We start from the raw sequence: 57,671 nt of genomic DNA on the forward strand, positions 1-57,671 counted from the left end.
AGTACTTGATGGGTTAAGTGGCTGTTGAAAACTGATGGTTGAAAGAATTTTTCAAGATATTCCTGATGGCAAACTTGCAGAGGCTGATAGCCAACCTTTTTTAATCAGCTTGGGTTGGTCGAAAGGCGCAACATGGAACGATTTGCTGCAATCAAAGCGCGTGCTACTTATCTCCGAGGCAGGCGCGGGTAAAACGTATGAGTGCCGTACTCAGGTAAAGCATTTACGGGATAAAGGGGAATATGCTTTTTTCGTCGAGTTGGCGAGTCTGTCATTAAACGATCTTCGCAGTTCACTTGATTATGACGAAGAGAAAGATTTGGATGCATGGCTTTCCTCACAATCCGATATTGCAACATTCTTTCTCGACTCGATCGACGAGTTAAAATTGAGTCGTGGTTCATTTGAGCTGGCATTGAAACGCTTGCAAAAGGGAATTGGCAATCAGCTTCATCGCGTTCGCATTGTAATAACGACTAGACCTATCCCATTTGACGAACAGCTAGTGCGTCGTATTTTACCTGTTCCTGCTGCACCAGAGGCTGAATCCAAAGAAGAGATCTTCGCAAAAACTGCGATGAATGATCACCGAACAAGCCAAATTGAAAATAAGAAAAACAAGGAGGTCAGTGATTGGCGAACATCTGCACTGATGCCACTATCTGATGAGCAAATCGTTGAATTCGTAACAGGACAAGGTATTGATAATCCTACAGACTTGATGGATGACTTACGTAAAAGAAATGCACAAGAATTTGCTCGTCGTCCCCAAGACTTAATCGAACTCTGCGCAGATTGGCGTGAATACAAGCGTATACGGACACATCACGATCAAGTGGGGTCAAATGTACGGATCAAACTGCAAGCAAGAGACGACAGACCTGAGCCTGCTGAATTATCTGTCGATAAAGCTGTGGATGGTGCAAGCAGACTGGCGTTAGCGATGCTAGTCACACGCCGCTGGACAATTCGCCACAATGCGGCATCAGACGATATTGAGCAGGAAGCGGCTCTTAATCCAGCAATAATTCTGTCCGATTGGAATCCTGATGAACCTAAGGCACTGCTTGAAAGGCCATTGTTCGGCTTTGCCTCCTATGGAAGAGTGCGTTTTCACCATCGGTCAGTTTGGGAGTATTTAGCCGCAGAACGCCTAAAAACACTTCTTCGAGCGCATAAGATAACTTTCCGCGCTCTCAAACGACTTCTTTTCGCACAAACCAAGGGCAAGACCATTGTCCGTCCGTCGATGCGCCCAGTAGCTGGTTGGTTGGCACTCTCAGAAAATACGATTTTCGAGATGCTGCGTGATAACGAACCCGCAGTACTCCTCGATGAAGGTGATCCCGAATCTTTAACTCCAACTCAGCGTATTCAGGCACTACGTGCTTATGTCGAGCGTTATGGTGTAGGTGGGTGGCGTGGATTGCGTGTTCCACATATTCAGGTTCACCGTTTTGCCTTCCCGGAATTGGCGGAAGAAATTACCCGATGCTGGAAGATTGGTGTTGAAAATCCTGAAGTCCGGGAAATGTTACTTGCACTTATTGAGGCTGGAGGTATTGCTAACTGTGTTGAGATAGCCCGTGAGGTAGCCCGCAATAGAAACGCTTCCTACACAGAGAGAATGAATGCACTGGATGCGCTAATTTCACTCTCAGATCCATCACTAAAGGATATTAGTGCCGAAATTGCACATGATGAACAGCAATGGCCTGACAGCATCGCGCGTGGGGCTATTAGTCGACTGTTCCCTAATCACATTTCAATACAACAGCTTTGTTGGGTGCTTGGACGACTTGAAGAGAAAAAACATAATATTGGTGATCTAAGCTGGCAATTATCTTATTTGATTGCTGATGCTAAGCTTGATAAGCCAAGTTTGGTCGAATTCCGTGATGAATTGGTAAGATTAGTTTCTGATGGACTTCACTGGGATGAAGAATGGAAGCCTTTTTCTTGTGATAGACCCCATTTGAGCGGGGCATTAGCCGCAATTTGTCTTCGTGGACTCTCATTGGAAACGAGTAGTGCATGGTTATCTGCGAGTGTTCTAGCGCTTCGCTTGCAAGATCGTGAGTATGGTAGCGATGAAGTTCACCAAGAATTACATTCACGCCTGAGAGATTTGACTGCTGAGGACAATGAACGCCTGTTTTGGGCAGAAAATTCACTGCTGCAAGTACTTCAAGGTACTGATGATCCCAAGAAACGTTTCGTTGAAATCATACGCTACGGTGGAATTGTTGAACTCCGCGTTGAGCGTGATTTAACTTGGATAAAAGATGCACTTGGAGACACCACGCGCCCCTATAATGACCGGGCTTTGGTGTTGGAGATTGCTCTTCGCCTTTCGCATGGTCAAGAAAAATGGCGAAGTCATCTCTCCACCTTAAATGCATTAGTCCGTGATCAGCCCACTCTTCTTGCTGTAATTGGCGAATGGTTGCAACCACCAAAACACAATACAGAGAATTTACATTGGGAAAAAGAACAGGCTAAACGAAAAGAACAACGAGTAAGGAAAGAAGCAAAAAACCGAGCGAGTTGGATTCAGTTTCAACGTGAGATTGCTGGACACCCTGAGAGAGTTTTTTCTCCCGAACGCAGTTGGAATACTGCTTGGGATCTCTGGCGTGTGATGGGGCATGATAAAGAAGGCAGTAAAACATCAGGGTGGAATCGGCGTTTTATCGAAAAGCAATTTGGTAAACAGACGGCTGATAGACTGCGACTCACGCTAATAGATATATGGCGAAAAGAGAATCCAACGCTTCCAAGTGAAAGACCCGAAAACGAGCGTAACACTTATCTCATTCGGTGGCGACTTGGGCTTGCTGCGATTTACGCTGAAGCTGAAGACCCGCAATGGGCTATCAAGCTAAGTGAAAAGGAAGCAGAACTTGCGGCACGATATGTAGCTATGGGATTTAATGGCTTACCCCATTGGGTGGAACAACTTGTTATAGCTCATGAAAATGTGGTGGATAGAATTCTGGGTCAAGAATTAAGTTGGGAATTATCGCAGGGTTTCGAGGGACAAGCTTACTCGATGCTTTTGCAGGACATCTGCCATGCATCTGAGGCAGTTGCAAAAGTTTTCCTTCCCCGTCTCCGCAGATGGTTGGATTCACAAGAAAATACTTCGGATGATGAAACAGCCCTCAAAAATATTGCTTCCCGCATGAGAAAGGTTATTGATGTATTGATGAAGTATGGCGACGAAGAAATGCTCGCCCATGTGCGTACCCTCGCGCAACAGCACCTCAATAATGATCTGCCGAGAGAGTTGGTTTTCGTCTGGTTGCCGATTCTTATAAAGCTTAGCCCCGATCTTGGTATAGCCGCACTTGAAGAGCGGCTCCAGTCGGTCGAACCAGCGAAGCGCAGCGAGGCGGTTACATGGTTCAGCGTGCTTTTCGGGGATCGTCATGAACCAATCTCCCTCTCCGGTGCAGCATTTACACCACAGCTATTACTACGTCTTCTTCGTCTTGCATATTTTCATGTCAGATATAACGACGATACGGAGCATGAGGGTAGTTATACACCAGATACTCGAGATCATGCCGAACGTGCTCGTGAATATATTCTGAATACATTACTTGGATTGAAAGGTGAAAATGGCTGGGCAGCAAAGCTAGAAATGGCTGCTGATCCACTTTTCGCACATTTCAAAGATCGTATCCTCGCTATCGCTGAGGAAAATTGGGCGCAGGAGATTGATTCGGAAGTACTCGACGAAATGCAAGCTGTCGCACTCGACAGAGCAGGAGAAGCACCACCATCTACGAATAGTGCAATGTTCGCCATTTTGAATGATCGCCTTTCTGATCTGGATGATCTTTTGCTGAGTGATATATCACCTAGAGAGGCTTGGGCAGGCATAACCGAAGAAAGGGTCATGCGTCGCGAGATAGCACGAGAGTTGAAACATGTTGCCAATAATCTTTACACCGTAGATCAAGAATCTGTTACCGCAGATGAAAAAGAAACGGATATTCGCCTGCGCTCCACCGCGTCAAACCATGAAGCCATTATCGAACTCAAGCTTGCGGATGGTCGTTATGGTCGTGATTTGCGCGACACTATTTATGATCAATTGGTCAAGAAATATATGGCAGCCGAAGCGAGTCGGTCAGGGTGCTTGCTTATAACGTTGGCGAAGGATCGGCAGTGGGATCATCCTGATAATGGTCAGCGTATTGGGTTAATCGAATTGGAAGCCTTGCTTCGTGCGGAAGCTAAGCGGGTTGAAGAGGCTATGGGTGGCTCTGTTGCACTTGTTGTTCATATTTTGGATTTACGCTCCAGACTTTCTAAAGAGAAATAAAACTTCGCGCTGTATTTGTGCAGATTCTCACCGTAGCCAAGCTTTTGTTGGAGAAACTCACCCACTTTCTACCATAAGAAAATTCATATGGTAATTTCAGCTAGCTTTTCGGGGATAAGCCCCATCTACAGTGCTTGGTAATACTGCACACACTGCATGAGTAGTCATCTACCTGCTGCGATGTTTCGGTTTACCCGGCGGTTTTGGCTTATTACCGCCCATATCCGCCCGTGGTTTCGGTGGCAACCCCGTATGCTGCATCAACATTTTTCCACCCTGCGGCTTACCCGCATTCGGTTTACTCGCCGCCATTGGCGCAGGTTTCCCCACCCGCTTCTGATGCTCCCCGCCCTTATTCTTGCGCCGATGCGCCTCATACACCAACTGTTCCTCACCCGCCTTGTAATGCGGGATCAACTGGTTCTCGCCATCGCCGATCAATTCCTGCCGCCCCATCTCCGCTATCGCTTTGCGCAGCAGCGGCCAGTTCTTGGGGTCGTGCCAGCGCAGGAAGGCTTTGTGCAGCTTGCGCTGTTCCGGCGTTTTGGCGGTGGCGACCTTTTCGCTTTTGTAGGTCACTTGGTGCAGCGGGTTCTTTTCGCTGTAGTACATGGTGGTGGCGGAGGCCATCGGTGAGGGGTAAAACGCTTGCACTTGGTCGGCGCGGAAGCCGTTTTTCTTCAGCCACAGCGCGAGGTTGAGCATGTCTTCGTCGGAGGTGCCGGGGTGCGCGGCAATGAAATACGGGATCAGGTATTGTTCCTTGCCCGCTTCCTTGGTGTATTTCTCGAAGAGCTGCTTGAACTTGTCGTAAGTGCCGATGCCCGGTTTCATCATTTTGGACAGCGGCGCGGATTCGGTGTGTTCCGGTGCAATTTTTAAATAGCCGCCGACGTGGTGCGTGACCAACTCCTTGATGTATTCGGGGTCTTTAACCGCCAGATCGTAACGCAAGCCCGAACCGATCAAGACCTTTTTAATGCCCGGTAAATTACGCGCGGTGCGGTACAGTTCTTTTAACGCGGCGTGGTCGGTGTTGAGGTTTTGGCAAATGTCAGGGTAAACACACGCGGGTTTGCGGCACGACGCTTCGATCTTCGGGTCTTTGCAGGCGAGGCGGTACATGTTCGCGGTGGGGCCGCCGAGGTCGGAAATAACTCCGGTGAAACCCGGCACTTTGTCGCGGATTTCTTCGACTTCGCGGATGATGGATTCCTGCGAACGGTTCTGGATGATGCGCCCTTCGTGTTCGGTGATCGAGCAGAAGGTGCAGCCGCCAAAGCAGCCGCGCATGATGTTTACCGAGAAACGGATCATTTCATACGCGGGAATGCGTTCGCCTTTATAGGACGGGTGCGGCAAGCGGGCGTAAGGTAGCCCGAACACGTAATCCATTTCCGGCGTGGTCAGCGGGATCGGCGGCGGGTTGATCCACACATCCACTTGCCCGTGTTTTTGCACCAAGGCGCGGGCATTGCCGGGGTTGGTTTCCAGATGCAGCACGCGGTTGGCGTGGGCGTACAGGGCTTTGTCTTTGCTGACCTTTTCAAACGACGGCAGGCGGATCACGGTCTTGTCGCGTTGCAAGCGGGCGCGGGGGTGGAAGGTGAGCTTGTGTTCGTCGGCGCGTTTGCTGCGCGGGTCTTCGTAGCTGAACCACTGCACATTGCGCTTTTCGACCTCGCATTCGTCCATCTCGGTGGTGTTCAAATACGGGTTGATAATGCGGTCGATTTTGCCCGGTTGGTCGATGCGGGAGGAGTCGATTTCCATCCAGCCTTGCGGGGTGTCGCGGCGCACGAACGCAGTGCCGCGCACGTCGGTAATCTGCGCCACGGGTTCGCCGGAAGCGATGCGGTGCGCGACTTCGACGATGGCGCGTTCGGCATTGCCGTACAGCAGCAGGTCGGCGGCAGCATCCATCAGGATTGAGGTGCGGACTTTTTCCTGCCAATAATCGAAGTGCGCAATGCGGCGCAACGAGGCTTCGATCCCGCCGATAATGATGGGTACGTCGGGGTAGGCTTCGCGGCAGCGGTGCGAATAAATCAGCGTGGCGCGGTCAGGGCGTTTGCCTGCCAGCCCGCCGGGGGTGTAAGCGTCGTCGGAGCGCGTTTTGCGGTCGGCGGTGTAGCGGTTAATCATCGAGTCCATATTGCCTGCCGCCACGCCGAAGAACAAATTGGGTTCGCCCAGTGCCATGAACGGGTCTTTGGAATGCCAGTCGGGTTGCGCAATGATGCCAACGCGGAAACCTTGCGCTTCCAGCACCCGCCCGATGACTGCCATGCCGAACGAAGGGTGGTCTACGTAAGCATCCCCGGTGACGATAATAATGTCGCAGGAATCCCAGCCCAGCGTGTCCATTTCCGCACGGCTGGTGGGGAGATACGGCGAGGTGTCGTAGCATTCCGCCCAGTATTTAGGGTGGTCGAACAGTGACGGGGCAATTTGGGTCTGAATTCGGGCGGACATAGGGCTAAAACACAGTAAAAGATAAGGCATTGTAACAGGTTATTGAGCTTGAGCCTTTAGCCACATTTTCTCATTATCCATTCCATGAACTTTTTGGCGAGATAACCCATCCAAGCCCAGAATACGTCAATAATTTACAGGAATGTAACCATGAAAAAAATCGTCTTCCCCCTCACCGCTGCTGTGGCTTTACTGTGCAATGCCGCCTACGCGGTCGATGCCAAACTCAATAACACCGAATGGGCATTGCAATCCCTCTCAGGCTGGAATGGGCAATCACCCGCGAAATTGCCGCGCCCCGCGACGTTGGCGTTCAACGGCGATAACGTCAGCGGCAGCGATGGTTGCAACTCGTTTAACGGCATTTACACCCAAACAGGGAAGCCTAACAGCTTGCGCATCCCCACTGACAAAATGATGTCCACCATGATGGCGTGCATCGACAATGTGGATAAACTTTCCCGCCAATACACACAAATCTTGAACCAAACGGCTACCTACCAATTGAATGGCAATAGCTTGACCCTGAAAGATGCGCGGGGGCGGAAACTGGCTTCATTCACTAAACCTGTCTCGACCTTGCCCGGCACAAGCTGGCAGGTGCGGGATTACAACAACGGTCGTGAAGCCATCGTTGGCAACGCCAATACCCCAAACATGAATGTCACCTTTGCCAAGGATGGGCGTGTCACGGGCAATGGGGGATGCAACGGTTTTTTTGCCACCTACACCCACAACCCAAACGACAATAGCATCAAAATCAGTCAAATAGGCGCAACCAAAATGTTCTGCCACCGACCAGAAGGTGTGATGCAGGATGAAGCCGATTTCCTGAAAGCCTTGGCGAGTGCCAAAACCTTCCGCCGCTCAGGCTCGACGCTGGAGCTGTTTAACCAACAAGGCATCCTTGCAGTTGGGTTGGGTCTGAAAGCCGGGAAGTAAAGTTCCCGCCGTCGGGGTTACACCTGCAATTTTTTAGGGAGATATTCTGGCTGCGCTGTAACGGGTATTGTCCGCAATCCCTGCATCCTCAAACCCTTTCCGCCGCAACCGGCACGCATCGCATTCCCCGCAAGCCTGCCCTTCGCTATCCGCCGCGTAGCACGTAACCGTCCGGGCATAATCCACGCCCAAGCGCACACCTTCACGGATAATATCGGCCTTGGTTAAGTCGATCAGCGGGGTATGCAAGGTAATAAGCGCACCTTCCACCCCCATTTTGGTGGCAAGGTTTGCCATCGCTTGGAAGGCGGCAATGAATTCCGGGCGGCAATCCGGGTAGCCGGAATAATCCACGGCATTTACGCCGATGAAAATGGCTTGCGCACCCAATACTTCCGCCCAGCCGAGCGCAATCGACAGGAACACGGTATTGCGGGCAGGCACGTAAGTGACAGGAATGCCCAGTGTCGGGCTGGTGGGTACGTCGATGTTTTTGTCGGTCAGTGCCGAGCCACCGAAACGTGATAAATCGAGGTCGATGATTTCATGGCGGATTGCGCCTTGGACGTTGGCCTGTTCAATCGCCGCCTGTAACTCCGCCGTGTGGCGTTGCCCATAACGGAAACTTAAGGCATAACATTCATAGCCTTGCTCAAGCGCCATTGCCAATACGGTAGCGGAATCCATCCCGCCTGACAGTAATACCACTGCTTTTTTCATCAATCATTCAGCCTGTTTAGCTCATCTAACAACGCCCGCACTCCCACCGCTTCCACACCATTGCCGATAGGATAACGATCATTCCCCGGACACACCATCAGACGCTTGCTAGGCTGTAAATCCTCACAAGCAGCATAGAATCCCTGCCTCGGTTTAGCAGCATTGGAGCGTTTAACCTCAATTGCCCATAGTCCTTGATTTGGCACATCCAGCAGCAAGTCAATTTCTGCCCCATTACTGCTGCGATAAAATCCAGCTACGGTATTGAAGGGAGCTGCGTTAATCAGGTTTTCAATCACGAAGCCTTCCCAACTATTGCCAACAACGGGATGCCCTAGCAGGTTGTCGAAGTCGGCAATGCCAAGCAGCGCGTGCACCAAACCGCTATCACGAATGTAAATTTTAGGTGATTTTACCAAGCGTTTGCCCACGTTACTGTGCCAAGGCAACAAACGCCGCACCAATAATAAATCGACTAGCAGATCCAGATAGCGGCTGACGGTCTTGGTGTCTATCATCAGATTTTTGCCGAGTTGGGATAGATTTAACATACCGCCTTGGTTGTGGGCGAGCATTGTCCATAAGCGCCGCAGCGTTTCCGCCGGAATGCGCACCCCGTAAGATGGAATCTCTCGCTCAAGGTAAGTGCTGATGAGGTTTTGCCGCCACACTAAACTTTGTTTGTCCGTTTTTGCCAATAAACTATTGGGGAAACCACCACGTACCCAGAGTGTATTTTCCTGCTCTGCCGCTAATTCGGTGAGCTGAAAGGGAGGCAATTCTAAATAAGCGATACGTCCGGCAAGGCTTTCCCCTGATTGGCGTAATAAATCACCTGATGCGGAACCCAGTAATAAAAATCTTCCGCTGCTGATGCCTTTGCGCCGTCCCCGATCTATGAGGCTGCGTAATGGCTGGAACAACTCCGGCATTCGCTGGACTTCATCCAGAATAACCAGCTTGTGTTCGTGTTGGGAAAGGTAAGCTTCCGGGTCGGTTAATTTGTGACGATCACTGGGACTTTCCAAATCGAGGTAAACGGAAGGCAGGTTTTGATGCATCAAGGTTTCAGCCAGCGTCGTCTTACCGGCCTGACGAGGCCCAAGCAGGGCAATAGCAGGGAATTGCTTTAGGTATTCAATCAATTGTGCTTTCAGGTTACGCGCTATCATAATGTTAATTATACATTATACTCCATGATTTGCATGGTTATAGTGATGCTATCACGAAAAAATCAATGTCCCGGTTCGTCGTTCCACAGGTATTTGTGTAATTGTAGCTGGAAGCGTACCGGCAGGCGGTCGCTGAGTATCCATTCCGCCAGTTCGCGTGCCTGAAATGCGCCGTGGGCAGGTGACAGCAACACTTCGCAGCGCCCGTACAGCGCGTGGGTATCTGCCATTGCGCGGAACCAATCGTAATCTTCGCGGCTGCCAATCACAGCTTTGAGTTGGTCTTTGCTGTCCAGCAGGTCGAGGTTTTCCCAGCGGTTTTTGTCCATTTCGCCGGAGGATGGGGTTTTGATGTCCATCACTTTGACTACACGCGGGTCAATGCCTTCCAGCGTGATTGCGCCACTGGTTTCCAGCGATACTTCGTAGCCTTGGTCGCACAGGGCAGTGAGCAAAGGCCAGCAATTTTTCTGCGCCAGCGGTTCGCCGCCTGTAACGGTGACGTAATGCGGTTGGTAGCTGGCAACTTCCGCGAGGATGTCGTCCAGTTCCCAACTTTTACCGCCCGTAAACGCATAGGCCGTGTCGCAGTAATGGCAGCGCAAGGGGCAACCCGTCAGACGCACAAAAACCGTCGGGAGGCCGACGGTTCGTGTTTCACCTTGCAGCGAATAGAAGATTTCCGCAATGCGTAAGCTCGCCAAACTCAATGCCCTTCGGCTTTCATTTTGTCGAGGCGCTCTTGGGCTTTCTGCTTGGTTTCGGTACTCTCAGGGAAGAAGCTGATCACGTCTTCGAGGGTTTTGCGGGCTTTGTCCCACTCTTTCAACTCGTAGAAGCTGTAACCCAGTTTCAACGCCGCGCCGGGGGCTTTGTCGCTGCCTTTGTAGTCTTTCAGTACTATCAAGAATTCGTCCGAAGCGCCTTTGTAGTCCTTTTCAGCATACAGGGCTTCACCGATCCAGTATTGGGCGCTGGAAGCCAGTGAACTGCTGGGGTAATCCTTGAGGAACTTGCGGAATGCCGGGATCGCGTCTTTCGGCGTTTTCAGCAGGGTATTGAAGGCTTCGTCGTAAACCGAGCGCTCTTCCTTTTCAGGCAGAGGTTTGTCATCTGCCTTGCTGCCAGCCGTGCTATCGGTGCTAGCTTTGTCAGTGCTGGTGGAGCTGCTTGCCAGCTTATCCGCGCTGCCCGTGGTATCCGCCGGTTTGTCGGTAGTGCTGCCAGTGCTGCTCGTGCCACTGGCGCTATCCGCTGACTTGGGCGGGTTCTTGTCATCGGGCACGCCCGTGCCATAGCTGTAATAGCTGTTCGGGTCAGTGCTCGTTGGCTTATCCGCGCTGATGCCTGACGGTAAGCTGTCCAGTTTGTTGGATGCGGTGCTGTCACTTGCCGTGCCGCTGGTTGTATCACTGGTTGGTTTATCCAGTGTTGCAGTGCCCGTGGTGTCGGTAGTATCTGGCTTGAGCTTATCCATGCGCTCATCCACTTGCTGCAAGGTTTCGCTCTGTTTTTCCTGCACTTTTTTCAAGTCGTTGCGTAACTGTTCGTTTTCGCCACGTAATGTGCTGACTTCCTTTTCCATGTCATTCAGCCGCTGCAATAATTGCACGGCTGCGTCATCGCTCAATGGTGCTGCGATGAGCGGCGCTGACAACAGCGCACTCACCAGCAAGGCCAAGGTACGATGGGTATCCTTGTTTCGCATGTCCTTATTCTCCGGCATATTTGATTTCGACGCGGCGGTTCTTGCCCCACGCGCTCTCATTATGCCCGAACACTGCCGGGATTTCTTCCCCGTAGCCGATCACTTCCATGCTATTGCTGCTCACGCCTTTGATTTGCATGTAATCCAGCACCGAGTAACCCCGGCGTTCTGACAGCGCCACGTTGTATTCACGGGAACCGCGCTCGTCCGCGTGGCCTTCCAAACGCACTTTCAGGTTGGGGTAGGCTGCCAGCAGCGAGGAATGCGCATCCAGTACGCTTTGGTATTCCGGGCGGATGTTGGAGCTGTCGAGGTCGAAGTAAATGACCCGTTGCGCCAGCACGCTATTGGGGTTGCGCAAATCAGCCGGGGTGTATTGGCTGCTGCCATTGCCCGCGCCGTAATTGCCTCCATTACCGTAACCATAGCCGTTATTGCTGCCGTAACCACCCGCACCGCCTGCGCCACCGGCTCCGCCAGCGCCGTTGGGGTTGCCACCTTGTTGGGAGCAACCCGTGACCAAAAATGCGGATACCAGTAAGTAAGCCAATATTGTTTTCATGTTCATAACACTCGTTCTCTCGCTATCGTGTTTAACTATTAATCCAGATAAGGCGACCATGCAGGGTCACGCACATCGCCTGCTTGGGAATACAGGATTTGGTGTGCTTTGCCATTGTCGCTGGCAACCGCCAGTGAGCCACGGCTGCCGCCATCGGTGGCGTACAACACCATCGTGCCGTTAGGGGCAATCGCAGGGGAATCATCCTGTGTGCCACGTGAGACTACGCGCTCTTCATGGGAGGCGGCGTTCATCACGGTGATGTTGGAAGAACCACCATTCTGGCGCACCATCGCTACGTTATTCCCGGCAATGCTTGCCCCGGCATTGTAACTGCCATTAAAGGACATACGGCTTTCCCCACCACCGCTAGCTGTGGTTTGGTAAAGCTGTGGTTGCCCACCCCGGTCGGAAGTAAACACGATGGTATTTGCACCCGCCCATTGCGGCTCGGTATCAATACCCCGGCTGTTGGTGATTTGGCGCATTCCACCGCCATTCGCCCCAACCACAAAAATGTCGTAATCGCCCCGGTTTGCCACGCTCACCGCCAGTGACCGCCCATCTGGCGACCATGCAGGAGACGTGGTGGATTTGCCCGGATCGGAAACCGCGCGTTTGCCGCCAGAAGCTAAATCTTGCACGTAGACCATCGGACGCCCGGATTCATACGACACGTAAGCCAATTGACGCCCATCCGGCGACCAGCTTGGTGACATCACGGGCTGGCGGGAAGAGGCAATGGTACGTGGGTTAAAGCCATCCGCATCCGACACGATCAACTGGAAAGTTTGACCACGTGCCGGGCCACTGGCAGAAACATAGGCAATGCGCGTATCGAATGCGCCTTTTACCCCGGTGATTTTTTCAAACACCAAGTCGGCGGCTTTGTGTGCCATGCGGCGTTGGTTGGGGTGTGCAGGAATACGGAAAGAGCCAACGGGTTGCCCACTGCCTACGTCAATCAGTTGGAAATCCAGCGAACTGGATTGGGTTCCAACCACCGCGTATTGCGCCCCGGCGGCACGTAATGCATCGGGGGACATACCTGCGGCACGGGCTGGGTCGATCAGGGCGAAGCGTCCGCTGCGTTGCAGGTCGGCTTCAATCACTTTTGCCAGTGGCCCGAAAGGGGCAACCACAATGCGAGTTCCATCGGCGGCGGCATCGCTGTCGATGCGGATGTGCAGTTCTTCTGCGGGTGTCACAGTCGGGAGCAACACGCAGGCAGAAAATAGAAGGGTAGCAAGGAGTTTCTTTTTCATAGCTATTACTCAAATGTAATTACAAGGGTGATGCCGTACAATTCGTCATATTCCGGTTTTGGAAATTGCTCAGAACGGTGGATGGCGGATTTGAGTGATTCACAGAATGCCGGGCTACCGTTGCAATTGAGCGTGAAGCGCCCGATGTTACCGGGTGGGTTTAAGCTCAAGCGAGCAGTGCCGGACATGCCGAAGTGATCGGATGGTTGGTTCCAATTGCCTTTTACTTTGCGCTTGATGGCGCTTGCCCACGCGGAACGGGCAGAACTTAAGTCACGGGAACTGACGCCACCGCCGCCGTGACCACCGCTATTCCCACCAGCCGCAGCGGCGCGGCGGGCTTCTTCTGCGGCTCTGCGTTTGGCTTCAGAGGCTTTCCAACGTTCACGGTCAGCCGCCAGTTCGCGGTCAGCGGCCTCTGCCGCACGGCGCTTGTCTTCAGCGGCTTGTTCGCGGGCAATGGCTTCAGATTTTTCCTTAGCATCGGCTTCCGCTTCGGCTTTGCGTTTGGCTTCGGCGCGGGCTTCTGCCAGCAGTTCGGATTTTGCTTTGGCGTCGGCTTCCGCTGCGGCTTTTTTCCGGGCTTCGGCTTTGGCGTCAGCGAGGGCTTCTGATTTTGCTTTGGCTTGTGCTTCGGCGGCTTTTTCCCGGCGTTTTTCTGCTGCTGCGGCTTCGCGGCGGGCTTCGGCTTTGGCGTCAGCAGCGCGGGCGGCGGCGGTCGCTTCGGCTTTACGTTCGGCTTCAGCTTTGGCGCGTTTATCCGCAGCGGCTTGTTCGCGTGCGCTTTCCTTTGCGGCTTCCCGTGCATTGTCGCGTGCGGCTTGTGCTGCTTCGGCTTTGCTTTCCGCTAAGGCTTGGCGTTTGGCTTCTGCTGCGGCTTGCTGGCGGGCTTTTTCCGCTGCCAGCGCTTGGGTGTCTTCCTGCTGCTTGCTTTCTTCAACAGGCGGCGGGGTATTCGCTTGCGTATCGTTGGCGTTGGTTTGCGGTTCCGCAGCACCTTGGGCGGGCTTGTCGTCGGCCCGTTCCGATGGGGTGCTTAGGTCTTCGGCGGTAATCACTTGTACTGGGGTAGCAGCTTCCGGTTCCGGTTTTTGGGAAAACTTGAAGCTCAGCACCAGCAGCAAAATGACCACAATGTGGAGAACCAGTGCCCAGAACAGTGCTTTCGGATTTTTCAGTAGCTCTTTAAACATGGGTTAATCCACTCATTATCGCCATTACGGTTTGTCTGGTGCGCTTGGGTCAGCCATCAGGCCGATCTTTTTCGCCCCTGCCTGTTGTGCCGCGACCATCGCGTTCATCAGGTAACGGTATTCCACGGTGCTGTCTGCCCGGATGTAAACGGGGCGTTCGGCTTTGGGGTCTAGTTCTTGGGTGACATAGCGTTGCAGGCCAGTTGCGTCAACCTCATCACCGTTGTCCAACAGGAATGTCCCAGCTTTGTCCACGCCGATTTGTAAAGGTTCCAACTGATTGTCGGCGTGTAAGGCATCGGCTTGCGCATCGGGGGCATCCACATTCACCCCGGTCTGCATCATCGGCGCTGTCACCATGAAAATGACCAGCAACACCAGCATCACGTCGATGTAAGGCACGACGTTCATCTGTGACATGGAACGGCGCTTGCGGCGGCAAGTGGTACTCATGCCGGTTTCCTCTGCGCGGCGGCGTGGCGCTCCAACAGCGCGGTGAATTCTTCGCGGAAGTTGTCGTAACTGACCACCATGCGGTCAATCTTGTCGCTGAAACGGTTATAGGCAATAACCGCTGGAATCGCTGCAAACAAACCAATTGCGGTGGCGATCAATGCTTCTGCAATGCCGGGGGCAACCACGCCCAAGGTAGCTTGCTGCATTTGCCCAAGGGAAATAAAGGAGTTCATGATCCCCCATACCGTGCCAAACAGACCCACGTAAGGGCTGGTGGAACCGACAGTTGCCAGAAACGCCAAGTTTTGTTCCAACTCATCCACTTCTTTGGAAGCAGCAACCCGCATCGCCCGCTGCACGGAATCCGTCACCGACAAGCGTGCGGTGGGGTCGGTGGCAATCGCGCGTTTGTATTCGTGGAAGCCGTCGTAAAAGATGCGCTCCAAACCTGTGCGGTTGGTCGTTTGGGATAATTCTTCGTACAGGGAATTCAGTGAAACACCGCTCCAGAAGCGTTCTTCAAAGCGGGTAACGTTGCTTTGGGTGGAACTGATCTTGCTGGATTTCGCCACAATGAGTGCCCACGATAGCAACGACGCCATCATCAGCATCAGCATGACAATTTTAACGACCAGACTGGCGTCGGTAATCAGTTTCAAAATGGATAAATCGGTAGTCACTTAAATCAATTCCCTTATGTCTGAAGGTATCGGCGTAGGACGCCATGCACGGTTCTCAACGCACACCACTTTGACTTCGCCGCTGGTCAACAGTTCACGGTTGCCGTTGTTATCTTGCCGCCAGATGGTTTGCTTAAACGTAATGCTGGCTTTTCCGACGTTATTTATAGCAGTTTTGACAAAAAGTTGCTCATTAAAACGGGCAGGTTTTCGGTAAGCAATGTCCAATGAACCGACAACGAAAACAATGCCTTGCGCTGCTAGCGTGTCCTGCTCAAAGCCTAAATGACGCAACCATTCAGTACGGGCGCGTTCCATAAACCGCAAATAATTCGCGTGATAAACGACGCCACCTGCGTCCGTGTCTTCGTAATAGACCCGCACGGGTAGCTCGAATTCATTCAAACAGGTCAAAACTTGAACCTTCTTTACTGTTAGTGTTGTCCAGATGCGCCGGAACATTCAGCCCAAAATGTTGCCATGCCCGCCGGGTAGCCACCCGCCCGCGTGGTGTGCGCATCAAGTAGCCCTGCTGGATGAGGAAAGGTTCCAGCACATCTTCAATCGTACCGCGTTCTTCACCAATGGCTGCCGCAAGGCTATCAACCCCGACCGGGCCACCGTCGAATTTTTCCATTACCGCCAGCAGTAAGCGCCTGTCCATGTGGTCGAAACCTTGCCCATCCACATTCAGCATATTCAAGGCGCGGTCGGCGATTTCCGGGGTAATCAGCCCATCGTGTTTCACTTGCGCGTAATCCCGCACCCGGCGCAACAGGCGGTTGGCAATCCGGGGTGTGCCGCGTGAGCGCCGCGCAATTTCATACGCGCCACCCTCATCTACTTTCGCCCCGACGATGCCTCCAGCACGGCGCACGATGTAGGCCAAATCTTCCACATTGTAAAATTCCAGCCGCTGCACAATGCCGAAACGGTCGCGCAAGGGCGAAGTCAGCAATCCCGCCCGCGTGGTTGCCCCAACCAGTGTGAACGGCGGCAAATCCAGCTTGATGGAACGCGCCGCTGGGCCATCGCCGATCATGATGTCGAGCTGGAAATCTTCCAAAGCCGGGTAGAGAATTTCTTCGACTACCGGACTCAGACGGTGGATTTCATCAATAAATAATACATCATGTGCTTCGAGATTGGTTAATAACGCCGCAAGATCACCTGCCTTTTCCAGCACTGGCCCCGATGTTTGGCGTAAATTTGCCCCCATTTCATGGGCAATGATATGCGAAAGTGTGGTTTTGCCCAAGCCCGGCGGGCCAAAAATTAATACATGGTCGAGCGCTTCCTTACGCTGGCGGGCAGCACCAATGAAAATTTCCATTTGTTCGCGCACCACGGGTTGTCCGATGTAATCCTGCAAGCGGCGCGGGCGGATGTGTTCATCGGCGTGGTCTTCCTCACGGCTAGCGTGGGGGGAAAGGGTGCGGGTGGGTTGCTTTTCCATTGTTTGGTTTCATGTCATTGATTATGCGGTATTCTAACGGGTTGGTGTGGGTTGCACTAGATCACATCAATTGCTTGCTGATCAAACTGAATCAGGTCTACACTAAGTTACACTATTTGTTATTTGATGTAGACCTATTCCACCATGCAACCGAGCAAACAGCTTCTCAATACATTAAAAGCACTCGCTGATGCAGAGCATTTTCTGTTTACGTTAGATGATTTGCGAGGTGTTTTGCCGGAACAAACCTTGACTGCGTTCAGGGCGATGTTGGCGCGTATCGAACAAACGGGCTTGCTTAAGCGGGTTTGTCGGGGCTTATACTTTTACCCGGAAGTCCATCCCGCCGATGGTTTGCTGTTATACCATGTGGCTGCCCGCCTGCGTGCCGATGAATTCAATTACATCAGCTTGGAATCTGCACTGAGTGATGCGGGTGTTATTTCCCAGATTCCCCTGAGTTGGGTCACAATCATGTCATCCGGGCGCAGCCATATTGTGGATTGTGGGCGGTACGGCAAGATTGAATTTATTCATACTAAAAAACAGCCAAGTGATCTGCTTGGGCAACTTGGCTATGACTCACGTTGCCATTTATGGCGGGCGTCGGTTGCCTTGGCGCTCAAGGATATGCAACAAACTCGCCGTGACACTACCTTGATTGATTGGGATACTGCTCATGAACTTGTTTGACCAACTGGTATCCCAAGCCCTCAAAAGCCAAGGTGAACTCGCCCCTTTACGTATCGTGGTGGAAAAGGAATTGTTGCACCACGATATTTTGCGGGAAATGTCAGCGGCGGGTCTGCTCAATCAACTGACGTTTATCGGTGGCACTTGCCTGCGTGCCTGTTATGGCTCCAACCGTTTGAGCGAAGACCTTGACTTTACGGGTGGGGCAGGCTTTCAGCGTGAAACCTTGCAGCAGCTTGGAAAGGTGTTGGTCGGATGCTTGCAAATAAAATACGGCCTAGCGGTTGAGGTCAGCGAACCGCGTCGGGAATCCGGCAATGTGGATACGTGGAAACTGAAACTGATTACTCACCCGGAACAAAAAAATCTGCCAGCGCAGCGGATCAATATCGACATCTGTGCCATCCCCAGTTACGACAAACGCCCGATGGTCATTCGCAACCATTACGGGGTGGATATGGGGACATCTGGCCTAATCCTGCAAGCAGAAAGTCGTGAGGAAATTTTTGCCGACAAACTGGTGGCTTTCGCGCTTCGCCCAAATCGGATCAAAAACCGTGACTTGTGGGACATTGGTTGGCTCAAACAGCAGGGTACCGTCGTACCGTTGGCATTGCTTGCCAAAAAGGTGGCAGACCATGGCTACATACCCGAAAACTTTATGCCATTAATGGCGCAGCGTTCACAACAGTTACGCGCTGACCCCGCAGTTAAAGCAGGCTTTATACAGGAAATGCGCCGCTTCTTACCCCCGGATGTAGTGGTTCGTACCGTAGAAGCACCTGCATTTTGGGATTATTTGGCAGGTGCGGTACAGGAAGAATGTGCGCGGGTGTTGGGCTTTTTGGCAGCGGGAGGGGAGGCCACCCCGGCATTCAGGATGTAGGATTAGCTGCATTCCCGCCACGCCGCTTCCAGCCGCTTTGCCGAAGTCGGTTTGGCAGTCCCCAATTCCTGCGCAAACAGTGAAATGCGGAATTCTTCCAGCATCCAACGGTATTCATGCAGTTTTTCGTTGGTTTTGCCTTGTTGCTGCTTGGCCTTCCATTGATCCCAGAAAGGTTGAACTTGTACCCGCAAGGCGCGGTCTTTGGTCGGGTTTTCCGCCAATTTCTGCAAACGCCGTTGGATGCCCTTGAAGTAGCGGGGAAAGTGGCGTAATTCGTCCGGGGATATATTTTCCAAAAAACCGACGTACACCAGATGGTTGGTTTGGTCGCTGATGTCGTTCATGGCTTCCAACCACGTCGGTTGCACTTTGCCTTTCAACTGCTTGCGGATGTCGTGGTATTGCGCCAAAGTCGGGGCAAGTAACCGCGCCGTTTCTTGTGCTTGGGCAAAAAGCTGTTTGCGGCATTCGCCCAGCGCGTGTTGGAAGCTGTCCTGCTTGCGGATGGTGAGGTAATCGGCAAACGCTTGGCGGAACACGTAGCGGGTGATGCTTTCCTTGAGTTCTTCGCACTTGCCGGTGGCGGCGTATTGCAGGCACATCGCCGCCATTGACGGCAGGTGTTTGGGGATGTCTCGCACTTCCGCTGGTAACGCTAGCCAATACAGGCGCAACACGCCTTGCCAGTGGTGTGCGCTTGCATCCGCTTCATTATCGAACAAACGGATTGCCACGCTGTTGACCTGATCCACCAGCGCAGGCCATGTGCGTAATTTCATCCCGCCCGTTTTCAGCCAATGGTTGTCGGGTAAATCGCCGAAATCCCATGCGGTAATCCCGGTGCGTTCAATCGACTGGACAGGTTGCGCCGCCAATTGGTGCTGGGTCTGTTGGCGCACTTTGCCTTTCAGCGTGTCCAAATCGCGCCCCGCTTTGATCACTTTGCCGCTGTCATCGGCGACTTCAAAACGCATCTGTAAGTGGGGTGGTAAAGCCAACTCTGCCCAAGCTTCTGGCGCAATGTGGTTGCCGGTCATGCGCAATAACTGCTTTTCCACCGCTGCTTGTAACGGCACGTCATCACTGGGTTGGATGGATTCCATGCAAGCACGCGCGTAATCCGGCGCGGGCACAAACTGTTTGCGCACTTGTTTGGGCAGGCCACGGATCAGCGCGGTAATTTTTTCTTCCAGCATCCCCGGCACAAGGTATTCAAAGCGCGTCGGGGCAAGCTGGTTTATGCCCAGTAGCGGCACGCGCACGGTTACGCCGTCATCTTCTGCCTTTGGGTCAAAATGGTAGCGCAAGGGCAAAATCATTCCCTGTACCTGCAACGTGTCGGGGAATTGCCCGCTACGTTCGTGCCCCGCTTCGCGTTGCATCAAGTAATCGCGGCTCAAAAACAGCAGGTTGGGATTTTTGTGTTCCGCCTGCTTGCGCCAACGCTCAAATGAATGCCCGTTAACCACATGCGCGGGGATCAGGGGTTCGTAAAACGCAGTCAGGCGTTGTTCGTCAGCCAAAATATCGCGGCGGCGGCCTTTGGCCTCCAGCACTTCCACTTCGCTGATCAGGTCGGCATTGTGGCGGAAAAATGGCGCGGAGGTGCGGTATTCGCCGTACACCAGCGCATGGCGGATAAAGATTTCGCGGCACGTTGGCGGGTCAATGCGCCCGTAACTGACCTTGCGTTTGGGCGTAATAGTAATGCCGAACAGCGCGGTGCGTTCAAACGCGGCGACTTGCGCGGCATTTTGTTCCCAATGCGGCTCGGTGTAATGGCGGCGCAATAAATGGTCGGCGAGTTTTTCCACCCACTCCGGCTGGATTTTGCCGACTACACGAGCGTACAGGCGCGATGTTTCCACCACTTCCGCTGCCATTAGCCATTGCGGGGCTTTTTTCTTTAAGCCAGAGGCGGGGAAAATGTGGAATTTGCGTCCGCCAGCACCTAAATATTCACGTTCCTCGTCTTTCTGTCCGATATTACTGAGCAAACCGCTGAGTAAACTGAGGTGAATGGTGTCGTAGTTAGGCGGCGTTTCCTCGTTGTTTTCCTTTTTCTCATGCACCGTGCCGCCCATTTCTAACACCATTTGGTGCAATTGGGTGTGGATGTCATGCCATTCTTGCAGGCGCACGAATGAGAGGAATTCCTTCTTGCACAACTCGCGGAATTTACGTTGACTCAGGTGACGGCGTTGCTCGTGGAAATAGTCCCACAGTTTCAAAAAGCTCAGGAAATCGGAGGTTTCGTCTTTGAAACGGCTGTGTTTTTCATCGGCGGCTTGTTGCTTTTCCAGCGGGCGTTCACGCGGGTCTTGTAAGGTCAAGGCGCTGACGATGATCAGCACTTCGCGCAATACACCGTTGTCGTGCGCTGCCAGCAACATGCGCCCGTAACGCGGGTCGAGCGGCAATTTCGCCAATTGATGCCCGATGGCGGTGACGTTGTAATCATCATTCACCGCACCCAATTCATACAGCAGCTTGTAACCGTCGCGGATCAGGCGCGTATCGGGCGGCTCGACGAACGGGAAATCTTCCACATCCGCCACCCTCATGGTCGCCAATTGCAGGATGACTGCCGCCAGATTGGTGCGCAGGATTTCCGGCTCAGTAAATAACGCCCGTTTGTTGTAATCGTCCTCCGCGTACAAGCGGATCGCAATGCCATTGCTGACCCGTCCGCAGCGCCCGGAACGTTGGTTGGCGGAAGCCTGCGATACTTTTTCAATCGGTAGCCGTTGCACCCCTGCCCGCCACGAATAGCGTGAAATCCGCGCATAGCCGCTATCCACCACGTATTTGATGCCGGGAACTGTCAGTGAGGTTTCCGCCACGTTGGTTGCCAACACAATGCGTTGTCGCCCGTGTGGCTCGAAAATGCGGTGCTGTTCTTCCGCCGATAATCGCGCATACAGCGGTAGGATTTCTGTCGCGGGTGGATGGTGTTTGCGCAAGGCTTCCGCCGTTTCACGGATTTCACGTTCACCGGGCAGGAAAATCAGGATGTCGCCGGGAGCTTCGCGCCCCAATTCATCCACAGCATCCAAAATTGCCGAGGTTTGGTCGCGCTCGTATTCCTCTTCCGCATCCACATCCATCAGGGGGCGGTAACGGATTTCCACCGGGTAAGTGCGCCCCGACACATTGATAATCGGCGCGTCGTTGAAGTGGCGCGAAAAGCGTTCAGGGTCAATGGTGGCGGAGGTGATGATGACTTTCAGGTCACGGCGTTTCGGCAACAACCATTTCAAATAGCCGAGCAGGAAGTCGATGTTGAGGCTGCGTTCGTGCGCTTCGTCGATGATCAGAGTGTCGTATTGGCGCAAATGACGGTCTTGCTGGATTTCCGCCAGCAAAATGCCGTCGGTCATGACTTTGATGTAACTATCCGGCGAACTGCGGTCGTGGAAACGTACTTTGTAACCGACTTGCTGCCCCAGCGCGGTTTTCAGTTCTTCCGCAATGCGTGCCGCCACGCTGCGTGCCGCAATCCGGCGCGGTTGGGTGTGACCGATGAAGCCGTCCACCCCGCGCCCCAATTCCAAACACATTTTCGGCAATTGGGTGGTTTTACCCGAACCCGTTTCACCACACAAGATCACGACTTGGTGGGCGCTGATGGCTTTGAGGATTTCTTCGCGGCGTTGGGCGACCGGCAAATCGTCCGGGTATTCCGGTTTGGGCAGGTTTTGCAGGCGCAAGGCGCGGCGCTGGGCGTGTTGTGGATGGTGGTTGTTCAAGCGGGTGCAATCTATCTAGCGAGAAGAGCGCCCATTGTATCCCATATTTTGTTAAATGCAGGATGTGCTGCAAACGGAAATTGGGAAGCGTTGCGGGCATTTCGGACAGCCGGATTTTTTTTCACCAAGCCTAACAACTCCGCCTTGGCTCGCTCGTGCTGCCCCAGATGGAAGTAACTCACGCACCGCGCCAGTTCTCCCCAAAACCCAAAGCGCTGGATACGTTCCGCGTGGTTCAGGGCTTGCGCGTAATCACCTTGGTTGAAGTGGTGCAGGAATGGCAACACATGATACCAATCCGGCTGGGTGAAACGGGTGCTCAGCAAACGCTCAATGGTTTGCAGGGAAGCTTCTTTGTCGCCCAAAAAGTACAAACCCATCCCGCGCAAATATTCGCCGGACATATCGAACGGATTGGCTTGGCGGGCAATTTCCAGTTCAATGCGGCAGAGGGTGTAATCACTGCGAAAATAGCTGTTATGGGCAAACACCGAATGCGCTTCGGCATTGCCGGGGTCGAATTTCATCGCCATGCGTGCCGCATGAGTCCACACGCCATCCAAATCCTCAATCAGGCCGTATTGCAACACATGCTCATAGCCACACAAGCGCGACAAGATTACCAGTGCTTTGCTGTCTTCCGGGAATTGTTGCAGGCGTTGTTGGCAAGTTGCTAAGGTTTGCGCAAAACTTTCGCGGGTAATGTTGTGCAAGAAAGCCAAATAATCGACGAGGACGCGCTGATGTACAGGGATCGTGGCGGGGCTATTGAGCAAGTATTGCGCCCAGTGGTGCAACGCAATGCCAGAGTGAACCGAAACCGTGCTGGCGGCTACTTCACGGCACATGCCATCCAAGTCATCTTGGGTCGGCTGGGCGGGCAGGGTGATGATGCTTTGCCACGCAAGTTCATCGCTGCGGGTGTGCGCAAGCGTGTAACATAGGTCAACACCATCAGTATGGGAGCGGATGTCGCAATTGAGGATGTAATCCGCTTGGAACTGCTCCCACGTATTTCGTAACACCTGTTGGGTGAGGGTCTGGTCAGTTTTGAGCGATACCGAGGAAACCAGTCGGATATTACGGAAGCGGCTCAGCATCAACAATAAATCGCCGCGTAATTTGTACAGCAGCGGATAAATTGCGCTGTCTTCCCCATGCAGCATTTGGAAGTGCACAAACAAACGCGGGCCTTCGGTGATGCGCACCAGCCCTGCTTCTTGTGTAGGCGTAGCTTTAGCCGCTGCTACTTGTTTGGAAGGGAAGTTGAATTCAACCTGGTAAGAACCTTTCGGCATATTGATCATAACCGTGCCGTGGTTCGTACTATTGCGGTAATACGCATCCAGCAGTTTGCGCAAGCGTCCCGCTTCAATACGCACCACCGGGTTATGAAACGGTGAGAAATCAGCGGGTTTGCCCAGCGCATGAAGTGCAATGCTGTATTGGTTCAGGTCGTCCCCACGACCATTGAGCGTTTCTTGCACGACATAGTGGAGAAACTTTTTGATCAGTTTCCTGCTGCGAAAGCCCGGACTAGCAAGCACCCGATCCAACTCGGCAAGGATTTGGTGCTTATCAATACTCATAGCGTGTTGTCGAAAACATGGTTTATTCCTAGCCTCTTTGTATTTTTCTGAGAAATAGCCGTCAAACAATTAGACTGCGCTTTATATCAGAAAAAAGTAGCACAAGGAAATGATAAATTCTTATATCAATCAAGCCGCATGTGTTACCGCTGGGGCAGGGGAGAGCGGGAGTTTGATGACTTCTTGCCCGCAGTTCTCCTTGGAAATTTGGTTACGCCCGTTGCGTTTTGCCCGGTACAACGCACGGTCGGCAGCATTTAACAGCATCGCCGGATAGACCAGCCCGGTATCTTCGTTGGTGGCGTTGTCGTGCGGAGTGCTCGGTGTGCAACACGAAACACCCACGCTGACCGTAACAATGCGCGGAATAGCGCCGTCAGAATGCGGAATGCGTTGCTCTTCCACACTTTTACGCAGGCGTTCCGCTAATTTGGCAGCATCTTCCAGCGAGGTATCCGGTAACAGGATGACAAATTCCTCACCACCGTGGCGTGCCACCACATCTGAAGCGCGACGCGCCACGGCTTTAATGCATTGCGCAATGATTTGCAAGCATTGGTCGCCTGCGTGATGCCCGTGGCGGTCGTTGTAGCGCTTGAAATGGTCGACATCAATCATCAGCAGCGAAATATTTTTGCCTTCCCGTCCTGCCCGCCGCCATTCCGTCTTAAAAATGCTATCGAAGAAGCGCCGGTTAGGAATTTGTGTCACCGGGTCAGTGTGCGCCTGTTCCTGCATTTGCAGCTTGGCTGCGTGCAAGTCATTCAACAGGTGGGTAACAAACTGTGAGGCCATTGCCAGCAGCACGCCCAGTAATAATGCCGCGACCGCCAGCGACTGGTGGGCTGTATCATTCAGTAGCACCAAGTTGAGCGTAATGGGCAACATAATGATGGTGATTTGCACATACAACGCAAACCGCGACAGCGCCAGCACCGGCATCGCGGAAATCACCGCCGTCGCCAGCAGCAACACATGCACCGCTTGTATCAAATCTTGCGGGGAAAATAGCACAATCCCAGACGCGCCCCACAGCGCACTGATCAGCGTGGAGTAAAACAGGTAACGTTGCCCGAAGGCGTTTAATTCCTCCTGCGTGTGGGCATACGCAGAGGTGGGCAGGAATTGCTGGCCAAACAGCCAACGCATCACCCCCATTGCCACGACCGCCGTGTACCAGATCAGTAGCAACGCCATGTTTTCATCACCCTCGACCCAGCGTAGCAACACGAAAAGGCTAGCCGCAAACAAGTTGCCCCAGAACCAAATCGAGCCATGACGGGAAAGGAATGCAATTTGACCGTGCAATACGACGGGCGGTATGTTGGATGGTGAACCTGTCTTTTTCTTATTCATTAACATTGCGTGTTCTGCTTTTCGTGTCAAACGGTCGTCGTGCCTTGACTGACTGCCCCTGTAGGTAGTCAAGGTTAACTATAGCGTATGTCCGCTCTAGTTACGCTTTTTCTTGTGAATTCTACGTTATCAATCATAGATGTAAATTATCGACAGCAGCAAGCTGAAAAAATGTGCGAAATTCATGGGTTAGCTACTGGTTGGGATAATTTGCCCAATTGTTCAGCGCAAACCCTCTTGGAGGGTTATAGCCCCAATTCCCCCCACATCCCATCCACGCGGGACTTGACCGCCGCATCCATCACAATCGGCGTACCCCACTCCCGCGTGGTTTCCCCCGGCCATTTATTGGTCGCATCCATCCCCATCTTCGACCCCAGCCCCGACACGGGCGAGGCGAAATCCAGATAATCAATCGGCGTATGCTCAATCAACGTGGTATCCCGCGCCGGATCCATCCGCGTCGTCATTGCCCAGATCACATCCTCCCACTTGCGCGTATTCACATCATCATCCACCACGATAATGAACTTGGTGTACATGAACTGGCGCAGGAACGACCAAACCCCCATCATCACCCGCTTGGCGTGACCGGGGTATTGCTTCTTAATGCTCACCACTGCCATGCGATATGAACAGCCTTCCGGCGGCAGGTAAAAATCCACAATCTCAGGAAATTGCTTTTGCAAAATTGGCACGAACACTTCATTCAACGCCAAGCCCAAAATCGCCGGTTCATCCGGCGGTCGCCCCGTGTACGTGCTGTGGTAAATCGGGTCTTTGCGGTGCGTAATGCGCTCAATGGTAAACACCGGAAAGCTGTCTACTTCGTTGTAATAGCCGGTGTGGTCGCCATACGGCCCTTCGGGAGCCATGTCGTCGGGGTAAATATGCCCTTCCAGTACAAATTCTGCCGAGGCGGGAACTTGCAAATCCGACCCCATGGCCTGCACCACTTCCGTCCGCGAACCGCGCAGCAGCCCCGCAAATGCATATTCGGAAAGCGTATCGGGAACCGGCGTGACCGCTGCCAGAATGGTTGCCGGATCAGTGCCAATTGCCACTGCCACCGGAAACGGCTTGCCCGGATTGGCTTGCTGCCAGTCACGGAAATCCAGCGCCCCGCCCCGATGCGACAACCAGCGCATGATCACGCGATTCTTGCCGATTACTTGCTGGCGGTAAATGCCCAGATTCTGCCGACTTTTTTCCGGCCCCTTGGTGATGACCAAGCCCCATGTGATCAGCGGGGCAACGTCCCCCGGCCAGCAATGCTGGATCGGCAAGCGGCTCAAATCCACTTTGTCGCCTTCCACCACCACTTGTTGGCAAGCCGCCTTGCTAACTACCTTTGGAGCCATATCCAGCACTTTTCTGAATACCGGCAGGGAGTTCCACGCATCTTTGAAACCCTTCGGTGGCTCTGGCTGTTTCAGCAGTGCCAGCAGTTTGCCGACTTCGCGTAAGGCTTCGGTCGATTCCTCACCCATGCCCAAGGCTACACGGCGCGGTGTGCCGAACAGGTTGGCGAGTACCGGCACGCTATGCCCCTTGGGGTTCTCGAACAGCAGCGCAGGGCCACCTGCCCGCAGCACGCGGTCGGCGATTTCGGTCATTTCCAGATAGGGGTCAACTTCGGTTTTGATCCGTTTCAGTTCGCCCATTTTTTCCAGTTGCTGGATAAAGTCACGCAGGTCTTGGTATTTCATGGGGGGATAATAACGGAAATATCAGCCAAGCGGCTATGGGCTTGCGTATAATCCGGGCTTTCGTCGTTAGGTAGGCAAAACATGGCACAAGAACCCGACAAGGCACTCCTGAACAAGCATTTCCTGCGTTATTGGTTGGCAACCCGTCCCGGCTTTCTCGCCGCGAGCCTGATTCCCGTGCTGATCGGTGCGGCAGCGGTGGCGCACGGTGGTGGCAAGGTCAGTTTCCTGCTGTTGTTGCTGACGTTGTTGGCAACGGCGCTGGTACACGCGGGGATCAATGTACTGAACGACTATTACGATGATGAAAATGGTACTGACCGTTGCAATACCCAGCGAATTTTTCCCTTCACGGGCGGCAGCCGCTTCATCCAAAACGGGGTGTTAAGTTCGGGGGAAACTTTCGTGTTCGGCGCATTGCTGCTTTCCACCGCGATGCTGTTGGGGGTAGGGCTGGCATGGGCAAGCGGTACGGGCTTGCTGTGGATTGGCGTGGCAGGTTTGCTGCTGGGCTGGGGGTATTCCGCGCCGCCCTTGCGTTTGAATAGCCGGGGCTTGGGCGAACCGGCAGTGGCGCTGGGTTTCGGCATCCTCACTCCATTGGGTGCGTGGTTTGTGCAAACCGGGGAAATGGCGTTTTACCCAGTCCTTGTCAGTTTGCCGGTGGCATTGTTGGTGATGAATATCCTCTTCATCAACCAGTTCCCCGACCATCAGGCCGATGCTGCCAGTGGCAAACACCATTGGGTGGTGCGTTTGGGCTTGGAAAAGTCGCCGAGTATTTACCTCGCTTCCGTTGCATTGGCTGCTGCAATCTTGCTGTTACTCGCGCTGACGGGGGCAGTGCCGTTTTGGTCGTTGCTAAGCGTGTTGCCGTTGGGCTTGGCGTTTAAAGCGGGCGTGATCTTGCGGGAAAATGCCCAGCAGCCCGCCGCGTTGGAGCCAGCCATCAAAATGACCATCGCCAGCATGGTGCTGCACGGAATGCTGTTAACCCTAACCCTGTGGCTGGTATAGTCCGCGCATGAATAATACCCACCACAACCCGCCGGGATTTGCCCGCGCTTACGCTGCCCCACTGTGCGGTCAATTCCGTATCCTGCCGGAAGATTTCATCGTTGATGAACAGATGGACATCGCCCTCTCCGGCACGGGTGAGCACCTGTGGCTGCAAGTGCGCAAAACCAGTTCCAACACCGACTGGGTAGCGATCCAGCTTGCCAATATCGCGGGCATGGCGGCGAAAGACGTGGGTTACGCAGGGCAAAAAGACCGCCACGCCGTCACCACCCAATGGTACAGCCTGCAACTGCCCGGCAAGGCCGACCCGGATTTTTCCAGCCTGCCACCGGAGATCGAAATCCTCCAACAGTGCCGCCATGACAAGAAGTTGCGGCGTGGCGCACTCAGCAGCAACCGTTTTATCCTCACCTTGCGCCATTGCACGGGGGATTTCGCCCAAGCTGAAAGTATCTGCCAGCAAATTGCCAGCCACGGTGTGCCTAACTATTACGGCGAACAGCGTTTCGGCAATGAGGGCGGCAATGTGGAAAAAGCCACCCGTTGGTTCAGCGGTGAATTGCGCCCCAAAACCCGTAACCAGTTTAGCCTGTACCTGTCTGCTGCCCGCTCGTGGATTTTCAACCACATTCTCGCGCAACGGGTAGCACAGGGCACATGGAACCAACGCCTTCCGGGTGATGTATTCATGTTGGAAGGCAGCCATGCATGGTTTGCGGATGATAATGCCCCCAACCTCCAAGAGCGTTTGGATACACTCGACATCCATCCCAGTGGCGTCTTATGGGGCAAGGGCGAACTGGATTCCCAAGGGGAAGCGCGGGCACTGGAATCCGAACAAGCTGCCCAATTCCCGATCTTATGTGCGGGGTTGGAAAAGCAGGGGTTGAAGCAGGAACGCCGCGCCTTACGCATCAAAGTCGGGGAAATCGGTTTCGAGGTGCTGGATGCGGAAACCTTGCGGCTGTCATTTACCTTGCCACCGGGTGCATACGCCACGGTATTGCTGGAACAGTTAGGGGAATTTACCCAAGCGCAGCCAGCAACTGTTCCACGTCCTGCGCCGAATGTGCTGCCGACAGCGTAACCCGTAAGCGGGAGGTATTTGCAGGCACGGTCGGTGGGCGGATCGCCGTCACCAGAATGCCTTGCGCTTCCAGCTTACGGCTGATTTCCATGGCTTGCTCGCTGCTGCCGATCAAGATCGGTTGGATCGGGGTATCGGAAGGCATCAGCGGTAAACCAAGCTGTGCCGCACCTTGGCGGAATTGTTGGATCAGCGCCTGTAAATGTTCCCGCCGCCATGTTTCGGTTTGCGCCAGTTGCAGGCTGACCAAGGTGGCGGCAGCAATCGCGGGTGGTTGTGCGGTGGTGTAAATCCACGTGCGGGCGGTTTGGATCAGGTATTCAATCAAGTCGTTGCTGCCCGCAACAAACGCGCCTGCGGTTCCCAGCGCTTTGCCGAGCGTACCCATCAAGATCGGCACGTCGTCTTGGCTCAAGCCTTCAGCTTCCAGCAAACCTGCGCCAGTTTTGCCCAATACGCCGATACCGTGCGCATCATCCACCATCAGCCATGCATCGTGTTCGCGGGCAATCAGGGCGAGTTTTTGCACCGGGGCAACATCCCCGTCCATGCTGAATACTCCGTCGGTGAGGATCAGGCGGGTGGCATCGGCATCTTCCTGTGCCAGCAAGCGTTGGCGCAGGTGCACGGTATTATTGTGCGGGTAACGGGTCAGTTTTGCCCCAGACAGCAAGCCTGCATCTATCAGTGAGGCATGGTTCAAACGGTCGGCGTAAACGCGGTCTTTGCGCCCATCCAGCAGTGCATTCACCACGCCTAAATTCGCCATATAGCCCGTGGAAAATAGCAGCGCCCGGTCACGTCCGGTGAATTCTGCGAGTGCTTCTTCCAATTGCTGATGCGGGCGGAAATGCCCGTTGACTAAGTGCGCTGCGCCACTGCCGACGCCATAGGTATTGGCGGCTTGTTGGAAAGCGCGGATGACATCGGGGTGATTGGCAAGGCCAAGGTAATCATTGCTGCAAAACGTCAGCATCCGTTTGCCATTTACGACAACATGCGGTTGTTGCGGGGAATCAGCAGTGCGGGTTTCGCGGTAAAGATGCCGGGAGCGGCGGGCTTCAAGTTCGGTGCGGAGTTTGGTGAATTTTGAATCGGGAGGCATGTGCTGTAGGGGATGTTGCGTGGGGGCGAAGGTTATCCGCCCCCAGCAGGCATTTAGCCTTTCTTGATCATGAAAGTGTATTCGCCGCCAGTCTCGCTGGTGCTAACCATTTCATTACCAGTTTGTTTGCAAAATGCTTCCATGTCCTTAACGGAGCCTGGGTCAGTTGCAATTACTTTCAGGATTTCGCCGGAAGCCAAACCATTAATGGCCTTTTTAGTGCGAAGGATTGGCAGTGGGCAGTTAAGGCCACGGGCGTCCAGTTCCTGTTTAAAATCAGACATGTCTTCTCTCTCCTGATCTCAGAGTTAATGTGAGTGCGATCCAAAACTTGATGCATGTAACATATCACCAAAATTGCCGAATCGCCATATCTTTGTATACTTGTGCTTTTAGGCAACAGGTATCCACTATGGCTAGCGGCGAGCTTTATTTCACGAAAATGCACGGGATTGGCAATGACTTTGTGGTGCTGGATGGCATCAACCAGCAGGTCAATTTGAGTGGCGAACAAATCCGCCGGATTGCCGACCGTCATTTCGGGGTCGGCTGCGACCAATTGCTGGTGGTGGAAGCTTACGAGGGGGACGATGCAGATTTCCGCTACCGGATTTTCAATGCTGACGGCGGCGAGGTGGAACAGTGCGGGAATGGTGCGCGGTGTTTCGCCCGTTTCGTGTATGATCAAGGCTTGACGCAGAAGACCACGATCCCAGTAATGACCGCGAGTGGGCGCATTGTGCTGCAAATCGAGCCTAATGGGCAGGTGACAGTGAATATGGGTGTGCCGGAACTGGAGCCTGCACGTATTCCATTCATTTCCGAAAGCCGCCAAACGCTTTATAATCTGGACATTGAGGAGCAAAGGGTGTCATTTGCAGCGGTTTCGATGGGCAATCCCCATGCAGTGCTGCAAGTGGAGGATGTGGACACAGCCCCGGTGGGAGTGCTGGGCGCACGTTTGGAGTCACACCCGGCTTTTCCTAAGCGGGTCAATGTGGGTTTTATGCAAGTGCTGGATCGCGGACACATCCGTTTGCGGGTGTTCGAGCGCGGCGCAGGCGAAACACTGGCTTGCGGTACGGGTGCTTGCGCTGCCGTGGTGGCGGGCTGTTTGCAAGGCTTGCTGGACGGGCAAGTGACAGTCGCGTTGCATGGCGGGCAATTGCAAATCCAGTGGCAAGGTGATGGGCAACCCGTGTGGATGACAGGCCCAGCAGAAACGGTATTCAGGGGAACACTCAGCTTATGAGCACACAAGACGCACAGGAAGATCAAGCTATCGGCGCAGCGCAGGTGGCGGCGTGGCTGTTGCAGCACCCGGACTTTTTCCACGAGCATGAGGAATTGCTTGATCACTTGCGGATTCCCCATCCGCATACCGGCGCTGCGGTTTCCCTGTTAGAGCGTTTGGTGCAGCGCTTGCGTAGCCGTTGCCAAGAAGTTGAGCAGCGCCAGCACGACATGCTCAAAGCTGCCCGCGACAGTGAGCATGTGGTAAACCGTTTGCACCATCTGGCTTTGGAACTGATGAACTGTGACGGGTTGGATGCGGTAGTGGCAACTTGTAACGATATGTTACGTGGCGATTTCAAAGCCGATAATGTGGTGTTGCGCTTGATCGGGCATGGCAAGTCGCGTGATGGGCTGCATTTCATTGCCCCGGAAGACAAGGCGTTGAAACAACTGGCAACGCTGTTCCGTAAACGCCAACCCGTGTGCGGCAGGTTGCGCCCGCGCCAGCAGATTTTCTTGTTCGGTGAGGATGGCGCAGACATTAAATCGGCGGTGCTGATCCCGCTGTATGAAGCCCGTGAAATCGGTGTGCTGGCCTTGGGTAGCGCCAATGAAGCGCGTTTTTACCCCGGCATGGGCACGCTATTCATTTCCCAACTGGGTGATTTGGTGGCACGGGCGCTGGCACGTCATTTGGAGCCACCGCTGCACACGGCGGAAGCAGGCATGTAACGGTGAATGAAGCCACGGATAGCATCCTTTCACGTTACCACCACCATTTAGCCAGCGAAAAACGCTATTCCCCGCGCACGGTCAGCAGTTACGAGCACGATTTGCACGATTTCATCGCTTGGCTGGAAAAGCAAGCGACCCCCGCGCCTGAACCTGAATTAGCAACCGTGCAGACGTGGCAAGTCCGCCAGTGGATGAGCCAATTGCACCGCAAAGGGCTGTCGGGCAAAAGCCTGCAACGCAAACTCTCTTCCATTCGCCGTTTTTACCGTTTCCTGTTGCGTGAAAACTTGGTTCCGCACAACCCAGTGGTAGATGTGCAATCGCCCAAGCAAGCCCGCAAGTTACCCGATACCTTGGATGCCGAAACGCTTGACCGTTTATTGGATATTGGTGCGGATGATATGTTGGCAATCCGTGACCGTGCTTTGATGGAATTGTTGTATTCCTCCGGTTTGCGCCTGTCGGAATTGGTGGGGTTGGATGTCAACGATCTGGACAAACGCCAGCAACAGGTGCGGGTAACGGGTAAGGGTAATAAGCAACGTTACGTCCCGGTCGGGCGGGTGGCTTTAGCTGCCTTACAGGAATGGTTATACCAGCGTGGCGCGATGGCGGCACATGGCGAAACGGCGCTGTTCGTGAGTATGCGCGGAACCCGCTTGCACCCGCGCAGTGTGCAGTTCCGTATCAACCATTGGCGCTTGCAACAGGGCTTGGAACAGCACGTACACCCGCACAAATTACGCCATTCGTTTGCCAGCCACATGCTGGAATCATCGGGGGATTTACGCGCAGTGCAGGAAATGCTGGGCCATGCTGACATCAGCACTACCCAGATTTACACTCATTTGGATTTCCAACATTTGGCAAGCGTGTACGACAAGGCGCACCCACGGGCACGCCGGAAGTAGCTTTAGTCTTCCATAATCCAGATGGAATGGATGGTCGCAGAAGGTGAGGCAACCGCAGTGGTGGTTTCATTGTTGTTGTAGACGCCCGCAGAGCCGTCTTTGCCAATAACTTGAAACTCCATGCTAGGGGAGGCGTTCTTGAAAGTGGCAAATTCACGCGATTCGATTTCTGTGGATTGGATTTCGTTCAGGCCGCCGAGTTTGTCAGCGGCGCTTTGCAGGTTTTCGCCCACAGTTACGCCTTGTTCGGTAGTAAATTGTGGGCTGAATACGCGGATCAGCGAAACCGTGTGGTCCTCATTCAGCAGGACGCTCATCACGGCCTTGCCTTTCAACTCAATATTCGTCCACTCAATGCCATCGCCGCCTTGTTCGGTTTTGGTGGTGGCATCCGGCAGTGCTGCCAGTACATCATCCAAGCTCATGCCAAGCTGGACTAGTCCTGCCGCATTGCTGGTGATGGCAAACTTGCTGCCAGCGTCCGGTGCTGTTTGCGTTGGGCTGGCGGATGCAGTTGGCTTGCCCGCATCTTTACCTGCGTCATCGTTGCCGCACGCGCTGAGCAGCAATGTCAGCGAAATCAGGCTAATGGTTAAACTTTTTCGGAGCATTCGTCATCTTCCCTGAATTGTAAACAACAGCCGCCAAACTGTTTCAGGATGGGTTTTCAAAGAATACATAAGGCGTTGAGTAATCACTGACCTCAAAATAAACTTTCTTCTCACCTGAATCAACTACGCCGTTCAGGTTTGCGTCTAGTATACCGTAACCGTAGCGGTAAGGGCGTTCTTTGCTGCTGTCAGTGCCTAATGCAGTGGTCAGTTTGTCGATTTTGACGAAACGCCGTACCAGTTTGTCACCGGCATAGACTTCCAGCACGCCATTGACGCCTGTCCAGTTGTTGATTTCGCGTCCGATTTTATTTTGGGTTTCTTGGGTACAAGCGCTCAGGCTCGCCAGCAGGGCAAGCGATAGCAACGGGTATGTCAGTTTCATGGTCGGTGTTTCCTCAATTAGTAGCCAAGAATGCGGGCGGTACGTAAGTCACCCAAGTCCAGTGCCATTTGCACGGGGCTTTTGCCAGTGCCGTCGGTGGTCGCTTGGTTGGGGTTTAGCCCTTGCTGTTTCAGGTAGTTGGCAATGTCGGCTTTGCCAAAGCGGGCGGCAGTATGCATCGCTGTCCAGCCTTTGGCGGTGGTGGCATTGATGTCAACGCCGCTTTTGTGCAGGTAAATGACTAGTGGTAAGGAGCCGAAGGCCGTAGCCGCATGGATTGCGGTTGCCCCGTTGTCATTGGTGGTGTTGGGGTTGGCTCCCTGCTGCAACATGCTGGCGACGGTTGCGCTGTCGCCATTTTTGGCAGCTAACCAAAACTGGGAGTCCTTTTCGGCTTGCGAGATTTGCGGTACGGCAGGGGCGGCTTCGGCGGCGGGTGCAGCAGGCGCAGCGGTTCCGTCAGCCGCAACCACAGGTGCGCCATTGGCGTCGGTGGCAGGTGCTGCCGTAGGGTCGGGCATATACGCGGGATCGGCAACGGCAGTAGGTGCAGCCGCCGCTGGGTCGACTGCAACCGCAGGATCGGTAGCTACAGGGTCAGCCACCGCAGGTGCAGCTACCGGAGCAGCCGCAGGTGGGGTAGTAGTAACGCCCAAAACATCGCTAGTGTCATCCGCCATCACGGAGAGGCTGGCTGAAAGGGTCAAAATGCCTGCCAACAGCAGGCTTGGGTATTTGGTGTGCATGTCGGTTCTCTATGTTTATTGATTGCCCGCCATCTCCCACCTGTTATGAGAAATGGCAATGGTTAAAGAAGTGCCGCGCTGTCCGCCCGCTATAGCCACCACGTTCCATGGCAAAGGTTTGGGCTTCCTCATGCAACAGCGCCATGTCTTGTACGCGCCCTTTGAATAGCTTGTCGACAATTTCCAGATAGGTTTCTTTGCCCATCAGTGGGAACGGTAACGACAGGCCAAAACGGTCGGCAAGCGAAACTTTACCTTCGGCACTAATGGCGAGCTGAAGTTCACTATCCGTGGGTATAGTGGTGTTTTCTTCGCCGGACATTTTTTCAGGCATGACCTGCTGGCAATTGGAGGTAGCGTAAATCAACACATTGGCTGGCGGCTTTTCCAGCGTGCCTTCCATGGTGTTTTTCAGCATCCGGTATTCGCCACGGCTTTCCTCAAAGGTCAGGTCGTCGCAGTAAATGATGAAACGGTTGTGGGAATCCATGATCTCATCGGTAATGTCGACCAACAGGTGCAGGTCATCCTTAGGGATTTGGATCATGCGCAAGCCGTAAGTATGGTAACGGGTCAGCACCGCCTTGATCAGCGACGATTTGCCCACGCCACGAGCGCCCCACAACAGGGTGTGGCTGGAGGGTTTTCCGCGCAGGAAGTTTTCAGTGTTGCGGAAAATGGCTTCTTTCTGTTCATCAAGGCCGAGCAGGGTGTCTGGGTTCACCAAATCGACATTGGTTATGGGTTTAAGGAAATGCCGGTTAGAGCGCCATACCGCTGCAATGGTGCTGCGCCAGTCAATTGTTAGTTTGCCGAAAGCCATCGTAACTCCCTTGGGTGATGTACCGCCAATATAGGTAATCCAACCGCTGAGTTTAGCTGTTTACGCAAGACTTTTCTGCTGCTTTCTGACCGTGGGGCTTTTTTTTGTTATAGGCTGATAGATAATCAAGGGGTATCTATTTGCGTGGGACTGTGGTAAACAAGCTTTTCGACTATTAGTAAAGCCTAATATTCCAATTGCGAAGGCAACCGCGAGGAGATTTTTATAGCATGAAACCACAAAACGCACCCAGCGCCACGCCAGCGAAGAGCTTTAAGCTCTCGGCAATCAATATGCTGATTGCGGCTGTCATCCTCTTTTTGACGGCGGCAAATGGCATTTTTACCTATTCGGGAGCTTACCTGTATCTGGAAGAGCAAGTGTACGCCATCCTGTTTGCGGTGGCAGTCCAGTTTGCGATTGCGATTTCGCTGTTGGCGTTCCCGTTTGTACACGGGCTGGGCAAGATTTCGCTGATCGTGGTGTATGCGGCGGCATTGCTGCTTTCCACCTTGAGCGCTTACACCTACATCTATAACAGCAGTTTGCCGGGGAAAAACACGGTCTACACCGTTGATACTGGCATGAAGGCCACGATTACCACTACCTTGAGCGATGTGCAGTCGGCGGAACAGCAATTTTTGCGTGATTCCGAAGCGAAAGTGACAGAAACCAAACGCTTGATGGATGAGGAAGGCCGCAGCGGTGGGCGTTCCGGTCTGGGGCCGGGTAAAGGCCCTGCCTATTACCGCAAAGTGGATGACTACGAACAGGCACGTTCCCAATTGGCAGTGGCGCAGGATAATTTCAAGGTGCTGCGGGAACAATTAGGGGTAGTGAACCAAAAACTGGCAGCTTCCGGTGATGACGTGGTGCGCGACGGTTTGCTGGTGGAAATTTCCAAACTGCGTTCCTCCACAAATACGGAGACAAGCAAAGAAGCGCTGACCAGTATGATCAAACATGATCTGGGCAGCTTACAGAATCCGGTTGATCGGGCGATGGCAACCTTGCTGGAGCCGAAAACCTATTCCATCCAAGTGATCGTGGGCATCATTTGGGCGGGCGTGTTCGACTTGGTGGCGCTGTTCTTAGGGATTGTGCGTTATTACCTGCTCAGCCCCGGCAAGCCGTTTTTCCAAGCAATCTATGATGGGCTGCTGAATACCATGTTGTTCTTTATGCGCCTGTTCCACCTGCGTAAAGAGGCAGCGTTCCAGTTCAGCAAAGCACCGGGCTATCAGCAATACAAGCACGAAATTCCGCTCAATTCGCCAGAAATGCAGACTTTCGCCACCCGCTTGTTAGTCGGTAGCCAAATGGCTTCGGCGGATGACGAAGACCCGGCTGAACCGCTGCGTACCCTGATCGGTTTCATCCAGCCACTGCATTTGGAAGGTGAGGAACAGCAAGTCGGCATCCCATTTGAAACCATCGAGGAAGAGCCGCGCCTGAAAACTTTGCTGGCGATGCTGATCCAAAGCGGGGTGCTGATGTACCGCCGCGATGCCGATTGCTACGTGCTGAACCCGGCGGAAAGTATGACCCAGAAAGTCATGGTGTTCATCCGCATGGGGATGCGCAACAGCCCGGACAGCTTGCTGGCTCCGGCGGCGTTTTTGCTGGGGCCGGATCAGCGTTACGCAGCGGCGTTGCCGTAAGCCCGGTTACAGGACGGGTGCTGCCTGCTGGTCAGCATGGTACGACGAACGTACCATCGGCCCGCTAGCAACCTGTGCAAAGCCCATCGCCTTGCCGATTTCCGCCAACTCGGCAAACTCATCCGGCGTCACAAAACGGTCAACCGGCAAATGGTGGCGGCTGGGTTGCAGGTATTGCCCGAGTGTCAGCATGTCGCAGTTGTGGGCGCGTAAGTCCTGCATGGTAGCGATCACTTCTTCCTTGGTTTCGCCCAAACCCAGCATCAGCCCGGATTTGGTGGGGACATGCGGGAAACGCTGCTTGAATTCGCGGATCAATTCCAGCGAATAGGCGTAATCCGCGCCGGGGCGTGATTGCTTGTACAGGCGCGGCACGGTTTCCATATTGTGGTTAAACACGTCTGGCAGCGCGGTGGCGAGGGTTTGCAAGGCAATTTCCATGCGTCCTCGAAAATCAGGGGTGAGGATTTCGATTTTCAGGTGTGGGCTAAGTTCGCGGGCTTTTTGGATGCACTTGACGAAATGTTCCGCCCCGCCGTCACGCAAATCATCGCGGTCAACCGAAGTGATGACAATGTAACGCAAGCCCATTGCCAAAATCGTGCTTGCCATGTTTTCTGGTTCATTTTCGTCCAGTGGCAACGGTTTTCCGTGGGAAACGTCGCAAAATGGGCAGCGACGTGTACAAATGTCACCCATGATCATGAAAGTCGCCGTGCCGTGGCTAAAGCATTCGCCCAAGTTAGGGCAAGCGGCTTCCTCGCATACGGTATGCAGTTTTTGCTCGCGCAGGATTGCTTTCAGGCGTTTCACTTCCGGCGTGGTGGGGGCTTTGGCCTTGATCCACGCGGGTTTGCGGCGGAATTCGGTAGTGGGTTCCACTTTGATGGGGATGCGGGCTACCTTGTCAGCGCCGCGCTCTTTGTGACCGGGTTCTTTGCGTTCCATGATTTCTTGGCAGTCTCATTTGGCGGATTGTCGACACATTATAAGCGTAAATGCTTGTGTGTGCTTAAACCCTGATGCGCATATTGTTTAATTCGTGCGTATAATCAATGCGTGTTGAGAGAAATCAGGCATTTGAGGATTTTGCATGTTATCCGATTATTATATTTACGTCTCAGCTTTCATCGTCGTACTCACCGCGCTGGCTTTCATGCTGCTGACCTCGTTTTACAAGCGGGCGCAAAAAGACACGGCTTACGTGCGCACGGGCATGGGCGGCGAGAAGGTCATTGTGAGCAGTGGGGCATTCGTGTTGCCGGTGTTGCACAACATTACCCCCATCAACATGAAGACGTTTCGGATTGAAATTACCCGCGAAAATGAACATGCCTTGCTGACCAAAGACCCGTTGCGGGTTGATGTCATGACGGTCTTTTTGGTGCGCGTTGGGCAGGAACCCAGTGCCATTTCTGTTGCCGCCGGGGCATTGGGGGAGAAGACCATGCACCCCGAAAGCGTGCAGGAATTGGTTGAAGCGCAATGCGTTGCGGCTTTGCGTTCGGCAGCGGCAGCCCTGACGTTAAATGAGTTGCACCAGAAACGCGCCGATTTTGAACGCAACGTGGAAGAGGCGCTAGGCCCAGAATTTGGCAAGAACGGCTTGGAACTGGTGTCGGCTTCGTTGACACGGCTCGACCAGACGGATAAAAGCTTTTTTGACCCGACCAATGCCTTCGATGCGGAAGGTTTGACCATGTTGGAGAAGATCAAATCCAACAACGACAACATCCGCAACACCACGGCGCGTGATACCGAATTGGCGATCAAGAAAAAAGACTTGGAAACCCGCATCCAGAAGGAAAAGCTCGATTACGAAGAAACGGTCATGCAGAACGACCGCAAGCGTCAAAAAGCCGAAAACGAAGCCGAAACCCAACGCAGAATCGAAGAAATCAATTTTGAAAAGGAATTGTTGATCGAACGCGCCCAGCAAACGGTCAACATCCAGCAGGCACAGTTGGAGCGTGAAGTTTCCCAAGCGTGGATTGAAACCAACAAGGTCAAAGCCGAGTTCGAGAAGATTTCCGAAGAAATCCGCACCGCCCGCGAACGTGCCGAAGCCGAGCGCAGCCGTATTGTCGAGCTGATCAGTGCCGAGAAAGAAGCGCGTCGCCAAACCATCATTGCCACAGCCAATGCCGAAGTGGAAAAGCTCGCGGCAGGCGCGGCGAAAATCCGTTACGAGATCGAAGCGGCGGGCAAGCGTGCCTTGAATGAGGCTTCCAACCTGCTTTCCAACGAGCAGATTTCCATGCAGGTCAAGCTGGAAATCGTCAAGCAGTTGCCCAACATCATCCGCGAAAGTGTGCGCCCCATCGAGAACATCGAAGGCATCAAAATCATGCACATTGACGGGCTGAACAACGCGATGGGCGGTGGGCGTGGTGGCTCCGGGAATGGCGATTCCGGCTCAGGCAGCGGTAATGGCAGTGGCGGCAGCAGTCTGGCAGATCAAGTGGTGGATAGCGCTTTGCGTTACCGGGCGCAGGTTCCGCTGATTGAATCACTGCTGGGGGAAGTGGGGCTGAAAGGCCACTCCATCCACGACCTAACCAGCGGTTTGCGTGAGGAAATGCGCGGGGAAGGGAAGAAGCCTTCCGCTGATACGGAGAAAAAGCGTCCGCCAACGCCAGCGCAGGAACGTGAAGAACCAGAGCCGCAGGATGACGATGATGATTGGGAAGGGCGCGATTAGCTGGAAAGGTGTAGCACGTCGAGTGCGATGCCTTCTTCCCGCAGGTGCTGATCCAGTCGTCGCCGGTCAATCGCCACGTTTAGGCTGAAATTTCCTTCATCCGTGATGCTTTCTTGCTGGATGGCTTTGTCTGCATACAGCTTGGCGCGTAAGCGGGCGTGCTTGGGTTGTAGGGTTAATACGTCCCGGAACATGTGCCCAGCAAAGTAGTTGCCCAAGTAATCCAGCAGTAAATCCAGCCCCAGATGATTTTGCGCGGAAACGTAAATGCGCGTCGGGTTTGCGCCCGTGCCTTCCTCGATGTGTGGCATTTGTCCACCGAGGTCGATCTTGTTCATGATCTCAATTTGCGGCACGTTTTCCGCGCCGATTTCGGCAATGACTTTGTTGACCTGTTCGCGGTAAAGCTCCAGTTGCTCATCGTGGCTGTCGATGATGTGCAGCAGTAGGTCAGCGTCAACGGTTTCCTGCAAGGTGGAGCGGAACGCGACGACCAGATCGTGTGGCAGGTGACGGATGAAACCGACGGTATCTGCCAAAATGATTTCTTGCTGGTTGGGGAGTTGTACTTGCCGCAGGGTCGGGTCAAGGGTGGCAAACAGTTGGTCAGCAACGTAAACACCCGCTTGGGTGAGGGCGTTGAAGAGCGTGGATTTGCCCGCGTTGGTGTAGCCGACCAGCGAGACGGTGGGGATTTCGGCTTTCTTACGTGACTGGCGACCTTGCTCGCGCTGGTTTTGTACTTTTTCTAGGCGCTTGTTGATTTGCTTGATGCGTTCGGCGATCAGGCGGCGGTCAGTTTCCAACTGCGTTTCACCGGGGCCGCGCATCCCAATACCGCCTTTTTGGCGTTCAAGGTGCGTCCAGCCGCGCACGAGGCGGGTGGAAAGGTGCTTTAGCTGTGCCAGTTCGACCTGAAGTTTGCCTTCGTGGCTGCGGGCGCGTTGGGCGAAAATGTCCAAGATCAGGCCAGTGCGGTCTAGCACACGGCATTGCAGCAGCTTTTCTAGGTTGCGTTCTTGGGCAGGGGAAAGGGAATGGTCGAAAATGACCAGATTGGCTTCGTGAGCTTCACGTAACTCACGGATTTCTTGCGCTTTACCAGTGCCGACAAAGTAGCGGGGATCGGGGCTTTGGCGTGATCCACTGACAAAACCGACCACTTGAGCGCCAGCCGAATCAGCTAGTTCGATGAATTCCGTCTCATCTTGCGAGGACTTTGCCGCATTGAAACTGATTTGAACGAGGATCGCATTTTCACCGCCCTCTGGGCGCTCAAACAGTTCCAATCGGCAATCTTCCTAGTTTTTGACGCTTATTCTTCTGGAGCCAATGCCAACTTGATAGGGCGGGCAGGCACGATGGTGGAAATGGCGTGTTTATAGACTAACTGGCTGACCGTGTTCCCCAGCAAGACGACGAACTGGTCAAAAGATTCTACATGACCTTGCAGTTTGATACCGTTGACAAGGTAGATGGAGACTGGAATCCGTTCCTTTCTCAGAGCATTAAGGAAGGGTTCTTGTAATGTGTGCCCTTTCGACATGAGCTTCTCCTAAAAATATATTCTCGGGTTTGTGGTTGTTATGGTCTCACAACTAAGTAGGGGTTGGTTGTGAGCCAGTCGCTTCTTTCCTTCGACGCCTAAAAGCTTATCAGTTTTATCGTCTCGCAAGAACGTCACTTTGTCGGACATATCCTTTTATCCGCCAATAAACGTTGAAACGTTGCCGATAAGCGATGAAAGGTTACATTGCTGGGGATTATACACTGAAATATCCTTTTCGGAACGTAACCAAGTCATTTGGCGTTTAGCAAGCTGCCGCGTAGCGACAATAGCACGATCACGCATTTGAGTGTAGTCCAATTTTCCATTTAGATAATCCCAAACTTGCCGATAACCGACTGCGCGGATAGCAGGCAGGCGCGTGTCCAGATCGTGGCGCGAAAAAAGCGCTTGGACTTCTGTAAGCAAGCCCTGTTGCAGCATCTGGTCGAAGCGTAGCGCCAGCCGCTCGTGCAACCACGCCCGATTTTCGGGAATCAAGGCTATTTTTAATAGCCGGTAGGGGCAAGCTTCGTGCCATGCTGCTTGCTGTAATTCGGTCATGGATTTGCCGGTTAGGGCGTAAACTTCCAGTGCGCGTTGCAGGCGTTGCGGGTCGTTGGGGTGGATGCGTGCCGCTGCAATTGGGTCAATTTGTGCCAGCCGGTCATGCAAGGTTTGCCAGCCGTGTTCGGCGGCTTCGGCCTCCAGTTGGGCGCGGATGTCGGGGTCAGCTTCCGGTAATTGCGACAGGCCGTATTCGAGGGCGCGGAAGTAGAGCATGGTTCCGCCCACCAGCAGCGGGATGCGGCCTTGCGCGGTGATTTCCGCCATTTCGCGCAGGGCATCGTTGCGGAAGTCTGCCGCCGAGTAGGGCTGGGAAGGGTCAAGGAAATCAATCAGGCGGTGCGGCGCTTGCTTGAGCGTTTCCGCATCCGGTTTGGCGCTGCCAATGTCCATGCCCCTGTAGACCAGTGCGGAATCGACGCTGATGATCTCCACCGGGAAATGTTTGCGCAATTCCACGGCAAGGTCGGTTTTGCCCGTGCCAGTCGGCCCCATGATGCAAATGGCTTTATCCATTAGCGTCCACGCAGAAACAGTTTGTCGATTTGGTCAAGGGAAAGCTGTGTCCACGTCGGGCGACCGTGGTTGCATTGCCCGCTGCGTTCGGTGCGTTCCATGTCGCGCAGTAGGGCATTCATTTCGGGGGTGCTCAAGCGGCGGTTGGCGCGTACTGAGCCGTGGCAGGCCATCGTCGCCAGAATTTCGTTCATGGCATTGTGGATGCGCTGGCTGGAACCGTGGGTAATTAGGTCGGCGAGCACGTCGCGTACCAAGCTTTCCGTGTCCGACTCTTTCAGCAGGCTGGGAACGGCGCGGATGGTGAGTTTTTCCATGCCCAGACGGTTGAGTTCAAAGCCAAGGGCGTGGAAAGTGTCCGCGTGTTGTTCGGCGTAATCCGCTTCCTTTTTACTGACGTTGAGGCTGACCGGAACCAGCAACGGCTGCGAACGGATGGCGTCTTCCGTCATGCTTTGTTTGAGGTATTCGTAGGTAATGCGCTCGTGGGCGGCGTGCATGTCGACGATCACCAAGCCGCTGGCATTCTGCGCAAGCACGTAAACGCCGTGCAGTTGGGCGATGGCGTAGCCGAGGGGCGGAATGTCGTCGGCATCTGCTTGGGGTGTCGAGCTAACGTCCGGCTTACGGGCTTCCACAGGAATAACTGGCTGATACAACTGTTGGTAAGCTGCCATTTGTTCCCGCACGGGCATCTGCAAACGTTGCTGATGCTGTACTTGATAAACCGGGCGATACGGTTGGGTAACTGGCGGTTCGGGATGGGGGGGCGACGGTTCAGGCGCGACTTGTGCTGGAATCTGTGTCGGTGCGCCCGCCTCATCCCCCGGTCGAATATCCGCAATTGCCTGATGCAAGGTGCGGAACAAGAAATCATGCACCAAACGCCCTTCGCGGAAACGCACTTCCTGCTTGGTCGGGTGCGCATTGGCATCCACCAGTTGTGGGTTCAGTTCCAGAAACAGCACGAAAGCCGGATGCCGCCCGTGATACAGCACGTCCTGATACGCTTGTCGTACTGCGTGGGTAATCAGCTTATCCCGCACATTACGCCCGTTGACGTAGAAATATTGCAAATCCGGCTGTGAGCGTGAAAATGTCGGTAGCCCAACCCATCCCCACAGCCGCAGCCCCGCTGCATCGTAATCCAGATAAACACTCTGTTCCGCAAAGGCGCTGCCGCAGATTTCGCCAATACGCCGTTCAGCACCTGTGCGGTCAGCCGCTGGCGATAAACGTAAGGTGTTTTTCTGGTTGTGGTTCAGCTCGAAACCGACATCGAAGCGGCTCAGTGCCATTTTGCGCACCATCTCTTCGATATGCCCGAATTCGGTTTTTTCAGTCTTGAGGAATTTGCGTCGTGCGGGGGTGTTGAAAAACAGGTCGGCGACATCCACGCTTGTGCCAGTGGCATGGGCGGTGGGTTCCGGTTCGCCGAACACTTCCTGCCCGTCGCCGTAGAGTTGCCAGCCTTGTTCGGCTTCGGTGTGGCGTGAGCTTAAGGCCAAGCGGGAAACCGAGGCGATGCTGGGTAAGGCTTCACCCCGGAAGCCCAAGGTGCTGACCTGTTCCAGATCATCCAAACTGGCAATCTTGCTGGTGGCGTGGCGGCTGAGTGCGAGTGCCAATTCGTCGCGGGGAATGCCGCCGCCGTTGTCGCGGATGCGGATGCGTTTGATGCCGCCTTGTTCGATGTCGATGCCGATGCGAGTGGAACCGGCATCAAGGGCGTTTTCCAGCAATTCCTTCACCACCGAGGCGGGGCGTTCAACGACCTCGCCTGCGGCGATTTGGTTAATCAGGTGGTGAGGAAGCTGGCGTATCGGCATCAGTTATGGGGAGCTGGCGCGTCAGGCACAACAGGTGTCGCCGGTACGGCTGCTGGTGCAGGCGCTGCCGTTGGCGCGGCGGCGGGCGCTGCTGGTGCTGGTGGCGGGGCAACGCTAGTGGAGGATGCCGTTGCGGTTGCCGCTGGATTTTCCACATCTTTAGAGCGGTCAGCACTGACGCCGTATTGTTTCAGGATGTCCGGCTGGCGGGTAACGGCCTCTTTGCGGTCAATGATAACTTGATAGTCATCGGAGGCCGTCAGGGTAGTAAAGTCATCCGTTGCCGCCTGCATTTTTTCAACGAAGTCGCGGAAGTTGTGCACGGCAACCCCGTTGACCTTTTCAATCAGCAAGTTGGTGTCATGGTGGTAGTCTTTGTTGATGTCCGCTGGTAAGACTTTGGTCATGATAACTGCTTCGCTGCGGTTTTCATCCGGGGACTCATAGGTGAGCGCACCGATGCGGGCAGGGGTGGCTTCCAGCGCGTCAATCACGTTCTGGTTCAATGGCATGAACACAAAGCCGCCAAAGATGAAATAGCTAGGCTGTTTGTCGTATTGCGTGGGTTTGACCAGCAGGTATTCTTTGCCCGGTTTTGCCAGATGCAAGGCCACTTCTTGGGTTTGCCCTTTGCGGATGACCTTGAGTTTCAGGTTGTCGCCGATCTGATGCATGTCGATGTAATGGGTATGGTCGATGAATTCACCGGGACGGAATTCCACCGTGCCGTTGTTTTCGATTTTATGCCCATCAATCTCGGTCACGATGTCGCCGATTTCGATCTTGCCGTCTGCTGGGGAATTTTTGTAAACCTTGTGTACCAACATGCCGGTTTGGTCTTCGCTGAGGCCATATTTACGGCGCATTGCCGGGTTTTCCATCGACTGAGTGAGGAAGCCGTGGAAACCGTAACCGTCAACCTTGCCGTCTTTTACATCATCCAGTACGTGGCGGATAATGGGGGTAGGGATCATGTAGCCGATGTTTTCGGTGAGGAATGTGGATTGCATCGCCACCCCGACCACTTTGCCGTCAGAAATGACCGGGCCACCGCTGTTACCAAAGTTAATGGCGGCATCGACTTGTGCGGCAATCAGGTTTTCGCCGGTGTGGACGTAATTTTGCTTTTCGATACGTGAAACCACGCCGCGTGTCACGCTCAAGGTGTTGCCGCCAATTGGGAAACCGTAGACCTCGACTTGCTGCTGCATTTTTGGCAGGTCGCCGAGTGACAGTGGCTGCACGTCTTTGTAGGCGCTGGGGTCTTTGGTGCGTAACAGCGCCAAATCGGATTCGTGGGAAATGTAGACCACTTCCACTTCGTAGCGCTTGGTTTCACTGTGGCGTTGCACTTCAAGGAAAGTGGCATCCGCAGCCACGTGGGCATTGGTCAGGATCAGGTTGCCCTCAATGATCAAGCCAGAGCCGGAGCCTTTTTGCGAGTCGGAATTCCACGGGGAAAGCGCTTCGTAAGTGTGTTGGACAATGTAAACTTTGACCACAGCGTTTTTGATTTTTTCGCGGGGGTCATTGCCGTTTTGGGTGTCTGTGCTGGCGGTAGCGGTGGTATCAGGCAGCGGCAGGACTACGCTCGTTTCAGGGGCTGGTTTTGGCGTGCGGCCTTCCTGTGGCGCTGCATTGCCCGGTATTGCGGGTGGTGCAGGTTGGGTGGTGGCTGGTTGCGCTTCGGTGACAGGTGGGTGAACGTCAATTTCAGCCAACAAGTTGGGTGAACTGGCAAGGCCGAGGCAAAATATAGCGGCTGGTATAATGATTGTTTGGCGCATTTAACGAGTCCCTTTATGAAATAATCGTAGCCCTGAGAGCGAGAAAAATATAATTCACGGCACTATAACGTATCCCAAGACTAAAGTGAAAACACTTTAATCTGACGGTAATGTATCGGTTTTTAAGGCAAAACTTGGTATTCTTCGCCGCTTGAGGCAGAGCAGAAGCCAGACGAAGACAACAGGATGAAATGATGACGGACTATAAGCATACCCTTAACTTGCCAACCACTGATTTCCCCATGCGTGGCGACCTTGCCAAGCGTGAGCCGGGGATGCTGGCAGCGTGGGAAAACCGCCAGCTTTACCAGCAATTGCGCGGACATGCCGTAGGCCGTCCCAAATTCATCCTGCACGATGGCCCGCCGTATGCCAATGGCAGCATCCATATCGGGCACGCCGTCAATAAAATCCTCAAAGACATCATTGTTAAGAGTAAAACCTTGAGCGGTTACGACGCCCCGTATGTGCCGGGTTGGGACTGCCACGGCCTGCCGATTGAGCTGAAGGTGGAAGAAAAGCTCGGTAAGGCGGGCGACAAGGTGGATGCATTTGTATTCCGCAAAGCCTGCCGCGAATACGCCGCCGAACAGATTGACCTGCAACGCAAAGACTTCAAACGGCTGGGCGTGTTGGGTGATTGGGAAAACCCTTACCTGACGATGGCTTTCCAAACCGAAGCTGACATTGTGCGGGCGTTGGGGCGTATTGCTGCCAATGGGCATCTGCACAAGGGCGCGAAACCTGTGCATTGGTGTACCGATTGCGGTTCTGCCTTGGCGGAAGCGGAAGTCGAGTACGCGGACAAAACATCCTTCTCCATTGATGTGCGTTTCACCGTGGCGGATGAAGCCGACTTGCTGGCGCGTGTGCCGCAAGCTGCCGGGCAAGGCGCAATCGCCATCGTGATCTGGACGACAACCCCGTGGACATTGCCTGCCAACCAAGCGGTTGCCTTAAACCCTGAGTTGGAATACGTGGTGGTGCAAACTGCCGATGAGCGCATAGTGCTGGCGGATGCCTTGTACGAGTCCGTCCTTCAGCGTGTTGGTATTACGGAATACAGCATCATTGCCCGCTGCATGGGCGACAAGCTCGAAGGGCTGATGCTGCAACACCCTTTTTATGCACGTCAGGTTCCGGTGATCCTCGGTGATCACGTAACTACCGATGCCGGTACGGGTGCAGTACATACGGCTCCCGGTCATGGTCAGGAAGACTTTGTGGTGGGCATGAAATACGGTCTGCCGGTGGATAATCCGGTCGGCGGTGATGGTTGTTTCCTACCAAATACCGAATTGTTCGCAGGTGAATCTGTACACAAAGCCAACCCGCATGTGCTGGAAGTGCTGACAGAGCGTAGCAAACTGCTGAAAGCTGACAAGCTGCGCCACAGTTACCCACATTGCTGGAGGCATAAAACCCCGCTGATTTTCCGCGCTACCCCGCAATGGTTCATCAGCCTTGATCAAAACGGGTTGCGTGCCAAAGCGCTGGAAGCAATCCAAGGCGTGAAGTGGATTCCCGATTGGGGCAAAGCGCGGATCGAAGGTATGGTGCAAAACCGCCCGGATTGGTGTATTTCACGTCAACGTAACTGGGGCGTGCCGATCACGTTGTTCGTGCATAAAGAAACGGGCGAATTGCACCCGCAAGCCGCCGAGCTGATTGAAACGGTTGCCATGCGCATTGAGCAAGAAGGCATTGATGCGTGGTTCCGCTTAGAGCCGCAAGAATTGCTGGGGGCGGATGCTGCCCATTACGACAAGGTGAAAGACACGCTGGATGTGTGGTTCGATTCCGGCGTGACCCATGCGTCGGTGTTGGAGCGCCGTGCTGACCTGCGCTTCCCGGCGGATGTGTATTTGGAAGGTTCCGACCAGCATCGCGGTTGGTTCCAATCGTCCTTGCTGTCTGCCATCGGTACACGCGGCGAAGCACCTTACCGCACCGTCTTGACCCACGGTTTCACGGTGGATGCGAAGGGCGAGAAAATGTCCAAATCCAAGGGCAATATCGTTGCGCCGCAAGAAGTGACCGGCAAGCTGGGGGCGGACATCCTGCGCTTGTGGGTAGCAGCGACCGATTCCAGCCGTGAAATGTCGGTTTCCGACGAAATTTTGAAGCGCACCGCCGATGCTTACCGCCGCATCCGTAATACCGCGCGTTTCTTGTTGGCGAATTTGAATGACTTCGACCCGGCGACCGATTTGGTAGCGCCCGCTGATATGCTGGCACTCGACCGTTGGGCTGTCGATCAAGCCGCGCAAGTGCAGGCGAAAGTACTGTCGGCTTACGACCGTTTCCAATTCCACCTGATCGCACAGGAAGTGTTGAATTTCTGCACGGTAGAATTGGGCAGCTTGTTCCTCGACATCACCAAAGACCGCCAGTACACGATGCAGGCAGGTAGCCGTGGGCGGCGTTCCGCACAGACTGCCGCGTGGCACATCCTCAATGCGATGGTGCGTTGGTTGTATCCGGTGCTGAGCTTTACGGCGGAAGAAATCTGGCAGAACATGCCGGGTGAAAAGGCGGAATATGTCTTGTTCACCCAGTGGTATGATGGGTTGTTTACACTGGATGCGTCTGACAAGCTGTCCGGCAATGAATGGAGTGCGGTGCTGGCTTTGCGTGAACTGGTCAGCAAGCAATTGGAAGAAGTGCGCGGGGCGGGCAAAATTGGCGCAGGGCTGGATGCCGAAATCGACATTTACTACCGCAAGGACATCCGTGAACCCGGCACTGACCCGCTGGTGAAATTGGGTGAAGAGTTACGTTTTGTCCTGATTACTTCGGCAGCGCGTTTGCACGATTTGGCAGATTTGCCGGAAGATGCGGTCGAAGTGATGGAGCACGTCTTTGTGCGTGTAAGCCGTTCTGAGCGCGGGAAATGTGTCCGCTGCTGGCATCACCGCGATGATGTGGGCAGTCATGCGGAGCATCCTGAGCTGTGCGGACGTTGTATTGATAATATTGAAGGTGCAGGTGAGGCACGTCATTATGCGTAGTTTTCGTTCCCTTTCAGCACAAACTGGCATGATTGGCTGGTTGTGGATGTCTGCCGTGGTTATCGTGATGGATCAGTTGGCGAAATGGCAAGCTGAAGCCAATCTGGAACTTGGGCAACCTGTGGTTGTTTTTCCGCATTTGAACATGACCCTATCGTATAACTTTGGGGCAGCGTTCAGCTTTTTGGCGGACATGGGCGGGGCGCAACGTTGGATTTTTGCGCTGTTAGCCATCGTTGTTAGCTTTTTCATCATCAATTGGCTGCGCAAGTTGAACAAGACCCGTACTTGGACGGCGGTGGGTTTGTCGCTGGTGCTGGGGGGGGCCATCGGTAACTTGGTTGACCGGCTGATGTATGGCAAGGTAATTGACTTTATTGATGTCTATTTCGACATTCCAATGGTGATGGAGAATTACCACTTCGCCACGTTTAACGTTGCTGATATGGCTATTACCGGCGGGGCAGTGCTGCTGGTGCTCTTGAGCTTGTTCTCAGATCAGATGGATTAATCCCTTCTTGTTCCCTCACCCCTTGCGGGGGAGGGTTAGGGTGGGGGGTTACGCCAATAATTCCCGTGCAATTTTCACTTGCAGCTTCACCTGTTCCGGCGCAGTGCCGCCCAAGTGGTTGCGTGCTGCCACGGAGCCTTCCAACGTTAGCACTTCAAATACATCGGCGCTGATGATAGCGGAAAAATCCTGCAATTCTTCCAAACGCATTTCGCTCAAATCACGTCCGGTTTCCACGCCCAAAGCAACCGCCTTGCCGACGACTTCGTGGGCATCGCGGAACGGCAAGCCTTTGCGCACCAAGTAATCCGCCAAATCCGTTGCCGTGGAGAAGCCCTGCATGGCTGACTGGCGCATCCGTTCCGCTTTAGGTTGTACGTGCGGCATCATGTCGGCAAATGCCCGTAGGCTGCCCAGCAGGGTGTCTACGGTATCGAATAACGGTTCTTTGTCTTCCTGATTGTCTTTGTTGTAAGCCAGTGGTTGGCCTTTCATCAACGTCAGTAGCGCAAACAGATGCCCGAACACGCGCCCACTTTTGCCGCGAACCAATTCCGGCACATCTGGATTTTTCTTCTGCGGCATGATCGACGAGCCAGTGCAGAAGCGGTCAGGTAGGCGGATGAAATCAAACTGTGCAGAAGTCCACAGCACCAATTCTTCCGAAAAGCGCGACAGGTGCATCATGATCAATGCAGCGGCAGAGCTGAATTCGATGGCAAAATCCCGGTCGCTAACAGCATCCAATGAATTACGCGCGGGGCGCTCGAAACCCAGCAGTTCCGCCGTATAATTACGGTCGATGGGGTAAGTTGTGCCCGCCAGCGCCGCCGCACCCAGTGGCATGATATTGATGCGTTTGCGGCAGTCTTGCAGGCGCTCGAAATCGCGTTGCAGCATTTCAAACCACGCCAGCATGTGATGTCCGAAGGTGATCGGCTGGGCAACTTGCAAGTGGGTGAAGCCGGGTAGGATGGTGTCGGCTTCGCGTTCCGCTAAGTCCACGAGGGCGCGTTGCAGGCGGCGTAACTCGTGGCTGATGCCATCAACTTGTTCACGCAGCCACAGGCGCACGTCGGTGGCAACTTGGTCATTGCGTGAACGCCCGGTGTGCAACTTTTTGCCGGCGATGCCGATGCGGTCGGTCAGGCGGGCTTCCACATTCATATGGACATCTTCCAGCGAAACCTTCCATTCCAGCTCGCCTTTGTCTGCCATTTGTTCAATGGCGTCCAATCCGCTCAGGATTTGTTCAACTTCACTGGTGTTTAATAGCCCTACTTTGCCGAGCATTCGTGCATGGGCGCGTGATCCTTGGATGTCGTGCTTGTACAAACGTTTGTCAAAGTTGATGGACGCGGTAAATTCTTCGACGAAAGCGTCGGTGGATTCGCTGAAACGTCCGCCCCAAGGTTTGTCCTTGGTGGTATCTTGTTGCTGTTGGCTCATGTGTTAGTGTTGATTTTTCATCAAGTTGCTAAAAAAAGTTGCCAGACATTATCACATTGTGGAAGAATTAAAAACGCAACTTCAACGGTGTGCCTGCACAACGGCGGTTGCGGATAGTATATAGGGAAATGCTCAGCCTGCGGGTGCAGGTCAGGGAATAACAAAAAAAATAAACTTTTTAAACTGAATCAGGGTAGGACGCTTCAACGCCCGTTGAACGTTTCCTGATTGAGAGCACAAAATGCCGTCATTGAATGGAAAAATATTGAGTTACTTGCCCGTGTTGTGTGTGCCGCAGGTGTTGTTGCGTGCCGTGCTGGGTGCTGAACTTTTGGCAGTTGTCTTGGCGCTCACGGTAGCGTCAGACATGGGTGACTTCTTCGTCAATCTAGGTTTGTACTCGTTGTTTGTGCAATGGGTGGCGTTAGCCTCAATTTTTACCTTGTGTTTCGTTGGTCGTCTGCTCAATAAACCAACTGTTTTCGCCTCCACCAGTATTGTGTTGGCGACAGTCGCGGGATTTACCTTATTGGCCTCAGTGTTGGGCGTGTTGCTTTCCGGTGATCATGGCGATGTGCTCGGGACGTTAGTGACACATGCGCTGTTCATTTTCAAAAATCTGGTGATCAGTCTGGTCATCATGTCAGTGTTGTTGCGCTATTTTTATATCCATAGCCAATGGGAAGAAACGGTTGAAGCGGATTCGGCTGCCAAGTACGACGCGCTGCAAGCGAGGATGCGCCCGCACTTTTTATTCAACAGCCTGAACACCATTGCCCACCTTGTACACATTGATCCGAACAAGGCGGAAGCCGCGTTATTGGACTTAGCCGATATTATGCGCCTTACGCTCGACAAGCGGTCGCGGATTGCACTCAAAGAAGAGTTAGAGTTGACGCTCGCGTATTTGCGCATGGAAGGCTTGCGTTTGGGTGAGCGCCGCTTGACGGTCAAGCTGGATATGGATCGCAACAGCTTGCCGTTGGATATGGATATGCCACCATTTTTATTGCAGCCATTGGTGGAAAATGCGGTGTATCACGGCATCCAGCCACGCTTGGATGGCGGCTTATTGACAGTGAGTTTGTATGACGCTGGTGATCGTCTGGATGTTTCCGTGACGAACCCGTTACCCCCATCGGGCATCAGCACACATCAAAAAGGGAACCATATTGCTCAGGAAAACATGGTTAACCGCTTGCGCCTTGCCTACGGCGACCGGGCAAACCTGAAAATACAGAAAAACGCCCAGCAGTACCGGGTCTCATTTTCCATCCCCAAGGAGTAGAAGAATCATGACATTGAAAGTTTTGGTTGTTGATGACGAAGAATATGCCCGCGAGCGGATTAAGGGGTTGCTGGCGAGCCAAGTAGATTATGCAGTTTGTGCCGAGGCCGAAAACGGGGTCGAGGCTGTGATGATGGCGGAACGTTACTTGCCGGACATCGTGCTGATGGACATCTCCATGCCTGCTATGGATGGGTTGGAAGCAGCGCGGCACATGTCTGGCATGGACAGCCCGCCAGCCGTCATATTCACCACAGCGTATGGTGAATATGCTTTAGAAGCCTTTTCAACAAAAGCAACAGGGTATCTTATGAAACCGATTAGACAAGAACAATTATTACAAAGTCTGGAACAAGCCCGCACACTGAACCGTGCCCAGCGCCTTGAAGCGCTGGATAGCCGTGATGGCCGGAATATGCTGTCACGCAAGCACATCTGTGCGCGGATGCGTGGGAACCTTGAGTTGATCCCGATTGAGGAAGTGGTGTACTTCCAAGCTGATCAGAAATACGTCACCGTGCGCCACAAAAAGGGCGAGGTGATCATTGAGGAATCGCTGAAATCACTGGAAACTGATCTGGCTGACCGCTTTATCCGCATCCACCGCAATGCCTTGGTGTCCAAAACGGCTATTTCCGGCCTGTCCAAGTCTTCCATTGGGCGCACCCAAGTGGTGTTGGACAATGTGAAAGACCAATTGGAGGTCAGCCGCCGTCATCTGGCGGAAGTGCGCCGTTTTGTCCGTAACCGTTAAGTCTTTTTCTTGGGCGGTGTTTCCCTAGGGTGCGCCGCCATTTTTTGCCTCATTCCCAGTCTGCATGGCTTTGTAAGCCGTGTCGATGGCGTTTTCCAGATAAGCCCCGTAAAAGTCAGGGCTATTGTAGCCTACCAGTGCTTCCGCAATTTCTTTCCCATCCGCATCCACAAACACCAGCGTCGGGGTGATGGAAGCTTTATAGCGTGCGGAAAATTCATTCGCATCTAGCTTTTTCCCATTGAAGTCAGTAATGTCCCCACTGTAGTCTAGGGTGAAACGGTGGATCAGGATGCGTTCGGCATACTTGCCGCTTTGTTTCATGGGCTTTAGGTATTCGTCTTCTAATTGTCGACAGTATTTGCAGTAGTCGGCGCGGAAGGCCAGCAGTAATGGCAGCTTTTGGGTGCGCATTTCCTCTCCGAGTGCCCGGAAATCATAGGTCTCGGCTATCTGGTCAGTACCCTTGCAAGCACTTGCGGGCAAGAGCAATAAAAGCAATAATGTCGACAATAGATATTGCAAGCGATTACGGTTGGTAGGTATCATGTGTTTCATCCGGTGGTTGACCCTATATTAGTATATCTTTATACTCCACCCCAAATTGGCGACTAAGGCTTGACCAGCCCACGACAAGGAGCAGATGCGCAGCGTACTTATCATTCAAGCAATCCTGATATTGGCGGGTATCGCCGTATCGCGGTTCTATCAAGGTGATGTCGCGTTGCTTCCTGCATTCTATGGTGGGGCGATTGCGCTGGCAAATACCATGCTGCTATCCCGGCGCGTTGCGCAGGCAGGTGAGATAGCGAAAACAAGTCCGCAGCAGAGCGTGAATGCTTTGTATTTTGGCGTAGTACAACGGTTTGTGTTTGTGTTGGTTGCGTTAGGGTTCGGCCTAGGCTTTTTGAAGCTTGCCCCGGTTCCCTTGTTAGGTACATTTATGATCGCGCAACTGGCCTATATGCTGATGGGAACCCGCCAAGCCGGGTGATTCCAGCAAAGAATTTTTTAACTTTGTAATACGGGGTGAATTGTGAGCGAGTCTAACGCGCCAGCAATCTCAAATCCTGTCGAGTACATCCAGCACCATCTGACCAACTGGAGCGTTGGCGTTGAACACGGTGAGCAAGTCAAGATTGTTGACTTCAGCGTATTCCACGTCGATGTTTTCTTGTTCAGTGCGCTACTCGCAGGTTTATTTGCTTTCTTTGCTTGGAAAGTTGGTAAGAATCTTAGCCCAGACAAGCCTGTCGGGGCGCAAAACGTCGCGGAAACCGTTGTCGAGTTCGTCAACCAGCAGGTCAAGGATATTTTTCCGAGTGCTGACCGTTTGATCGGGCCGTTGGCGATCACTATCTTTGTTTGGGTTCTGCTCATGAACTCCATGGACTTCCTGCCTGCTGACCTGTTACCAGCCATCGCGGGCGGTATCGGTTCCCTGTTCGGCGCTGATCCTCACCATGTTTACCTGAAAGTCGTGCCAACCACCAACTTGGATACCACGTTTGCACTGGCACTTTCTGTGTTCGCACTGATCATTTTCTACAACATCAAGCACAAAGGCTTGGTTGGCTACATCAAACAGTTCCTGTTCCACCCGTTTGGCCCTTACCTGATGCCTGTCAATATCATCATGACGGCGATTGAAGAAGTTGCGAAACCTGTCAGTCTCGGCCTTCGTCTTTTCGGAAACATGTTTGCGGGCGAATTGCTGTTCCTGTTGATCGCGTTGTTGGCATTCTCAGTCTGGGCGATGCCTGCACAAATTGCGTTGGGTTCACTCTGGGCGATTTTCCATATGCTGGTTGTTCCGTTGCAGGCATTCATCTTCATGCTGCTGACAATTGTGTATTTGGGATTGGCTAGCCAGAACGACGAACACCATTAAGCTTTTCGATTTTTACTTTTTTGATTTTTAACTTTTCGGAGATTTCACGATGGATGCACAAGCTGTTGCAATGATCTATTCCTACACCGCCGTTGGCGTTGGCATTATCCTCGCGGCTGCTGGTCTGGGTTCCGCACTGGGCTGGGGTATGATCTGTTCTAAATTTATCGAAGGCATCGCTCGCCAACCTGAAATGCGTGCGCAATTGACTGGTCAAATGCTGTTCACCGGCGGTTTGATGGAAGCGTTCCCAATGATCGTTCTGGGTATCTCCATGTGGTTCATCTTTGCTAACCCGTTCATCGGCGCTGCTAAAGCTGCAATGGGTGCTGGTTAATTTACCGACTGTTAAACGTTGTTACTAACATTCGGAGGTTAACATGAACGTAACTGCAACCCTGATTGGTCAGATGATCGTTTTTTCGATCTTGGTCTGGTTCGTCAAGGGCGTGTTGTGGGAGCCGATGCTGAAAGTGTTGGAAGACCGTAAGGTGCGTATCGCCGATGGTCTCGCCGCTGCCGAAAAAGGCAAACACGAAGAAGAATTGGCCCGCAAACACGCATTGGATGAACTGAAAAAGGCCAAAGCTGAGGCTGCCGAAATCGTTAGCCAAGCGCAAAAGCGTGCCAGCGAAATCGTTGACGAAGCTAAGAATGCTGCTGTTGAAGAAGCAGGCCGCGTGAAAGTCGCTGCCCAAGCGGACATCGAACAGGAAGTTTCACGTGCGCGTGAAACGCTGCGTACCCAAGTCTCTGCTTTGGCAGTTGCTGGTGCGGAGAAAATTCTTGGCAAGGAAATTGATGCGGCTGCTCACGCAAAAGCATTGGATGAATTGGCTGCGCAAATTTAAGGTGGTGAACCATGTCTGATTTGACAACCGCTGCCCGTCCTTATGCCCGTGCGGTGTTTGAGATGGCGCAGGAAGCCGGGAAACTGACCGAATGGTCAGCGCAACTGGCAGCCATGTCTGCGGTCGTCGCGGCTGAAGGTTCATCTGCCTTGTTGGCTCATCCTCGTATGACCAAAGAACAGAAAGCGGAAGTGTTCGGCGAGATTGCAGGTGATGCACTCGACGACCAAGGCCGTAATCTGCTCAAGGCACTGGCAGAGAATGACCGTTTCACGTTGTTGCCTGAAATTTCCACCCTCTTTGAACAAATGAAGGCGGAAGCGGAAGGTGCAATTGAAGCGGAAATTATTTCTGCACAGGAAATGAGCGATGACCAGCAGCAGACCATTGCTGCGGCACTCCAAAAACGCTTGGGACGTGAGATTAAGCTCGTCACTAAAGTTGACCCAGCCCTGATGGGTGGTGCGATTGTTCGCGCAGGTGACTTGGTGATTGATGGCTCAATCCAAAGCAGGCTGAAAGATATGAAGGCGGCGTTGGCGCGTTAAGCCCAGCCGATAATTGAGGAATAGCATATGCAACTTAACCCAACTGAAATCAGTGATCTGATCAAGAAGCGCATCAGCAGCTTCGAGTCTGGCGCTGAAGCTCGCACTGAGGGTACGGTTGTCTCCGTTACGGATGGTATCGTCCGCCTTCACGGGCTTGGCGATGTAATGTCCGGTGAGATGATCGAATTCTCCAACGGTTCTTACGGTCTGGCTTTGAACTTGGAACGTGATTCCGTCGGTGCGGTTGTCCTTGGTGATTACAAAGGTATCACTGAAGGCGACACCGTAAAATGTACTGGCCGTATTTTGGAAGTGCCACACGGTCGTGGTTTGCTGGGGCGCGTCGTTGACGCACTGGGCAACCCGATTGATGGTAAAGGCCCTGTCGACAACGACGGTTTCGCACCGATTGAGCGTGTAGCACCGGGCGTTATCGAACGTAAGTCCGTTGACCAGCCTGTGCAAACAGGGGTCAAAGCACTGGACTCCATGGTTCCAATCGGTCGTGGTCAACGTGAATTGATCATCGGCGACCGCCAAACGGGTAAAACTGCGGTAGCAGTCGATGCGATCATCAACCAACGTGGCAAAAACGTAAAATGCGTTTACGTTGCGGTTGGTCAAAAAGCGTCTTCCGTTGCCAACGTAGTACGCAAACTCGAAGAGTACGGTGCACTGGAATACACCGTCGTGGTTGCGGCAACTGCTGCTGATCCGGCTTCCATGCAGTACCTCGCGCCTTACGCGGGTTGCACCATGGGTGAATACTTCCGTGACCGTGGTGAAGATGCCCTGATCGTATACGACGACTTGACCAAGCAGGCTTGGGCTTACCGTCAAGTTTCCTTGTTGTTGCGCCGCCCACCGGGTCGTGAAGCATACCCAGGGGACGTTTTCTACCTGCACTCCCGTTTGCTGGAACGTGCGGCTCGCGTTAACGTGGAATACGTTGAAGAATTCACCAAAGGTGCTGTGAAAGGCCAGACAGGTTCATTGACCGCTCTGCCAATCATCGAAACCCAAGGTGGTGACGTTTCTGCATTCGTTCCAACCAACGTTATCTCGATCACTGACGGTCAGATTTTCTTGGAAAGTGACCTGTTCAACGCGGGCATCCGTCCTGCGATCAACGCAGGTCTGTCAGTATCCCGC

At 53.6% G+C, this 57,671-nt stretch carries 52 protein-coding genes (2 of these 52 running past the window's edge); 22 read left to right on the top strand and 30 right to left on the bottom strand.

Annotated features, from left to right (window positions below):
* Both PHE17_RS02600 and PHE17_RS02605 read left to right on the top strand, forming a co-directional pair.
* A protein-coding gene (locus tag PHE17_RS02600; RefSeq protein WP_301014253.1) for a nucleotidyltransferase domain-containing protein crosses the window boundary here: on the top strand, window positions 1-17 show its end. The gene continues 760 nt to the left of window position 1, outside the view; the window shows 17 of its 777 coding nt (coding positions 761-777); the start codon falls outside the window, past its left edge; its stop codon occupies window positions 15-17.
* A 17-nt stretch (window positions 18-34) separates the two neighbouring features.
* The gene (locus tag PHE17_RS02605; protein WP_301014254.1) at window positions 35-4,333 is read left to right on the top strand and encodes a hypothetical protein; all 4,299 of its coding nucleotides are present in this window, start codon (window positions 35-37) and stop codon (window positions 4,331-4,333) included.
* A 168-nt stretch (window positions 4,334-4,501) separates the two neighbouring features.
* On the opposite strand, the gene PHE17_RS02610 is transcribed toward PHE17_RS02605, so the two are convergent.
* Window positions 4,502-6,808 (bottom strand): YgiQ family radical SAM protein, encoded by a 2,307-nt coding sequence (locus PHE17_RS02610; RefSeq protein WP_301014255.1) that lies wholly within the window; start codon window positions 6,806-6,808, stop codon window positions 4,502-4,504.
* A gap of 150 nt (window positions 6,809-6,958) precedes the next feature.
* Between PHE17_RS02610 and PHE17_RS02615 the strand changes: the two genes are divergently transcribed.
* Window positions 6,959-7,750, top strand: a complete 792-nt coding sequence (locus PHE17_RS02615) for an META domain-containing protein (protein WP_301014256.1) — start codon at window positions 6,959-6,961, stop codon at window positions 7,748-7,750.
* 33 nt (window positions 7,751-7,783) lie between these two features.
* On the opposite strand, the gene queC is transcribed toward PHE17_RS02615, so the two are convergent.
* The 11 genes from queC to ruvB form a co-directional block, all read right to left on the bottom strand.
* Window positions 7,784-8,470: a 7-cyano-7-deazaguanine synthase QueC gene (gene queC, locus PHE17_RS02620; RefSeq protein WP_301014257.1), complete on the bottom strand. Its 687-nt coding sequence runs from the start codon at window positions 8,468-8,470 to the stop codon at window positions 7,784-7,786.
* Window positions 8,470-9,642 carry an ATP-binding protein gene (locus PHE17_RS02625; protein WP_301014258.1) on the bottom strand — a complete coding sequence of 391 codons (1,173 nt, stop codon included), beginning with the start codon at window positions 9,640-9,642 and terminating at the stop codon, window positions 8,470-8,472. The genes queC and PHE17_RS02625 overlap by 1 nt, the downstream gene beginning before the upstream one ends.
* A gap of 62 nt (window positions 9,643-9,704) precedes the next feature.
* Window positions 9,705-10,346 (bottom strand): 7-carboxy-7-deazaguanine synthase QueE, encoded by a 642-nt coding sequence (gene queE / locus PHE17_RS02630; RefSeq protein WP_301014259.1) that lies wholly within the window; start codon window positions 10,344-10,346, stop codon window positions 9,705-9,707.
* Window positions 10,347-10,348: 2 nt separating this feature from the next.
* Window positions 10,349-11,350, bottom strand: a complete 1,002-nt coding sequence (ybgF, locus tag PHE17_RS02635; protein WP_301014260.1) for a tol-pal system protein YbgF — start codon at window positions 11,348-11,350, stop codon at window positions 10,349-10,351.
* 4 nt (window positions 11,351-11,354) lie between these two features.
* On the bottom strand, window positions 11,355-11,912 hold the full coding sequence (pal, locus tag PHE17_RS02640) for a peptidoglycan-associated lipoprotein Pal (RefSeq protein ID WP_301014261.1): 558 nt from the start codon (window positions 11,910-11,912) through the stop codon (window positions 11,355-11,357).
* Between the two features lie 38 nt (window positions 11,913-11,950).
* Window positions 11,951-13,177 (bottom strand): Tol-Pal system beta propeller repeat protein TolB, encoded by a 1,227-nt coding sequence (gene tolB, locus PHE17_RS02645; protein WP_301014262.1) that lies wholly within the window; start codon window positions 13,175-13,177, stop codon window positions 11,951-11,953.
* 5 nt (window positions 13,178-13,182) lie between these two features.
* Window positions 13,183-14,370 (bottom strand): cell envelope integrity protein TolA, encoded by a 1,188-nt coding sequence (gene tolA, locus PHE17_RS02650; protein ID WP_301014263.1) that lies wholly within the window; start codon window positions 14,368-14,370, stop codon window positions 13,183-13,185.
* Between the two features lie 24 nt (window positions 14,371-14,394).
* Window positions 14,395-14,823 carry an ExbD/TolR family protein gene (locus PHE17_RS02655; RefSeq protein WP_301014264.1) on the bottom strand — a complete coding sequence of 143 codons (429 nt, stop codon included), beginning with the start codon at window positions 14,821-14,823 and terminating at the stop codon, window positions 14,395-14,397.
* Window positions 14,820-15,506, bottom strand: coding sequence for a protein TolQ (gene tolQ / locus PHE17_RS02660; RefSeq protein ID WP_301014265.1), 687 nt, complete (start codon window positions 15,504-15,506; stop codon window positions 14,820-14,822). Before tolQ ends, PHE17_RS02655 begins: the two co-directional genes overlap by 4 nt.
* Window positions 15,507-15,920 carry a tol-pal system-associated acyl-CoA thioesterase gene (gene ybgC / locus PHE17_RS02665; protein ID WP_301014266.1) on the bottom strand — a complete coding sequence of 138 codons (414 nt, stop codon included), beginning with the start codon at window positions 15,918-15,920 and terminating at the stop codon, window positions 15,507-15,509.
* On the bottom strand, window positions 15,904-16,962 hold the full coding sequence (ruvB, locus tag PHE17_RS02670) for a Holliday junction branch migration DNA helicase RuvB (RefSeq protein ID WP_301014267.1): 1,059 nt from the start codon (window positions 16,960-16,962) through the stop codon (window positions 15,904-15,906). Before ruvB ends, ybgC begins: the two co-directional genes overlap by 17 nt.
* A 144-nt stretch (window positions 16,963-17,106) precedes the next feature.
* Here ruvB and PHE17_RS02675 point away from each other — a divergent pair, with 144 nt between their 5' ends.
* Window positions 17,107-17,655: a hypothetical protein gene (locus PHE17_RS02675; RefSeq protein WP_301014268.1), complete on the top strand. Its 549-nt coding sequence runs from the start codon at window positions 17,107-17,109 to the stop codon at window positions 17,653-17,655.
* Window positions 17,642-18,541, top strand: a complete 900-nt coding sequence (locus tag PHE17_RS02680) for a nucleotidyl transferase AbiEii/AbiGii toxin family protein (RefSeq protein ID WP_301014269.1) — start codon at window positions 17,642-17,644, stop codon at window positions 18,539-18,541. The genes PHE17_RS02675 and PHE17_RS02680 overlap by 14 nt, the downstream gene beginning before the upstream one ends.
* A 2-nt stretch (window positions 18,542-18,543) precedes the next feature.
* Here the strand turns inward: PHE17_RS02680 and hrpA are convergent, their stop codons facing one another.
* The 4 genes from hrpA to ubiD form a co-directional block, all read right to left on the bottom strand.
* Complete coding sequence (gene hrpA / locus PHE17_RS02685; RefSeq protein ID WP_301014270.1) at window positions 18,544-22,293, bottom strand: ATP-dependent RNA helicase HrpA; 3,750 nt, start codon at window positions 22,291-22,293, stop codon at window positions 18,544-18,546.
* Between the two features lie 11 nt (window positions 22,294-22,304).
* A complete protein-coding gene (locus PHE17_RS02690; protein WP_301014271.1) occupies window positions 22,305-23,882 on the bottom strand; it encodes a hypothetical protein in 1,578 nt (525 codons plus the stop codon).
* 129 nt (window positions 23,883-24,011) lie between these two features.
* Window positions 24,012-25,244, bottom strand: a complete 1,233-nt coding sequence (locus PHE17_RS02695) for a diguanylate cyclase (RefSeq protein WP_301014272.1) — start codon at window positions 25,242-25,244, stop codon at window positions 24,012-24,014.
* Window positions 25,245-25,483: 239 nt separating this feature from the next.
* A complete protein-coding gene (ubiD, locus tag PHE17_RS02700; protein ID WP_301014273.1) occupies window positions 25,484-26,947 on the bottom strand; it encodes a 4-hydroxy-3-polyprenylbenzoate decarboxylase in 1,464 nt (487 codons plus the stop codon).
* A gap of 81 nt (window positions 26,948-27,028) precedes the next feature.
* Here ubiD and PHE17_RS02705 point away from each other — a divergent pair, with 81 nt between their 5' ends.
* Entirely contained in the window at window positions 27,029-27,964 is a 936-nt protein-coding gene (locus PHE17_RS02705; protein WP_301014274.1) for a prenyltransferase, read from the top strand.
* A 7-nt stretch (window positions 27,965-27,971) separates the two neighbouring features.
* Window positions 27,972-29,054 carry a tRNA pseudouridine(13) synthase TruD gene (gene truD, locus PHE17_RS02710; protein ID WP_301014275.1) on the top strand — a complete coding sequence of 361 codons (1,083 nt, stop codon included), beginning with the start codon at window positions 27,972-27,974 and terminating at the stop codon, window positions 29,052-29,054.
* On the opposite strand, the gene bioF is transcribed toward truD, so the two are convergent.
* Window positions 28,993-30,159: an 8-amino-7-oxononanoate synthase gene (bioF, locus tag PHE17_RS02715; RefSeq protein ID WP_301014276.1), complete on the bottom strand. Its 1,167-nt coding sequence runs from the start codon at window positions 30,157-30,159 to the stop codon at window positions 28,993-28,995. The two genes, truD and bioF, sit on opposite strands and share 62 nt — an antisense overlap.
* Before the next feature lie 53 nt (window positions 30,160-30,212).
* A complete protein-coding gene (locus PHE17_RS02720) occupies window positions 30,213-30,443 on the bottom strand; it encodes a sulfurtransferase TusA family protein (RefSeq protein WP_301014277.1) in 231 nt (76 codons plus the stop codon).
* A 128-nt stretch (window positions 30,444-30,571) separates the two neighbouring features.
* Here PHE17_RS02720 and dapF point away from each other — a divergent pair, with 128 nt between their 5' ends.
* Genes dapF through xerC form a run of 3 tightly spaced genes read left to right on the top strand, consistent with a single transcriptional unit; the run spans window position 30,572 to window position 33,041 of the window.
* Window positions 30,572-31,411, top strand: coding sequence for a diaminopimelate epimerase (gene dapF, locus PHE17_RS02725; RefSeq protein WP_301014278.1), 840 nt, complete (start codon window positions 30,572-30,574; stop codon window positions 31,409-31,411).
* Entirely contained in the window at window positions 31,408-32,127 is a 720-nt protein-coding gene (locus PHE17_RS02730) for a DUF484 family protein (protein WP_301014279.1), read from the top strand. Before dapF ends, PHE17_RS02730 begins: the two co-directional genes overlap by 4 nt.
* A gap of 2 nt (window positions 32,128-32,129) precedes the next feature.
* Window positions 32,130-33,041: a tyrosine recombinase XerC gene (gene xerC / locus PHE17_RS02735; protein WP_301014280.1), complete on the top strand. Its 912-nt coding sequence runs from the start codon at window positions 32,130-32,132 to the stop codon at window positions 33,039-33,041.
* 2 nt (window positions 33,042-33,043) lie between these two features.
* On the opposite strand, the gene PHE17_RS02740 is transcribed toward xerC, so the two are convergent.
* From PHE17_RS02740 to PHE17_RS02755, 4 genes are read right to left on the bottom strand one after another with little or no spacing between them, the layout of a single operon-like run.
* The gene (locus tag PHE17_RS02740) at window positions 33,044-33,652 is read right to left on the bottom strand and encodes a hypothetical protein (RefSeq protein ID WP_301014281.1); all 609 of its coding nucleotides are present in this window, start codon (window positions 33,650-33,652) and stop codon (window positions 33,044-33,046) included.
* A 43-nt stretch (window positions 33,653-33,695) separates the two neighbouring features.
* Entirely contained in the window at window positions 33,696-34,037 is a 342-nt protein-coding gene (locus PHE17_RS02745) for a hypothetical protein (RefSeq protein ID WP_301014282.1), read from the bottom strand.
* Between the two features lie 17 nt (window positions 34,038-34,054).
* Window positions 34,055-34,783 carry an ankyrin repeat domain-containing protein gene (locus tag PHE17_RS02750; RefSeq protein ID WP_301014283.1) on the bottom strand — a complete coding sequence of 243 codons (729 nt, stop codon included), beginning with the start codon at window positions 34,781-34,783 and terminating at the stop codon, window positions 34,055-34,057.
* Between the two features lie 43 nt (window positions 34,784-34,826).
* Complete coding sequence (locus PHE17_RS02755; RefSeq protein WP_301014284.1) at window positions 34,827-35,606, bottom strand: ATP-binding protein; 780 nt, start codon at window positions 35,604-35,606, stop codon at window positions 34,827-34,829.
* A gap of 230 nt (window positions 35,607-35,836) precedes the next feature.
* Here PHE17_RS02755 and PHE17_RS02760 point away from each other — a divergent pair, with 230 nt between their 5' ends.
* Window positions 35,837-37,267, top strand: coding sequence for a hypothetical protein (locus PHE17_RS02760; RefSeq protein ID WP_301014285.1), 1,431 nt, complete (start codon window positions 35,837-35,839; stop codon window positions 37,265-37,267).
* A gap of 6 nt (window positions 37,268-37,273) precedes the next feature.
* Here the strand turns inward: PHE17_RS02760 and lipA are convergent, their stop codons facing one another.
* Window positions 37,274-38,215, bottom strand: coding sequence for a lipoyl synthase (gene lipA / locus PHE17_RS02765; protein ID WP_301014286.1), 942 nt, complete (start codon window positions 38,213-38,215; stop codon window positions 37,274-37,276).
* Between the two features lie 145 nt (window positions 38,216-38,360).
* Here lipA and PHE17_RS02770 point away from each other — a divergent pair, with 145 nt between their 5' ends.
* Window positions 38,361-39,968 (top strand): flotillin domain-containing protein, encoded by a 1,608-nt coding sequence (locus PHE17_RS02770; RefSeq protein WP_301014287.1) that lies wholly within the window; start codon window positions 38,361-38,363, stop codon window positions 39,966-39,968.
* On the opposite strand, the gene hflX is transcribed toward PHE17_RS02770, so the two are convergent.
* The 5 genes from hflX to PHE17_RS02795 form a co-directional block, all read right to left on the bottom strand.
* The gene (hflX, locus tag PHE17_RS02775; protein WP_301014288.1) at window positions 39,965-41,257 is read right to left on the bottom strand and encodes a ribosome rescue GTPase HflX; all 1,293 of its coding nucleotides are present in this window, start codon (window positions 41,255-41,257) and stop codon (window positions 39,965-39,967) included. The genes PHE17_RS02770 and hflX overlap by 4 nt on opposite strands.
* 26 nt (window positions 41,258-41,283) lie before the next feature.
* Entirely contained in the window at window positions 41,284-41,514 is a 231-nt protein-coding gene (hfq, locus tag PHE17_RS02780) for an RNA chaperone Hfq (RefSeq protein WP_028490436.1), read from the bottom strand.
* 156 nt (window positions 41,515-41,670) lie between these two features.
* The gene (gene miaA / locus PHE17_RS02785) at window positions 41,671-42,597 is read right to left on the bottom strand and encodes a tRNA (adenosine(37)-N6)-dimethylallyltransferase MiaA (RefSeq protein ID WP_301014289.1); all 927 of its coding nucleotides are present in this window, start codon (window positions 42,595-42,597) and stop codon (window positions 41,671-41,673) included.
* The gene (mutL, locus tag PHE17_RS02790) at window positions 42,597-44,426 is read right to left on the bottom strand and encodes a DNA mismatch repair endonuclease MutL (protein ID WP_301014290.1); all 1,830 of its coding nucleotides are present in this window, start codon (window positions 44,424-44,426) and stop codon (window positions 42,597-42,599) included. The genes miaA and mutL overlap by 1 nt, the downstream gene beginning before the upstream one ends.
* Complete coding sequence (locus PHE17_RS02795) at window positions 44,426-46,213, bottom strand: serine protease (RefSeq protein WP_301014291.1); 1,788 nt, start codon at window positions 46,211-46,213, stop codon at window positions 44,426-44,428. Before PHE17_RS02795 ends, mutL begins: the two co-directional genes overlap by 1 nt.
* Window positions 46,214-46,407: 194 nt before the next feature.
* Here PHE17_RS02795 and ileS point away from each other — a divergent pair, with 194 nt between their 5' ends.
* Together ileS and lspA are read left to right on the top strand one after the other, a co-directional pair.
* Window positions 46,408-49,224, top strand: a complete 2,817-nt coding sequence (ileS, locus tag PHE17_RS02800) for an isoleucine--tRNA ligase (RefSeq protein WP_301014292.1) — start codon at window positions 46,408-46,410, stop codon at window positions 49,222-49,224.
* Window positions 49,217-49,735, top strand: a complete 519-nt coding sequence (gene lspA / locus PHE17_RS02805; RefSeq protein WP_301014293.1) for a signal peptidase II — start codon at window positions 49,217-49,219, stop codon at window positions 49,733-49,735. Before ileS ends, lspA begins: the two co-directional genes overlap by 8 nt.
* Window positions 49,736-49,783: 48 nt before the next feature.
* Here lspA and argH read toward each other — a convergent pair whose 3' ends face one another.
* The gene (gene argH, locus PHE17_RS02810) at window positions 49,784-51,184 is read right to left on the bottom strand and encodes an argininosuccinate lyase (RefSeq protein WP_301014294.1); all 1,401 of its coding nucleotides are present in this window, start codon (window positions 51,182-51,184) and stop codon (window positions 49,784-49,786) included.
* A gap of 241 nt (window positions 51,185-51,425) precedes the next feature.
* On the opposite strand from argH, the gene PHE17_RS02815 reads away from it, so the two are divergent.
* Window positions 51,426-52,472 (top strand): histidine kinase, encoded by a 1,047-nt coding sequence (locus PHE17_RS02815; protein ID WP_301014295.1) that lies wholly within the window; start codon window positions 51,426-51,428, stop codon window positions 52,470-52,472.
* Window positions 52,473-52,479: 7 nt separating this feature from the next.
* On the top strand, window positions 52,480-53,226 hold the full coding sequence (locus PHE17_RS02820) for a LytTR family DNA-binding domain-containing protein (RefSeq protein ID WP_301014296.1): 747 nt from the start codon (window positions 52,480-52,482) through the stop codon (window positions 53,224-53,226).
* Window positions 53,227-53,250: 24 nt separating this feature from the next.
* Here PHE17_RS02820 and PHE17_RS02825 read toward each other — a convergent pair whose 3' ends face one another.
* Window positions 53,251-53,775, bottom strand: a complete 525-nt coding sequence (locus PHE17_RS02825) for a thioredoxin fold domain-containing protein (protein ID WP_301014297.1) — start codon at window positions 53,773-53,775, stop codon at window positions 53,251-53,253.
* A gap of 94 nt (window positions 53,776-53,869) precedes the next feature.
* Between PHE17_RS02825 and PHE17_RS02830 the strand changes: the two genes are divergently transcribed.
* The 6 genes in view from PHE17_RS02830 to atpA are tightly spaced (at most 49 nt apart) and all read left to right on the top strand, a layout consistent with a single transcriptional unit that may run on beyond the window.
* Window positions 53,870-54,220, top strand: coding sequence for an ATP synthase subunit I (locus tag PHE17_RS02830; protein ID WP_301014298.1), 351 nt, complete (start codon window positions 53,870-53,872; stop codon window positions 54,218-54,220).
* 42 nt (window positions 54,221-54,262) lie between these two features.
* On the top strand, window positions 54,263-55,117 hold the full coding sequence (gene atpB, locus PHE17_RS02835) for a F0F1 ATP synthase subunit A (protein ID WP_301014299.1): 855 nt from the start codon (window positions 54,263-54,265) through the stop codon (window positions 55,115-55,117).
* Window positions 55,118-55,166: 49 nt separating this feature from the next.
* Window positions 55,167-55,454, top strand: a complete 288-nt coding sequence (gene atpE, locus PHE17_RS02840) for a F0F1 ATP synthase subunit C (protein ID WP_210219344.1) — start codon at window positions 55,167-55,169, stop codon at window positions 55,452-55,454.
* Between the two features lie 43 nt (window positions 55,455-55,497).
* Window positions 55,498-55,968 carry a F0F1 ATP synthase subunit B gene (locus tag PHE17_RS02845; protein ID WP_301014300.1) on the top strand — a complete coding sequence of 157 codons (471 nt, stop codon included), beginning with the start codon at window positions 55,498-55,500 and terminating at the stop codon, window positions 55,966-55,968.
* Window positions 55,969-55,979: 11 nt separating this feature from the next.
* Window positions 55,980-56,516 carry a F0F1 ATP synthase subunit delta gene (locus PHE17_RS02850; protein ID WP_301014301.1) on the top strand — a complete coding sequence of 179 codons (537 nt, stop codon included), beginning with the start codon at window positions 55,980-55,982 and terminating at the stop codon, window positions 56,514-56,516.
* A gap of 27 nt (window positions 56,517-56,543) precedes the next feature.
* Window positions 56,544-57,671 carry the 5' portion of a F0F1 ATP synthase subunit alpha gene (gene atpA, locus PHE17_RS02855; protein WP_301014302.1) on the top strand. Its footprint extends 414 nt past the window's final position, so only the first 1,128 of its 1,542 coding nucleotides appear in the window; its start codon is at window positions 56,544-56,546; its stop codon lies off the right edge, out of view.

This window comes from Thiothrix sp. (assembly GCF_028714775.1).
GTDB lineage: Bacteria > Pseudomonadota > Gammaproteobacteria > Thiotrichales > Thiotrichaceae > Thiothrix.

Excerpts from the sequence above, each read along its gene's own strand:
- PHE17_RS02605 (WP_301014254.1), top strand. The coding sequence starts at position 35 with ATGGTTGAAAGAATTTTTCAAGATATTCCTGATGGCAAACTTGCAGAG.
- PHE17_RS02610 (WP_301014255.1), bottom strand. The coding sequence starts at position 6,808 with ATGTCCGCCCGAATTCAGACCCAAATTGCCCCGTCACTGTTCGACCAC.
- PHE17_RS02615 (WP_301014256.1), top strand. The coding sequence starts at position 6,959 with ATGAAAAAAATCGTCTTCCCCCTCACCGCTGCTGTGGCTTTACTGTGC.
- queC (WP_301014257.1), bottom strand. The coding sequence starts at position 8,470 with ATGAAAAAAGCAGTGGTATTACTGTCAGGCGGGATGGATTCCGCTACC.
- PHE17_RS02625 (WP_301014258.1), bottom strand. The coding sequence starts at position 9,642 with ATGATAGCGCGTAACCTGAAAGCACAATTGATTGAATACCTAAAGCAA.
- ybgF (WP_301014260.1), bottom strand. The coding sequence starts at position 11,350 with ATGCGAAACAAGGATACCCATCGTACCTTGGCCTTGCTGGTGAGTGCG.
- pal (WP_301014261.1), bottom strand. The coding sequence starts at position 11,912 with ATGAAAACAATATTGGCTTACTTACTGGTATCCGCATTTTTGGTCACG.
- tolB (WP_301014262.1), bottom strand. The coding sequence starts at position 13,177 with ATGAAAAAGAAACTCCTTGCTACCCTTCTATTTTCTGCCTGCGTGTTG.
- tolA (WP_301014263.1), bottom strand. The coding sequence starts at position 14,370 with ATGTTTAAAGAGCTACTGAAAAATCCGAAAGCACTGTTCTGGGCACTG.
- PHE17_RS02655 (WP_301014264.1), bottom strand. The coding sequence starts at position 14,823 with ATGAGTACCACTTGCCGCCGCAAGCGCCGTTCCATGTCACAGATGAAC.
- ruvB (WP_301014267.1), bottom strand. The coding sequence starts at position 16,962 with ATGGAAAAGCAACCCACCCGCACCCTTTCCCCCCACGCTAGCCGTGAG.
- PHE17_RS02675 (WP_301014268.1), top strand. The coding sequence starts at position 17,107 with ATGCAACCGAGCAAACAGCTTCTCAATACATTAAAAGCACTCGCTGAT.
- PHE17_RS02680 (WP_301014269.1), top strand. The coding sequence starts at position 17,642 with ATGAACTTGTTTGACCAACTGGTATCCCAAGCCCTCAAAAGCCAAGGT.
- PHE17_RS02690 (WP_301014271.1), bottom strand. The coding sequence starts at position 23,882 with ATGAGTATTGATAAGCACCAAATCCTTGCCGAGTTGGATCGGGTGCTT.
- PHE17_RS02695 (WP_301014272.1), bottom strand. The coding sequence starts at position 25,244 with ATGTTAATGAATAAGAAAAAGACAGGTTCACCATCCAACATACCGCCC.
- ubiD (WP_301014273.1), bottom strand. The coding sequence starts at position 26,947 with ATGAAATACCAAGACCTGCGTGACTTTATCCAGCAACTGGAAAAAATG.
- PHE17_RS02705 (WP_301014274.1), top strand. The coding sequence starts at position 27,029 with ATGGCACAAGAACCCGACAAGGCACTCCTGAACAAGCATTTCCTGCGT.
- truD (WP_301014275.1), top strand. The coding sequence starts at position 27,972 with ATGAATAATACCCACCACAACCCGCCGGGATTTGCCCGCGCTTACGCT.
- bioF (WP_301014276.1), bottom strand. The coding sequence starts at position 30,159 with ATGCCTCCCGATTCAAAATTCACCAAACTCCGCACCGAACTTGAAGCC.
- PHE17_RS02720 (WP_301014277.1), bottom strand. The coding sequence starts at position 30,443 with ATGTCTGATTTTAAACAGGAACTGGACGCCCGTGGCCTTAACTGCCCA.
- dapF (WP_301014278.1), top strand. The coding sequence starts at position 30,572 with ATGGCTAGCGGCGAGCTTTATTTCACGAAAATGCACGGGATTGGCAAT.
- PHE17_RS02730 (WP_301014279.1), top strand. The coding sequence starts at position 31,408 with ATGAGCACACAAGACGCACAGGAAGATCAAGCTATCGGCGCAGCGCAG.
- PHE17_RS02740 (WP_301014281.1), bottom strand. The coding sequence starts at position 33,652 with ATGCTCCGAAAAAGTTTAACCATTAGCCTGATTTCGCTGACATTGCTG.
- PHE17_RS02745 (WP_301014282.1), bottom strand. The coding sequence starts at position 34,037 with ATGAAACTGACATACCCGTTGCTATCGCTTGCCCTGCTGGCGAGCCTG.
- PHE17_RS02750 (WP_301014283.1), bottom strand. The coding sequence starts at position 34,783 with ATGCACACCAAATACCCAAGCCTGCTGTTGGCAGGCATTTTGACCCTT.
- PHE17_RS02755 (WP_301014284.1), bottom strand. The coding sequence starts at position 35,606 with ATGGCTTTCGGCAAACTAACAATTGACTGGCGCAGCACCATTGCAGCG.
- PHE17_RS02760 (WP_301014285.1), top strand. The coding sequence starts at position 35,837 with ATGAAACCACAAAACGCACCCAGCGCCACGCCAGCGAAGAGCTTTAAG.
- lipA (WP_301014286.1), bottom strand. The coding sequence starts at position 38,215 with ATGGAACGCAAAGAACCCGGTCACAAAGAGCGCGGCGCTGACAAGGTA.
- PHE17_RS02770 (WP_301014287.1), top strand. The coding sequence starts at position 38,361 with ATGTTATCCGATTATTATATTTACGTCTCAGCTTTCATCGTCGTACTC.
- hfq (WP_028490436.1), bottom strand. The coding sequence starts at position 41,514 with ATGTCGAAAGGGCACACATTACAAGAACCCTTCCTTAATGCTCTGAGA.
- miaA (WP_301014289.1), bottom strand. The coding sequence starts at position 42,597 with ATGGATAAAGCCATTTGCATCATGGGGCCGACTGGCACGGGCAAAACC.
- mutL (WP_301014290.1), bottom strand. The coding sequence starts at position 44,426 with ATGCCGATACGCCAGCTTCCTCACCACCTGATTAACCAAATCGCCGCA.
- PHE17_RS02795 (WP_301014291.1), bottom strand. The coding sequence starts at position 46,213 with ATGCGCCAAACAATCATTATACCAGCCGCTATATTTTGCCTCGGCCTT.
- ileS (WP_301014292.1), top strand. The coding sequence starts at position 46,408 with ATGACGGACTATAAGCATACCCTTAACTTGCCAACCACTGATTTCCCC.
- lspA (WP_301014293.1), top strand. The coding sequence starts at position 49,217 with ATGCGTAGTTTTCGTTCCCTTTCAGCACAAACTGGCATGATTGGCTGG.
- argH (WP_301014294.1), bottom strand. The coding sequence starts at position 51,184 with ATGAGCCAACAGCAACAAGATACCACCAAGGACAAACCTTGGGGCGGA.
- PHE17_RS02815 (WP_301014295.1), top strand. The coding sequence starts at position 51,426 with ATGCCGTCATTGAATGGAAAAATATTGAGTTACTTGCCCGTGTTGTGT.
- PHE17_RS02820 (WP_301014296.1), top strand. The coding sequence starts at position 52,480 with ATGACATTGAAAGTTTTGGTTGTTGATGACGAAGAATATGCCCGCGAG.
- PHE17_RS02825 (WP_301014297.1), bottom strand. The coding sequence starts at position 53,775 with ATGATACCTACCAACCGTAATCGCTTGCAATATCTATTGTCGACATTA.
- PHE17_RS02830 (WP_301014298.1), top strand. The coding sequence starts at position 53,870 with ATGCGCAGCGTACTTATCATTCAAGCAATCCTGATATTGGCGGGTATC.
- atpE (WP_210219344.1), top strand. The coding sequence starts at position 55,167 with ATGGATGCACAAGCTGTTGCAATGATCTATTCCTACACCGCCGTTGGC.
- PHE17_RS02845 (WP_301014300.1), top strand. The coding sequence starts at position 55,498 with ATGAACGTAACTGCAACCCTGATTGGTCAGATGATCGTTTTTTCGATC.
- PHE17_RS02850 (WP_301014301.1), top strand. The coding sequence starts at position 55,980 with ATGTCTGATTTGACAACCGCTGCCCGTCCTTATGCCCGTGCGGTGTTT.